General features: G+C 65.5%; 57 protein-coding genes and 1 tRNA gene (2 of these 58 cut by a window edge). 15 read left to right on the top strand and 43 right to left on the bottom strand.

What is annotated here, in order from left to right; translation table 11 throughout:
- Positions 1-2,135 carry the 5' portion of an LLM class flavin-dependent oxidoreductase gene (locus tag EYE40_RS03375; RefSeq protein ID WP_130980624.1) on the bottom strand. Its footprint begins 115 nt before the window's first position, so the window shows 2,135 of its 2,250 coding nt (coding positions 1-2,135); its start codon is at positions 2,133-2,135; the stop codon falls past the left edge of the window.
- Between the two features lie 73 nt (positions 2,136-2,208).
- On the opposite strand from EYE40_RS03375, the gene EYE40_RS03370 reads away from it, so the two are divergent.
- Both EYE40_RS03370 and EYE40_RS03365 read left to right on the top strand, forming a co-directional pair.
- A complete protein-coding gene (locus EYE40_RS03370; RefSeq protein ID WP_130982746.1) occupies positions 2,209-2,556 on the top strand; it encodes a winged helix-turn-helix transcriptional regulator in 348 nt (115 codons plus the stop codon).
- A 34-nt stretch (positions 2,557-2,590) separates the two neighbouring features.
- Positions 2,591-3,583 carry an ATP-dependent DNA ligase gene (locus EYE40_RS03365; protein ID WP_240034691.1) on the top strand — a complete coding sequence of 331 codons (993 nt, stop codon included), beginning with the start codon at positions 2,591-2,593 and terminating at the stop codon, positions 3,581-3,583.
- Here EYE40_RS03365 and ligD read toward each other — a convergent pair.
- Positions 3,580-4,590 carry a non-homologous end-joining DNA ligase gene (gene ligD / locus EYE40_RS03360; protein ID WP_193554477.1) on the bottom strand — a complete coding sequence of 337 codons (1,011 nt, stop codon included), beginning with the start codon at positions 4,588-4,590 and terminating at the stop codon, positions 3,580-3,582. The two genes, EYE40_RS03365 and ligD, sit on opposite strands and share 4 nt — an antisense overlap.
- 101 nt (positions 4,591-4,691) lie before the next feature.
- Between ligD and EYE40_RS03355 the strand changes: the two genes are divergently transcribed.
- Both EYE40_RS03355 and EYE40_RS03350 read left to right on the top strand, forming a co-directional pair.
- Complete coding sequence (locus EYE40_RS03355; protein ID WP_130980623.1) at positions 4,692-5,303, top strand: ClpP family protease; 612 nt, start codon at positions 4,692-4,694, stop codon at positions 5,301-5,303.
- A complete protein-coding gene (locus EYE40_RS03350; protein ID WP_130980622.1) occupies positions 5,303-5,890 on the top strand; it encodes a ClpP family protease in 588 nt (195 codons plus the stop codon). The genes EYE40_RS03355 and EYE40_RS03350 overlap by 1 nt, the downstream gene beginning before the upstream one ends.
- A 4-nt stretch (positions 5,891-5,894) precedes the next feature.
- Here the strand turns inward: EYE40_RS03350 and EYE40_RS03345 are convergent, their stop codons facing one another.
- From EYE40_RS03345 to EYE40_RS03325, 5 genes are all read right to left on the bottom strand, one after another.
- Entirely contained in the window at positions 5,895-6,194 is a 300-nt protein-coding gene (locus EYE40_RS03345; protein WP_130980621.1) for a helix-turn-helix domain-containing protein, read from the bottom strand.
- Between the two features lie 62 nt (positions 6,195-6,256).
- Entirely contained in the window at positions 6,257-7,066 is an 810-nt protein-coding gene (locus tag EYE40_RS03340; RefSeq protein ID WP_130980620.1) for a siderophore-interacting protein, read from the bottom strand.
- 7 nt (positions 7,067-7,073) lie between these two features.
- Positions 7,074-7,601: a hypothetical protein gene (locus tag EYE40_RS03335; RefSeq protein WP_130980619.1), complete on the bottom strand. Its 528-nt coding sequence runs from the start codon at positions 7,599-7,601 to the stop codon at positions 7,074-7,076.
- A gap of 41 nt (positions 7,602-7,642) precedes the next feature.
- Positions 7,643-8,350 (bottom strand): spermidine synthase, encoded by a 708-nt coding sequence (locus EYE40_RS03330; RefSeq protein WP_130980618.1) that lies wholly within the window; start codon positions 8,348-8,350, stop codon positions 7,643-7,645.
- Positions 8,351-8,359: 9 nt separating this feature from the next.
- On the bottom strand, positions 8,360-8,833 hold the full coding sequence (locus EYE40_RS03325) for a nitroreductase/quinone reductase family protein (RefSeq protein ID WP_130980617.1): 474 nt from the start codon (positions 8,831-8,833) through the stop codon (positions 8,360-8,362).
- Positions 8,834-8,870: 37 nt separating this feature from the next.
- Between EYE40_RS03325 and EYE40_RS03320 the strand changes: the two genes are divergently transcribed.
- The 3 genes from EYE40_RS03320 to EYE40_RS03310 all read left to right on the top strand — a co-directional run bounded on the left by EYE40_RS03320 (position 8,871) and on the right by EYE40_RS03310 (position 11,959).
- Positions 8,871-9,431 (top strand): hypothetical protein, encoded by a 561-nt coding sequence (locus tag EYE40_RS03320; RefSeq protein ID WP_130980616.1) that lies wholly within the window; start codon positions 8,871-8,873, stop codon positions 9,429-9,431.
- Positions 9,432-9,505: 74 nt separating this feature from the next.
- On the top strand, positions 9,506-10,147 hold the full coding sequence (locus EYE40_RS03315; protein ID WP_130980615.1) for an NAD(P)H-binding protein: 642 nt from the start codon (positions 9,506-9,508) through the stop codon (positions 10,145-10,147).
- Between the two features lie 36 nt (positions 10,148-10,183).
- Complete coding sequence (locus EYE40_RS03310) at positions 10,184-11,959, top strand: DEAD/DEAH box helicase (protein ID WP_130980614.1); 1,776 nt, start codon at positions 10,184-10,186, stop codon at positions 11,957-11,959.
- Positions 11,960-12,119: 160 nt separating this feature from the next.
- On the opposite strand, the gene EYE40_RS03305 is transcribed toward EYE40_RS03310, so the two are convergent.
- Positions 12,120-13,280, bottom strand: coding sequence for a MalY/PatB family protein (locus EYE40_RS03305; RefSeq protein WP_240034690.1), 1,161 nt, complete (start codon positions 13,278-13,280; stop codon positions 12,120-12,122).
- A gap of 78 nt (positions 13,281-13,358) precedes the next feature.
- On the opposite strand from EYE40_RS03305, the gene EYE40_RS03300 reads away from it, so the two are divergent.
- Both EYE40_RS03300 and helR read left to right on the top strand, forming a co-directional pair.
- Positions 13,359-13,772, top strand: coding sequence for a hypothetical protein (locus EYE40_RS03300; protein WP_130980613.1), 414 nt, complete (start codon positions 13,359-13,361; stop codon positions 13,770-13,772).
- 105 nt (positions 13,773-13,877) lie between these two features.
- On the top strand, positions 13,878-15,998 hold the full coding sequence (gene helR, locus EYE40_RS03295) for an RNA polymerase recycling motor ATPase HelR (protein ID WP_130980612.1): 2,121 nt from the start codon (positions 13,878-13,880) through the stop codon (positions 15,996-15,998).
- Here helR and EYE40_RS03290 read toward each other — a convergent pair.
- Both EYE40_RS03290 and EYE40_RS15380 read right to left on the bottom strand, forming a co-directional pair.
- Positions 15,995-16,582 (bottom strand): hypothetical protein, encoded by a 588-nt coding sequence (locus EYE40_RS03290; RefSeq protein WP_130980611.1) that lies wholly within the window; start codon positions 16,580-16,582, stop codon positions 15,995-15,997. The genes helR and EYE40_RS03290 overlap by 4 nt on opposite strands.
- Positions 16,579-16,731 carry a hypothetical protein gene (locus tag EYE40_RS15380; RefSeq protein WP_154071844.1) on the bottom strand — a complete coding sequence of 51 codons (153 nt, stop codon included), beginning with the start codon at positions 16,729-16,731 and terminating at the stop codon, positions 16,579-16,581. The genes EYE40_RS03290 and EYE40_RS15380 overlap by 4 nt, the downstream gene beginning before the upstream one ends.
- A gap of 392 nt (positions 16,732-17,123) precedes the next feature.
- Here EYE40_RS15380 and EYE40_RS03285 point away from each other — a divergent pair, with 392 nt between their 5' ends.
- On the top strand, positions 17,124-17,633 hold the full coding sequence (locus EYE40_RS03285; RefSeq protein ID WP_130980610.1) for a hypothetical protein: 510 nt from the start codon (positions 17,124-17,126) through the stop codon (positions 17,631-17,633).
- A 61-nt stretch (positions 17,634-17,694) separates the two neighbouring features.
- Here EYE40_RS03285 and EYE40_RS03280 read toward each other — a convergent pair.
- Positions 17,695-17,768, bottom strand: a tRNA-Pro gene (locus EYE40_RS03280).
- 424 nt (positions 17,769-18,192) lie between these two features.
- On the opposite strand from EYE40_RS03280, the gene EYE40_RS03275 reads away from it, so the two are divergent.
- Positions 18,193-18,771, top strand: a complete 579-nt coding sequence (locus tag EYE40_RS03275; RefSeq protein WP_130980609.1) for a TetR/AcrR family transcriptional regulator — start codon at positions 18,193-18,195, stop codon at positions 18,769-18,771.
- Here the strand turns inward: EYE40_RS03275 and EYE40_RS03270 are convergent.
- The gene (locus tag EYE40_RS03270; protein WP_240034689.1) at positions 18,761-19,252 is read right to left on the bottom strand and encodes an NUDIX domain-containing protein; all 492 of its coding nucleotides are present in this window, start codon (positions 19,250-19,252) and stop codon (positions 18,761-18,763) included. The genes EYE40_RS03275 and EYE40_RS03270 overlap by 11 nt on opposite strands.
- Positions 19,253-19,378: 126 nt before the next feature.
- On the opposite strand from EYE40_RS03270, the gene EYE40_RS03265 reads away from it, so the two are divergent.
- Entirely contained in the window at positions 19,379-19,852 is a 474-nt protein-coding gene (locus EYE40_RS03265; RefSeq protein WP_130980607.1) for an SRPBCC family protein, read from the top strand.
- Between the two features lie 6 nt (positions 19,853-19,858).
- On the opposite strand, the gene der is transcribed toward EYE40_RS03265, so the two are convergent.
- The 14 genes from der to EYE40_RS03195 form a co-directional block, all read right to left on the bottom strand.
- Positions 19,859-21,373, bottom strand: coding sequence for a ribosome biogenesis GTPase Der (der, locus tag EYE40_RS03260; RefSeq protein WP_130980606.1), 1,515 nt, complete (start codon positions 21,371-21,373; stop codon positions 19,859-19,861).
- Between the two features lie 35 nt (positions 21,374-21,408).
- The gene (gene cmk / locus EYE40_RS03255; protein WP_130980605.1) at positions 21,409-22,065 is read right to left on the bottom strand and encodes a (d)CMP kinase; all 657 of its coding nucleotides are present in this window, start codon (positions 22,063-22,065) and stop codon (positions 21,409-21,411) included.
- Complete coding sequence (locus EYE40_RS03250; RefSeq protein ID WP_130980604.1) at positions 22,062-23,153, bottom strand: prephenate dehydrogenase; 1,092 nt, start codon at positions 23,151-23,153, stop codon at positions 22,062-22,064. The genes cmk and EYE40_RS03250 overlap by 4 nt, the downstream gene beginning before the upstream one ends.
- Positions 23,146-23,955 carry a pseudouridine synthase gene (locus EYE40_RS03245; protein WP_130980603.1) on the bottom strand — a complete coding sequence of 270 codons (810 nt, stop codon included), beginning with the start codon at positions 23,953-23,955 and terminating at the stop codon, positions 23,146-23,148. Before EYE40_RS03245 ends, EYE40_RS03250 begins: the two co-directional genes overlap by 8 nt.
- The gene (gene scpB / locus EYE40_RS03240) at positions 23,942-24,550 is read right to left on the bottom strand and encodes an SMC-Scp complex subunit ScpB (RefSeq protein WP_240034833.1); all 609 of its coding nucleotides are present in this window, start codon (positions 24,548-24,550) and stop codon (positions 23,942-23,944) included. The genes EYE40_RS03245 and scpB overlap by 14 nt, the downstream gene beginning before the upstream one ends.
- Positions 24,551-24,554: 4 nt before the next feature.
- A complete protein-coding gene (locus EYE40_RS03235; protein WP_130980601.1) occupies positions 24,555-25,379 on the bottom strand; it encodes a segregation and condensation protein A in 825 nt (274 codons plus the stop codon).
- On the bottom strand, positions 25,363-26,250 hold the full coding sequence (locus tag EYE40_RS03230) for a ParA family protein (RefSeq protein ID WP_240034688.1): 888 nt from the start codon (positions 26,248-26,250) through the stop codon (positions 25,363-25,365). Before EYE40_RS03230 ends, EYE40_RS03235 begins: the two co-directional genes overlap by 17 nt.
- A gap of 9 nt (positions 26,251-26,259) precedes the next feature.
- Complete coding sequence (xerD, locus tag EYE40_RS03225; protein ID WP_130980600.1) at positions 26,260-27,195, bottom strand: site-specific tyrosine recombinase XerD; 936 nt, start codon at positions 27,193-27,195, stop codon at positions 26,260-26,262.
- On the bottom strand, positions 27,168-27,782 hold the full coding sequence (locus tag EYE40_RS03220) for an NUDIX domain-containing protein (protein WP_130980599.1): 615 nt from the start codon (positions 27,780-27,782) through the stop codon (positions 27,168-27,170). The genes xerD and EYE40_RS03220 overlap by 28 nt, the downstream gene beginning before the upstream one ends.
- The gene (locus EYE40_RS03215) at positions 27,775-29,469 is read right to left on the bottom strand and encodes a CTP synthase (RefSeq protein ID WP_130980598.1); all 1,695 of its coding nucleotides are present in this window, start codon (positions 29,467-29,469) and stop codon (positions 27,775-27,777) included. Before EYE40_RS03215 ends, EYE40_RS03220 begins: the two co-directional genes overlap by 8 nt.
- A gap of 653 nt (positions 29,470-30,122) precedes the next feature.
- Positions 30,123-31,610: a DUF7738 domain-containing protein gene (locus EYE40_RS03210; protein WP_130980597.1), complete on the bottom strand. Its 1,488-nt coding sequence runs from the start codon at positions 31,608-31,610 to the stop codon at positions 30,123-30,125.
- Between the two features lie 9 nt (positions 31,611-31,619).
- Positions 31,620-32,363, bottom strand: a complete 744-nt coding sequence (locus EYE40_RS03205) for a DUF4184 family protein (RefSeq protein WP_161972342.1) — start codon at positions 32,361-32,363, stop codon at positions 31,620-31,622.
- A gap of 52 nt (positions 32,364-32,415) precedes the next feature.
- Positions 32,416-34,716 (bottom strand): 5-methyltetrahydropteroyltriglutamate--homocysteine S-methyltransferase, encoded by a 2,301-nt coding sequence (gene metE, locus EYE40_RS03200; protein ID WP_130980595.1) that lies wholly within the window; start codon positions 34,714-34,716, stop codon positions 32,416-32,418.
- Positions 34,713-35,657, bottom strand: coding sequence for a methylenetetrahydrofolate reductase (locus EYE40_RS03195; RefSeq protein ID WP_130980594.1), 945 nt, complete (start codon positions 35,655-35,657; stop codon positions 34,713-34,715). Before EYE40_RS03195 ends, metE begins: the two co-directional genes overlap by 4 nt.
- A 176-nt stretch (positions 35,658-35,833) precedes the next feature.
- On the opposite strand from EYE40_RS03195, the gene EYE40_RS03190 reads away from it, so the two are divergent.
- On the top strand, positions 35,834-36,247 hold the full coding sequence (locus EYE40_RS03190; protein WP_130980593.1) for a hypothetical protein: 414 nt from the start codon (positions 35,834-35,836) through the stop codon (positions 36,245-36,247).
- Here the strand turns inward: EYE40_RS03190 and hflX are convergent.
- Positions 36,237-37,754, bottom strand: a complete 1,518-nt coding sequence (hflX, locus tag EYE40_RS03185; RefSeq protein ID WP_130980592.1) for a GTPase HflX — start codon at positions 37,752-37,754, stop codon at positions 36,237-36,239. The genes EYE40_RS03190 and hflX overlap by 11 nt on opposite strands.
- Before the next feature lie 41 nt (positions 37,755-37,795).
- Between hflX and EYE40_RS03180 the strand changes: the two genes are divergently transcribed.
- Positions 37,796-38,404, top strand: a complete 609-nt coding sequence (locus EYE40_RS03180) for a class I SAM-dependent methyltransferase (protein ID WP_130980591.1) — start codon at positions 37,796-37,798, stop codon at positions 38,402-38,404.
- A 69-nt stretch (positions 38,405-38,473) separates the two neighbouring features.
- Here the strand turns inward: EYE40_RS03180 and EYE40_RS03175 are convergent, their stop codons facing one another.
- The 6 genes from EYE40_RS03175 to EYE40_RS03150 all read right to left on the bottom strand — a co-directional run bounded on the left by EYE40_RS03175 (position 38,474) and on the right by EYE40_RS03150 (position 46,017).
- A complete protein-coding gene (locus tag EYE40_RS03175; RefSeq protein WP_204742209.1) occupies positions 38,474-38,998 on the bottom strand; it encodes a RipA family octameric membrane protein in 525 nt (174 codons plus the stop codon).
- Complete coding sequence (locus tag EYE40_RS15795; RefSeq protein WP_130980589.1) at positions 38,995-39,285, bottom strand: DUF7701 domain-containing protein; 291 nt, start codon at positions 39,283-39,285, stop codon at positions 38,995-38,997. The genes EYE40_RS03175 and EYE40_RS15795 overlap by 4 nt, the downstream gene beginning before the upstream one ends.
- Position 39,286: 1 nt before the next feature.
- Positions 39,287-39,667: a TIR domain-containing protein gene (locus EYE40_RS15790; RefSeq protein WP_130980588.1), complete on the bottom strand. Its 381-nt coding sequence runs from the start codon at positions 39,665-39,667 to the stop codon at positions 39,287-39,289.
- A gap of 109 nt (positions 39,668-39,776) precedes the next feature.
- Positions 39,777-42,803, bottom strand: coding sequence for a type I restriction endonuclease subunit R (locus EYE40_RS03160; RefSeq protein WP_130980587.1), 3,027 nt, complete (start codon positions 42,801-42,803; stop codon positions 39,777-39,779).
- Positions 42,803-44,062 (bottom strand): restriction endonuclease subunit S, encoded by a 1,260-nt coding sequence (locus EYE40_RS03155; RefSeq protein WP_130980586.1) that lies wholly within the window; start codon positions 44,060-44,062, stop codon positions 42,803-42,805. Before EYE40_RS03155 ends, EYE40_RS03160 begins: the two co-directional genes overlap by 1 nt.
- Complete coding sequence (locus tag EYE40_RS03150) at positions 44,059-46,017, bottom strand: type I restriction-modification system subunit M (protein WP_130980585.1); 1,959 nt, start codon at positions 46,015-46,017, stop codon at positions 44,059-44,061. The genes EYE40_RS03155 and EYE40_RS03150 overlap by 4 nt, the downstream gene beginning before the upstream one ends.
- 250 nt (positions 46,018-46,267) lie before the next feature.
- On the opposite strand from EYE40_RS03150, the gene EYE40_RS03145 reads away from it, so the two are divergent.
- Positions 46,268-48,388, top strand: a complete 2,121-nt coding sequence (locus EYE40_RS03145; protein ID WP_161972341.1) for a GmrSD restriction endonuclease domain-containing protein — start codon at positions 46,268-46,270, stop codon at positions 48,386-48,388.
- Here the strand turns inward: EYE40_RS03145 and EYE40_RS03140 are convergent.
- From EYE40_RS03140 to recA, 10 genes are all read right to left on the bottom strand, one after another.
- Positions 48,385-48,699, bottom strand: a complete 315-nt coding sequence (locus EYE40_RS03140; RefSeq protein WP_161972340.1) for an ATP-binding protein — start codon at positions 48,697-48,699, stop codon at positions 48,385-48,387. The two genes, EYE40_RS03145 and EYE40_RS03140, sit on opposite strands and share 4 nt — an antisense overlap.
- Before the next feature lie 13 nt (positions 48,700-48,712).
- Positions 48,713-48,859, bottom strand: coding sequence for a hypothetical protein (locus EYE40_RS15425; protein ID WP_161972339.1), 147 nt, complete (start codon positions 48,857-48,859; stop codon positions 48,713-48,715).
- Between the two features lie 352 nt (positions 48,860-49,211).
- The gene (gene dapF / locus EYE40_RS03135; RefSeq protein ID WP_130980582.1) at positions 49,212-50,090 is read right to left on the bottom strand and encodes a diaminopimelate epimerase; all 879 of its coding nucleotides are present in this window, start codon (positions 50,088-50,090) and stop codon (positions 49,212-49,214) included.
- Positions 50,091-50,178: 88 nt separating this feature from the next.
- A complete protein-coding gene (locus tag EYE40_RS15375; protein ID WP_154071843.1) occupies positions 50,179-50,325 on the bottom strand; it encodes a hypothetical protein in 147 nt (48 codons plus the stop codon).
- On the bottom strand, positions 50,318-50,812 hold the full coding sequence (locus tag EYE40_RS03130) for a hypothetical protein (RefSeq protein WP_130980581.1): 495 nt from the start codon (positions 50,810-50,812) through the stop codon (positions 50,318-50,320). The genes EYE40_RS15375 and EYE40_RS03130 overlap by 8 nt, the downstream gene beginning before the upstream one ends.
- A 329-nt stretch (positions 50,813-51,141) precedes the next feature.
- Positions 51,142-51,444, bottom strand: coding sequence for a putative quinol monooxygenase (locus EYE40_RS03125; protein ID WP_130980580.1), 303 nt, complete (start codon positions 51,442-51,444; stop codon positions 51,142-51,144).
- Positions 51,441-52,355: a tRNA (adenosine(37)-N6)-dimethylallyltransferase MiaA gene (gene miaA / locus EYE40_RS03120; RefSeq protein ID WP_130980579.1), complete on the bottom strand. Its 915-nt coding sequence runs from the start codon at positions 52,353-52,355 to the stop codon at positions 51,441-51,443. Before miaA ends, EYE40_RS03125 begins: the two co-directional genes overlap by 4 nt.
- The gene (gene miaB, locus EYE40_RS03115) at positions 52,352-53,920 is read right to left on the bottom strand and encodes a tRNA (N6-isopentenyl adenosine(37)-C2)-methylthiotransferase MiaB (protein WP_130980578.1); all 1,569 of its coding nucleotides are present in this window, start codon (positions 53,918-53,920) and stop codon (positions 52,352-52,354) included. The genes miaA and miaB overlap by 4 nt, the downstream gene beginning before the upstream one ends.
- Before the next feature lie 53 nt (positions 53,921-53,973).
- The gene (locus EYE40_RS03110; RefSeq protein ID WP_130980577.1) at positions 53,974-54,852 is read right to left on the bottom strand and encodes a regulatory protein RecX; all 879 of its coding nucleotides are present in this window, start codon (positions 54,850-54,852) and stop codon (positions 53,974-53,976) included.
- Between the two features lie 3 nt (positions 54,853-54,855).
- Positions 54,856-55,441, bottom strand: the 3' portion of a protein-coding gene (gene recA, locus EYE40_RS03105; RefSeq protein WP_130980576.1) for a recombinase RecA. Its footprint extends 557 nt past the window's final position; 586 of the gene's 1,143 nt are visible here — the last part of the coding sequence; the start codon falls outside the window, past its right edge; its stop codon occupies positions 54,856-54,858.

The following is a 55,441-nucleotide window of genomic DNA, read 5'->3' as shown; positions in this document are numbered from 1 at the left end:
CTCGCGAGATCCTCGGCCGTCTGCCCGGTCTCGAAGCTGAGGTACGAGCCGAGGAAGTGCTCGCGCAGCGGCGCCCAGGCGGCATCGAGCTGGGCGGCGTTGGACCCGAGGGCGACCACGGAGAAGCCGGCGCTGCGGTGGGCGAAGGCCGTGGCATCCGGAGCCACATCGGCGACCGCACCGCCCATGGACCGCACCGAGAAGAAGTGGGATGCGCCACTGGCGATGAGCTCACCCGCCGCCCGCGCGACGCCGCTGTCGAACCGCTCGATGAGCCCCGATCGGGACAGCGGCTCGCCCTGCCCGCGGTGAGGTCCGCCCTGCACGTTTGCCATAACGCTCGCGTATGACTGCATCTGCACGGACTGCTGCACGAGCGGCGCCAGCTCGGCCATCGGCTGCAGGCGTTCGAGCACGGTGTCGGGGTCCGACGAGTCGACCAGGGTCAGCACTTGCGCAATATTCGAGGCTCCGCCCATCATCAGGAAGCTCGTAAGATCGCGCGGCGACCCCTGCACCAGCGCGCCCCAGCTCTCGAGGAACTCTGCGGTGTCGTCGAGCTGGAAAGCGAGCTGCGCGAACGCGACCAGCCCCACCTCGTCGACCTCGAACTCGAAGCTCGTTGCGACGCCGAAGTTGCCGCCGGCGCCGCGCATCGCCCAGAACAGGTCGGGGTTCTCGTCCTCGCTGGCACGGGTGACGGTGCCATCGGCGAGCACCACCTCGACCGCGCGCAGGTGGTCGATCGTGAGCCCGTGTTCGCGCACCAACCAGCCGATGCCGCCCGCCGTCGCAAGCCCTCCCACGCCGACCCCGCCGTAGTCGCCCGACGACAGCGCCCAGCCGTGCGGCTCGAGGGCGTTCGCGACGTCGGTCCAGCGCGCTCCCGCGCCGACCCGCACGAGCCGGTCGCCGATGACCTCGATGCCGTTCAGCTTCTTCAGATCGATGACGATGCCGCCGTCGTTCGTGGACCGACCGCTGATGCCGTGCCCGCCACTGCGAATGCCGAGAGCATGCGAGGGATGACGCCGCGCGTACTCGAGCGCCTCGACAACCTCGGCAGTCGAAGAAGGGCGCAGCACGATACCCGGGTTGCCCCCGCGCATGTAGTTGGACTTGACCCGGGCGAATCCGAAGTCACCGGGCTCGACCGCGCCCGCCCTCAGCGACTCGGGGATTCCCGCGTAGTCGATGCCCTCGCGGCGCAGGGCGATCGACGCGGCAGAGCGCACCTCCTCGCCCGCTCCACGCTCGGCGGCTACGGCCTCGCGCAGGGCAGGCGCCACCTCTTCGGCGAAGCGCTGCATAACCGCAGGGTCGTCGGAGGCGAGGATGAACGTCGCGAAGCCGTGCTCGAGCGCGAGCGGGGTCAGCTGCTCGACCCACTGCTCGGCGGGTCCGTCGAGCATGCCGCCATTGCGGGCAGCGAACTGGCCACCCACGTTGAGGAGCCTGCGCACTTCGCGCGGCTCTCGTCCGGCCGCGCGAGCCGCCTCATCGATGGCGGCGTTGCTCGACTCGAGGTCGCCCGGCTGCAGGTACGCGAGGCTGGGCAACCAGCCGTCCGCCTTGGTACCGGTGAGCCGCAGCATCCGGGGCTTCAGTGCACCCAGCCAGATGGGGATGTCGTGGGCCGGCGCAGGTCCGCGCTTCGCGCCGCGCAGGTGGTAGTACTCGCCCTCGATGCGCAGCGGGCGCCGTTCATCCGCATCCCAGATGCCCCGGATGACGTCGATCGCCTCGTCCAGCGCGCTGACCCCCTGCCCGGGCGTCAGCTTGGTGCCGCCCATGGAATCGATGGCGTCCCAGAAGCCGCCCGCGCCGAGGCCCAGGTCGAAACGACCACCGCTCAAGAGGTCGAGGGATGCCGCCGCCCGCGCGAGCACGGCCGGCGGACGCATGGCGAGGTTGAGCACGTTGCCGCTCACGTGGATGGTCGAGGTGCGAGCCGCGACCCAGCTGAGCAGCGTCCAGGTGTCGAGGAAACCCGGCTGGTAAGGGTGGTCCTGGAAGGTCACGAGGTCGAACCCGAGCTCCTCCGCGATCACCGCGAGCTCGACCGTCTGGTCGGGGGCCGCGTTCGACGGCGTGATGAAGGTTCCGAACTGGAGGGTGTGGCGGTAGTCGGGCATGGGTCAAGTCTGAGCGGATCGGGAGCACTGTGCAAACACCCCGTAAGCCGCTTACACTAAGTAAGTGAGCACAATGACCCGCACCGACTTCCAGACTTCCGTCTTCGAGCACATCGACGAAGACGCCTGCCGCCTCTTCCAAAGCTCGGTCGAGCTGATCGGCCGCCGCTGGAGCTCCGGCATCATGCTCGCCCTCTCCCGCCGCGCGACCCGCTTCAGCGCGATCCTCGCCGTAGTTCCCGGCCTCTCCGACCGCATGCTCTCGCAGCGACTGAAAGAGCTGGAGCATGCCGGCCTGATCGAGCGCGAGGTGCTCGCCACAACGCCCGTGCAGGTGCACTACACACTTACTGAGCGCGGCGCCGACCTTATGGACTCCATGCAGCCGATCGTCGCGTGGGGCGTTCGCTGGGAATCCTGAGATGTTTTCTAGCGCCGAGGACTAACCTGCCCGCATGGAACCGATGCTGGCCAAGGCCGTTTCAGCGATCCCCCTCCCCGATTCGGTCGAGGGCGGGCTGCTCTACGAACCGAAGTGGGACGGATTCCGCGGCATCGTGACGTTCGACGGCGAGACCGTCGAGATCGGCAGCCGAGGGGCGAAGCCGCTCACCCGGTATTTCCCTGAGCTGGTAGCCGAGTTCAGCAGGCAGCTGAAGAAGCCGTGTGTGCTCGACGGCGAGATCATCCTGCCGGTTGCCGGGCGTCTCGACTGGGAGGCCCTCTCGCAGCGCATCCACCCCGCTCAAAGCCGCATCGACAAGCTCTCGGTCGAGACGCCCGCCTCCTTCGTCGCTTTCGACCTGCTGGATGACCCAACCCTGCCGTTCAGCGAGCGACGGGCGGCACTCGAGAAGTTGTCGCTGACAGCTCCCCTGCACCGCAGCCAGGTCACGACCGACGTGGAACTCGCTCAGCACTGGCTCGAGGAGTTCGAAGGCGCGGGTCTCGACGGCGTCGTCGCCAAGCCACTCGCCGCCGCCTACGCGCCCGGCAAGCGTGTGATGCTCAAGATCAAACATCACCGCACGGCCGACGTCGTTGCGCTCGGCTACCGCATCCACAAGTCCCGAGCCGGTGTCGGCTCGCTGCTCGTCGGCCTCTACGACGAAGGGGAATTGAAGAACGTCGGCGGGGTGTCCGCGTTCAGCAACGCGCGCCGGCTGGAGCTGATCGACGAGCTGGAGCCGCTCGTCACTCGCGGCGACGACGGAGCGGCCGAGACCGGCGAACGCGAGCGAAACCGTTTCTCCGGCGCCAAGGACCAGTCCTTCGTCACGTTGCGCCCCGAGCGTGTGCTCGAGGTGCGCTACGACCAGATGGAGGGCGAGCGCTTTCGGCACACCGCCCAGTTCGAGCGCTGGCGGGATGACCGCGATCCGCGCTCCTGCACCTACGACCAGCTTGAGGTGCCGGCGAAGTACGACCTGGCGAAAGTGCTCGCCTAGTCCGTCTTCTTGGCGCGGGAGGGCTGCACACGCGGCGGCTCCCCCGGCATCTTCGGGAAGTCGGGCGGGAAGACGAGTTCGCCGAGTCCGTTCTCGAGATCCCGCTCCCACCAGCTGAGCAGCGTGTCGATCGTGCCGGGTGTGTCGTGCATGTGCTCCCACGGGTCGCCGGTAGATGCGAGCCGGCCGGGCATCGTGAGGATCGTGAAGTCGGTAGGCTTCACCGATTCGAGCTCGTCCCACTCGATCGGAGCGGAGACCGTGGCGGTCGGCAGCGCTCGTGGGCTGTAGGCACCGGCCATAGTGCGGTCGCGGTTGGCCTGGTTGTAGTCGACGAACATCTTCTCGCCGCGCTCTTCCTTCCACCAGTTGGTCGTCACCTTGTCCGGCATGCGCCGCTCGAGTTCGCGGGCGGCCGCGATGACCGCGTGTCGCACGTCGAGGAACTCGTGGGTCGGCTCGATCGGCGCGAAGACGTGCAGGCCACGATTGCCGCTCGTTTTGATGAAGGCGGTCAGTCCGGCCTCGGCGAGAAGGGAGCGCAGCTCGAGGGCCGCGGGGATCGTCTCTGCGAATCCGGTTCCGGGCTGGGGGTCGAGGTCGATGCGCAGCTGGTCGGGATTGTCGGGGTCGCCCGCCTTCGACGCCCAGGGGTGGAAGACCACGGTGTTCATCTGCGCAGCCCAGACAATGCCGGCCGGTTCATCGAGCACGAGCTGCGGGTGGGACCGCCCGCTCGGGTAGGTCACGGGCACCGCGCGAACGTAATCCGGAGTCCCCTTGGGCGGATTCTTCGAGAAGAACTGTTCTCCGTCGATGCCACCCGAGAACCGCTGCAGCGACACCGGGCGATCGCCGTTGGCCCGCAGGAACGGCACCGATACCTCGACGAAATAGGTCGCGAGGTCGAGCTTGGTGATGCCGAGCTCCTGCCAGAGCACACGGCTCGGGCTCGAGATGCGCACCTCGCGGTCGCCCGCCTGGATCGTCGTCGCTTCGCTGGCCATGCCGACACGCTACTCCTCACGGGTTTGCGCGCTGCTGTCGGCTGATCAGCTCACAGCATCATCTGTGGTGCGCGGGATGCCCCGAGCCGCACGCTTCTCGTATGCCCAATGAATCAGCACCTCCCCGCTTCACCGACCGAGTCCGGCAGGAGCTCGCCCACCAGCGCATCCTCGTGCTGGACGGCGCGCTCGACGACGACAACGGCACCCTCCTCACCACCCAGCTGCTGACGCTGGCCGCCGAGGATGCGATCTCGGACATCACTCTCTGGATCCACTCGCCCGGCGGCTCGGTGCCGTCGATGCTCGCCATCCGCGATGTCATGCGCCTCGTGCCGAACGACGTCTCGACCGTGGCTCTCGGCCTCGCCTGCAGCGCCGGTCAGTTCCTGCTCTCGGCGGGAACGAAAGGCAAGCGCTCCGCCCTCCCCCACGCGCGGGTGCTCATGCACCAGGGTTCGGCCGGCATCGGCGGCTCAGCCGTCGAGGTGGAGGTGCAGGCGGGCGACCTGCGGCACACGCGCGACACGGTGCTCGGCCTCATCGCCGAGGACACCGGGCAGAGCGTCGAGACCATCTTCGAGGACTCCCTGCACGACCGCTGGTACACGGCCTCCGAGGCGCGCGCCTACGGGTTCATCGACTCCGTGGTCACCTCGCTCGACCAGGTCGTGCCGACCCGGCGTCGCCACGCGGGACTGGGAGCGAGCTGATGAGCGGCTACACGATCCCGAACGTGATCACGCAGCATCCTCGGGGCGACCGGGTGATGGATGTCTACTCGCACCTGCTCAGCGAGCGGATCATCTACCTCGGCACCGGCATCGACGCGGGCGTCGCGAACGCGCTCATCGCGCAGCTGCTGCACCTCGAGGCCGACAGCTCCAGCCAGGAAATCAACCTCTACATCAACTGCGAGGGCGGCGATCTGACCCCGATGCTCGCCATCTACGACACGATGCAGTACATTCAGGCGCCGGTCGCGACGACCTGCATCGGCCAGGCGATCGGCCCCGGCGCTGTGCTGCTCGCCGCGGGTGCCGCCGGGCGGCGTGCCGTGCTGCCGCACACGCGGGTGGTGCTGCACCAGCCTGCGGCGAGCGGTCGGGGCACCATCCCGGACCTCATTCTGCAGGCGGATGAGGTGGTGCGCGTGCGCGCCGAGATCGAGCAGGTGCTGTCGACCCACACCGGGCAGTCGGTCGAGACGCTGCGCGCCGACACCGACCGGGACCGGCTCTTCGTGGCGCAGGCGGCGGTGGATTACGGTCTCGTCGACCGGGTGCTCGCGCAGCGCTAGGCACTCACGCGGCGAGCAGCATCGTCTCGGAACGGGATGGGGCGAGCTGCTCCGCGACGTCGGTGGTGAGGTCGACCAGGGTCGTGCCGAGCGCGCCGAGCACGGCGGCGATCATCTCGCTCGAGGGCTCCTTGAGTCCGCGCTCGATCTCGGAGAGGTACTGCGGCGAAATGCCTGCCCGGGCGGCCGTCTCCGCAAGTGTCTTGCCCGCGGCGAGACGCCTCGCGCGCAGGCTCTCACCGACCAGTTCGCGCCAGAGCGGTTCGGGGGTGCGGACGGGGCGCAGGGGGATGATCTCAGCCATGGTTCACCCTAGTCACGCCGCGTCGACCTGGCCTCGAAATTCTGCCCAGAGCAGAACGGCGCTCAGTCGTCGATCCGCCCGATCGGCTCGCGCTTCTCGGCCTGGAAGCGATCTTCCGTGCGCCCCTGCGCCCAATAGCCGGAGAGGGATCGCAGCTCGCGGCGGACCCCGCGCTCGGCGAAGATCGCCCGCAGTGCCTTCATCGACTCCCGCTCGCCGTGCGCGAAGACCTGCACGTCGCCCTCGGGCCAGTCCGCGGCAGCGACAGCAGCCACAAGGCTCTCGCCACGACTGCGGAACACCCAGGTCATCTCGATGCCGTCCGGTTCGCCGAGCAACTGCATGTCCTCGAAATCCTCGGCCTCGATGATCGCCAGGCCCGTTGCCCCGTTCGGCAGGGACTCGAGCGCCGCGGCGATCGCGGGGGTGGCCGACTCGTCGCCGGCGAAGACGTAAGCCGCGACATCCTCAGTCGGGATGAACGCCCCGCCCGGCCCCGCCAGCGCGATGCGATCCCCGACTCGCGCGCCTCGCGCCCACGGACCCGCGACTCCTTCGTCCCCGTGCACCACGAAGTCGATGGCGAGGCGGCGGCGTTGCTCGTCGACGAGCCGGATCGTGTACGTGCGCACCACGGGCCAGTCTTCCTGCGGAAGGCTCGCGCGCAGCGCCTCGATGTCGTACGGCGGATCGAGTCCCAGCTCGGGCTTCACGAAGAAGATCTTCACGTACTTGTCGGTCGCGGGGATGTTCTCGAACTCACGGAACCCGGGCCCGCCGAGGAACACCCGCACCATGTGCCGGCTGACGATCATCGTGTCGACGACCTCGAGCACGATCTGCGAGCGGGGCTTGCGCGGTTCGGGTGACATGGGGTCCTCAGTATTCGGGCACGGAGTCGAGCTGGAGCTTGACGAAGTCGACGGTCAGTAGGTCGGCGATTCTCGACTCGCGCTCGGCGGCGTAGTCGGGGTCGCGCGAGTCGACGGCACGCGCGGCGAGGGTGGTGGCGACGGCACCGCTGATCTCCTGCCAGGCCTCTTGGCGGGACTGCTCGACGATTTTCGCGATGGCCGCGTCGTCTTCGGCCAGCTCGCGCTGGGCGTTGGCGAGCCCGCGGTAGATGGAGATATTGCGGCCGGTGAGCTGTTCGCGGGCGAGCAGCACGTTCTGGGCGGCGAGCGACTCGAACTCGGCGCGGGCGAACTCGGCCAGCTCGTCGGGATCGTAGGAACTGTCATCGCGGATCGCGGAGACGATGAGATGGTTGCGCACCTGCATACGAACGGCGGTGTGCGAGATGAGGATGCCCTCCTCGACCACACGCTCGACGGGTGCCGGCTCCACCGGTTCGGGTGCGACGAATTTGCCGAGATTCACGCGCGATCTGCGCTTGAAGAGTGCCACGTCGTTCACCGCCCCCGGGCTGGAAATCGAGGGCCGTCGCCCTACGGCAAGTTTATCGGGTCGGTTCCGACATAGACGCTGTTGGTCGAGATGCCGCCGGTGATCGCGTTCGGGAATGGCACGAGGTGCCCCGCGGTCGTCGCGAACACTTCGGCGAGGGTGGCGCTGAACACGGCCTCGGGCGGGTCGTCCGACCAGAGCGCGAACACTCCGCCGGGCTTGAGATGCCGGGCCATGCGACGCAGGCCGTCGGCCGTATAGAAGTCGCCGTGGCTGGTGTTCAGCCAGTGCTGCGGCGAGTGGTCGATGTCGACGAGGATGGCATCCCACTGACGCGTGGGCTCGCGGCGCATGAGGGCGAAGTAGTCGTCGGTGACGAGGGTGGTGCGCCGGTCTCTCACCAGCTCTGTGGATACCGGCAGCAGTTCGCGCTCGTGCCAGCCGACCACCGCGCCGAGCGCTTCGACGACGGTGAGCGACCCGACGTTGTTGTGCTCGAGAACGGCGGCGGCGGTATACCCGAGCCCGAGCCCGCCGACCATCACGTCGAGCTTCTCGCCGCTGACCGCGGCGAGGCCGAGGTGCGCGAGCTCGATCTCGGCGACGGTGAACAGGCTCGACATGAGGTACTCGTCACCGAGCTTCACCTCGAAGATGTCGACCTCGAGCGACGGGTCGAACCGGCGGCGGAGGTTGATCTCCCCCATCGGCGTCTCCTGGTTGTCGAGCTCTTCGAATCGGGAGATCATGGGCCTGCCTCAGCTGGGGGTGAGCCGGAAGATCCTCAGCACCCGACCGGATGCGCGCTCGTAGCCACGATAGCCGGGCCACTGCTTTTCGATGTACGCCCAGACGGCTTCGCGCTCGTCGTCTGCAACGAGCATGGCGTGCACATCCTGTCGACGGCCGTGGATGCTGACCGCGGCCCCCGGGTTCTTCAGCAGGTTGCCGGTCCAGGCCGGGTGGTTGCCGCGCGCGAAGTTGCTTCCGGTGACGAGGATGCGCCCATCGGGCTCGGGACAGTACATGAGCGTCGTGTCCCGTTCGATGCCCGATCTCGCACCGATCGTGTGCAGCACGAGCGAGGGAACGAGCAGCCCGCTCAGCTGCACCCGCCCGCCCGTGATCGCGGTCATCACCCGCTCCAGCGGCGGCATGATCGTCGGCCCGACGCGACGGAAGAACCGCGTGCGCGAGAACCGCGCGACGACGACACGAACCGGGTTGGGCATGCAACCAGTGTGCCCGTCGACCCGCCACAATGGTCGGATGCGCAGAATCGAGGGCGGAGTCTGGGCGTTCGCCGCGCTCTGCCTCCTCGCGATCGGCGGGGGCGTGAGGGGCACGGTCGGCCTTATCCAGGCGCTGCAGTTCCGGCGCAGTCCGGTCGACCTGCCGGCGGTGCTGGCATTCGGAGTCTCCTTCCTGTTCCTCGCTGTCGTCATTGCCGGCGGCCTGTGGGGATTGTTCAGGGCCTTCGTCCGCCCCCTCCTGCGGCCGCGGATCCGACCGCTCGAGCCGAATCCCGAGTGGGTGGATGACCGCCTGCGCGAACTCGAAGGCATCCGTTCCGCCCGCAGTGTTGCCGGCGCGCACTCGACCTGGCGCATCGAACTGGAGATCGCCCCGGAGTTCAATGCATCAGAGGAATGGACCAGGACCCTGCTCGAGACGACCTGGATCGAGAGCCTGGTCCCTCCGCTCTCCGTCGAGCTGCACGGCCTGAGCCCTGCGGCGGAGGGCCACGTCGCGTCGTTGCTCGGCCGCCCCACCCGCACCGTGTCGCGCGCCGACTACGTGCGGCTGTTCGGCGCGCATCCTGTGGAATAGCGGCGTGCCGCGCCCGCTGACGTAGCACGCGTCACCGGACGTCCCTCCCAGTCTTTGCGTGAATACTGGGGCGCATGACACGCATCCTGATCATCGGCGGCCACGGCAAGATCGCCCTGCTGCTCGCACCCCTGCTCATCGCGCGCGGCGACGAGGTCACCTCGCTCATCCGCAATCCCGCACACGAGGATGACGTCGCCGCCACAGGCGCCACGCCCCTCGTCGCCGACATCGAACAGCTCGCCACCCCCGACCTCTCCGGCCTGTTCGCCGGCCAGGACGCCATCGTCTGGTCGGCGGGGGCGGGCGGCGGCAGCCCCGAACGCACCTACGCCGTCGACCGGGATGCCGCGATCCGCGCGATCGACGCGGCAACGGGTGCCGGCGTCCCCCGGTTCGTTATGGTGTCGTACTTCGGCGCGGGGCTCGAGCACGGCGTGCCGCACGACAACTCCTTTTTCGCCTACGCGGAAGCGAAAGCCGCCGCCGACGCGCACCTCGAAGCCTCCACCCTCGCTTGGACGATTCTCGCGCCGAGCACTCTCACGGACGATCCCGCCACCGGCGCGATAGAGACCGGCGAGGGAGTCACCAGCGATTCGGTGAGCCGCACGGACGTGGCGTACGTCGCGGCAGCGGTGCTCGCGAACGACGCGACCGTGGGCCGGGTCATCCCGTTCAATGGCGGATCCACCCCGATCAAGGACGCCCTGTAGTAACCGGGGGTGGCGCATCGGGACTACCGTTGAAGCATGACGTCCGAAGACACCACCCCCACCATCACTTTCTCCGAGCTCGGCCTGGGCGATGCCGTGCTCAAAGCCCTCAAGGACGTGGGCTACGAGACCCCGTCGGCGATCCAGGCCGCGACCATCCCGCCGCTGCTCGACGGCCGCGACGTGCTCGGTGTCGCGCAGACCGGAACCGGCAAGACCGCAGCGTTCGCGCTGCCGATCCTCGACCAGCTCGATCTGTCGCAGAAGTCGCCGCAGGCGCTTGTACTCGCCCCGACCCGCGAGCTCGCGCTGCAGGTCTGTGAGGCGTTCGAGCGCTACTCCGCCCACCTGCGCGGCGTACATGTGCTGCCCGTCTACGGTGGACAGGGCTACGGCACCCAGCTCTCCGCTCTCCGCCGCGGCGTGCAGGTGGTCGTCGGTACCCCCGGACGCATCATGGACCACCTCGAGAAAGGCACGCTCGACCTCTCGCAGCTGAAGTTCCTTGTGCTCGACGAGGCCGACGAGATGCTCAAGATGGGCTTCGCAGAAGACGTTGAGACGATCCTCAAGGACACCCCCGACGAGAAGCAGATCGCCCTGTTCTCGGCGACGATGCCGGCACAGATCCGCCGTATCTCGGGCAAGTACCTCAAGGACCCCGAAGAGATCACCGTCAAGAGCAAAACGACGACTTCGACGAACACCACCCAGCGCTACCTGATCGTGTCGTATCCGCAGAAGATCGATGCGCTGACCCGCATCCTCGAGGTGGAGAACTTCGAGGGCATGATCGTCTTCGTGCGCACCAAGAACGAGACCGAGACGCTCGCCGAGAAGCTGCGCGCCCGCGGCTACTCCGCGAACGCGATCTCGGGCGACGTGCCCCAGGCGCAGCGCGAGCGCACCGTCGAGCAGCTCAAGAACGGCAAGCTCGACATCCTTGTCGCTACGGATGTCGCTGCTCGCGGCCTCGACGTCGACCGCATCTCGCACGTCGTGAACTACGACATCCCGATCGATACCGAGAGCTACGTTCACCGCATCGGACGCACCGGACGCGCGGGCCGCAGCGGCGCCGCGATCAGTTTCGTCACCCCGCGTGAGCGCCGCCTCCTCGACCAGATCGAGCGCGCCACCCGCCAGCCCATGGTCGAGATGCGTATGCCGAGCGTCGAAGACGTCAACGTCACCCGGCTCACCCGCTTCGACGACGCCATCACGACGGCCCTGGCCGACGACGCGCAGCTCAGCGACTTCCGCGACATCGTGCGCCACTACGTCGAGCACCACGACGTCGTCGAGTCGGACGTCGCAGCAGCCCTCGCGATCGTTGCCCAGGGCGGCACTCCCCTGCTGCTCTCCCCCGACGACCCCCGCTTCGCGCGCAGCCAGCGCGAGGAGCGTCCGCGCGCCGAGCGCACCTTCCGCGAGGACCGCGACTCACGTCCGGAGCGCTCGTTCCGCGACGACCGCCCGGGTCGCCCCGAGCGCCGCCCGCGCGACCCGAACCGCCAGCTCACCGCGTACCGCATCGAGGTCGGCAAGCGTCACAAGGTCGAGCCCCGCCAGATCGTCGGTGCACTCGCCAACGAGGGCGGACTCAGCCGCGAAGACTTCGGGCACATCGACATCCGCCCCGACTTCTCCATCGTGGAGCTGCCCGCGAATCTGCCGAGCGACACGTTCGACCGCCTCTCGGCGACCCGCATCAGCGGCAAGCTCATCGAGATCAAGCCGGACCGCGTGCGCCCGCCGCGCGCCGACCGCCCCACCTACGGCGACCGCCCGGAGCGCAAGCCGCGCGACTAGCCTCCGGCTCCGCTCCCACCTTGCCGAACGGCCAGAGACCAACCTTCGTTTCGCGCTGAACGTTGATCTCTGGCGGTTCGACGCTGCGAGTTGCGGATTTTCGACCTTTAGCGCGTGCCGAGGGTCGATTCTCCGCAACTGGAGCGTTTCAACCGCGCGACTAGAGCGTTGCGACCGCCGCCGCGATGGCGCGCACAGCCTGGTCGAGGATGGGGCGGGGCATCGCGAAGACGAAGCGTACGTATCCCGCGTAACCGGCCCCGCAGAGCTCGCCGTCGGTGACCGTCACGCCCGCGTGCTCCCGGAAGAACTCAGCCGGCGAGCCCTCGATTGCGAGGGCTCGACAGTCAAGCCAGGCGATGTACGTGGCATCCGGAATCGAATAGCCGATGGCGGGCGCCAGCTCGGCCAGTAGCGAACCGAGCAGCCGCCGGTTGCCGTCGAGGTACTCGACGACCTCGCCGAGCCACGCGTCGCCGTCACGGTAGGCGGCCGTCGTCGCGACCACGCCGAGGGTCGAGGCGCCGTGCTGCACCGCGAAACCGAAGCCGCGGTAGATCTCGGCATCCGCCTCGTTGGACGTGATGAGCTGCGCGGCCTTGAGGCCGGGAATGTTCCACGCTTTCGACGCGCTCGTGCCGGTGATGGTGTGCGCGGCGGCCGCCGTCGAAATCGAGGCGTACGGGATGTGCTCGCGTCCGTCGAAGCGCAGCGGCGCGTGGATCTCGTCCGCGAAGACGCGTCCACCGTTGCGCTCGACGACCTCCGCGATCGCCCCCAGCTCGACCCGCGTGAAGACGGTACCGGTGGGGTTGTGCGGGTTGCAGAGCACAAAGGTGCGCGCGCCGGCCTTGAACGCGGCGTCGATTGCTGCGAGGTCGTGGGTGTAGCGACCGTCATCCACAATGCCGGGCACTTCGATCACGCTGCGGTTGCGTGTCGGCGGGAAGCTCAGGAAGGGCATGTAGGCGGGGGTCGGCACGATGACTGCCGAACCGCGCGGTGTGTACTGCGAGATGGCGACGCCGAGAGCTGCCATCACGTCGGACACGGGATGCACGTGCTCGGGCGCCACATCCCAGCCGCACTGCTCGCGCATGTACCGGGACGTCTCGACCGCCATGTCCCCGGCGATCGCGGGCGAGAGGTAGCCGAGCACACCCTGGTCAATGGCGGTGTGCAGCGCCGCGCTCACCTCGGGGGCGGTGCCGTAGTCCATCTCGGCCACCCACGCGCCGATCGTGCCCGGGTTGAGGCTCCACTTGCGGCTGCTCGGAACGTTGAGCGCACTCGAGGGGATCGAGTCGAAGGGATGGGTCACTCCTTCAGGCTAGCGAACGGTTTCGACGGTTACCGCGCGTGACGAGGTGTCGAGGATCCGTCACGGTAGGGTGATCGGGTGAAGAAGCTCCTCGTGATCACCCTGTCCCTCACCCTCCTGACCGGATGCAGCGTCGGCGCTCCGGAGCCCGTGCCGACCGCCGAGTTCGTGCTGCCCGACCTCGACAACAACGGCTGGGGCGAAGCCACCGTCGACGAGTTCGTCGACGCGTTCCCCGATATCGACACCTCGTTTGTGAGCGATGTGCCCGAGGCCGTGTACCAGGTGCAGGACGACTCCTGGATCGTGGGATCCGGCACCACGTCCAACGGTTTCGGCCCGTTCGATGAGTGGGCTCGCGCCAACTTCGAGGTCAGCGATGACGATGACATGCGAGAGGCCATCATCACGACCGAGGATGACCGCGTCATCAGCCTGAGCTACCGCACCATGGCCGACGGCTTCATCGCGTACTTCTTCGTCGGCGAGTAATCGCGCGGGGCGCAGAAAAGGAGAGGTTTCCCTCTCCCTACTTAAATTTATACGCCACCCGGGGACTTGCCACAAGACCCGGGGTGGGGCGCAGAATCGACGACTGTGACCGCGCCTTTTGATCTGCCCGACCGACTGTCCGCCAAGAACGACCCTGCTCTGATTGCGCGGGATGTGGCATTCTTCGCCACCCTCGCGTCCAGCCTCGACCGCTCGATCACCGAGCTCGAAGCCCGGCTCGACGCAACTCGCCTGCAGCCCGGCGGGTCCGGCCAGGAAACGTTGGAGCGGGATCTCGAGATCCATCGGCTCACCGCTCGACTGCGCACGCTGCGGCGATTCGGCCTCGACCTGTGTCTCGGTTGCGTCGTCTCCTCCACAGGCGAGGCCGTGTACATCGGTCGCCTCGGCATGCGCGATCCCGACGGCAACCAACTCCTCGTGGACTGGCGCTCCCCCGCCGCCGAGCCGTTCTTCGGTGCGACCCACGCCAACCCGATGAGTCTCACGAGTCGACGCCGGTTCCGATGGATGCGCGGCCGGATCACCGACTACTGGGACGAGGTGTTCGAGGGCACACTCCAGAACCGCGCGGCGCTCGACGACCAGTCGGCGTTCATCGCATCGCTCGGCAGCGACCGCTCCGAGCGGATGCGGGACGTGCTCGGCACGATCCAGGCCGACCAGGATGCGATCATCCGCGCCGGATCCCGCGGCGCCCTCGTGGTCGACGGCGGGCCGGGCACGGGCAAGACGGTGGTCGCGCTGCATCGCGCCGCCTACCTGCTCTACTCCGACCCGCGCCTGGGTCGCTCCCGCGGCGGCGCGCTCTTCGTCGGCCCGCACCAGCCGTACCTCAACTATGTCGCCGACGTGCTGCCGGGCCTCGGGGAGGAGGGCGTGGAGACCTGCACACTACGCGACCTGCTGCCGGAGGGTGCCTCGGCAATCGAGGAGCGGGACGCGCGGGTTGCAGGGCTGAAGGCATCCTCTCGCCTGATCGAGGCGATCGAGCCGGCAGTCGCGCTGTACGAGGAGCCGCCGACAGTCGGTATGTCCATCGAGACGCCGTGGGGCGACGTCTGGCTGAGTGCCGCCGAGTGGGCGGAGGCGTTCGACGCCCGTGAGGAGGGCACGCCGCACAACGAGGCGCGTGAGCAGGTGCTCGAGGAGCTGGTCACGATCCTCAGCGACAACTTCGACGAGCCCCCGGCGCAGCTGCGCCGCTACCTGCTGGCTCAGGAGGAGCTGATCGGCGCGTTGAACAAGGCGTGGCCGCTGATCGAGGCGCCGTACGTGCTTGGCACGCTGTGGTCGGTGCCCGCATACCTGCGACGGTGTGCGCCGTGGCTGGATGAGGATGACGTTGCCGCCCTCCAGCGCCCGGAGGGCTCGCCTTGGACCGTCGCCGATATGCCGCTGCTCGATGCCGCGCGGCAGCGGATCGGCGACTCGCACTCTTCTGCCCGCCGGCTCCGCCAAGAGAGGGCACGGGTCGCGGAGCGCTCGCGCCGCGCCGCAGTCATCGACGACCTCATCGCAGCGGACGACGGCGACCTCAAGCTGATGTCGATGCTGCGAGGTGAGGATGCGCAGAACTCCCTCGATGACGCGTCGGTGGTCTCCTCTCCTCCCCCGGACGCGCTGGCCGGCCCGTTCGCACATATCGTCGTGGATGAGGCGCAGGAGCTCACCGACGCTGAGTGGCAGATGCTGCTGTCGCGCTGCCCGTCGAGGAGTTTCACGATCGTCGGCGATCGCGCGCAGGCCCGTCACGGCTTTACGTCGACGTGGGAGGCCGGGCTGGCGCTGGTCGGCTTCGACGCAATTTCGGTGAAGTCCCTGACGATCAACTACCGCACGCCGTCCGAGATCATGGATGCCGCGGCGCCCGTCATCCGCGCCGCCATCCCCGACGCGAACGTGCCGACGTCGATCCGCTCCTCGGGCATTCCCGTGTCTCACTTTCCGCTGTCGGCTCGGGATGACGTTCTCGCCGCCTGGCTCTCCGCGCACGCCGAGGGCTCCGCGGTAGTGATCGGCGACCCAGCGTTCACCGCCACCTCCCGCGTGCGCTCGCTCAGCCCCACGCTCGCGAAGGGCCTCGAGTTCGACCTCGTGGTGCTGGTCTCGCCCTCGCGTTGGGGCGGCGGGATCGAGGGTGCCGTGGATCGTTACGTGGCCATGACCCGGGCGACGCAGCGGCTGGTTGTGCTGGAGGGCTAGCCCAGCCAGGTCCACTCGGACCGCAGAGATTGCTCGAAGCGGCCCCGCGCCGACGAGCGGGGAAGTGTGATCGCCGCGAGAAGGAGCTTGGCGGCGACCCGGAAGGCCTCGTTCGAAGAGTCAACGGGGTCCGACGCTCCCACGTCGATCGTGAGCGTTCCCGCGGGCAGCGGAAAGGTGTTCAGCCCGCTGACTAGACCGTTCAACGCGCCCCGCGCATACTCGTCTGACAGCCCTGACTTCAGTCGCGCCGAGGTCGACCGATGTGTCGCAGCTGTCGCTGCGTTGTCCGGATGCGCCGTCCCCACCCTGATCACCAGGTCAGTGCCGCCCGGGTGAAAGGTTCCGCCCATAATCGCGTAGGCCCGCGGACCCAGGCTCTTCATCTCCGCCACGACCGACGAGGCGCCGACGTGCTGCGAGTTCTCGTCCACCGAGAGCGTTCGGGTGAGCCACGACGATGCGGTGAAGGGACGACCGCGGCCTGCACTGACGGAAAACCGCGCTGACCCGACTTCGAACCTCTGGGCGCTCACCCAGGACCAGAGTTCGTCGGCGCGGGCGCCCCACAAGACAGATCTCACGAGACAACTCGTCGTCGCGTGGTGGCCAGAACGATCAGCGCAGCAGCGATGAGACCCAGTCCGCCGTAGACCACAACGGACTCCGTCCAACCGACGATCGCCAACCCGACCACGACCACGACTACTCGCACCATACGCCGGATTGCCATCGGACCAGACTAGCGATGGGGGGAGATCCCCGTTTGATGGTCCCGCCGCGCCTCGAGGACCGGCAGAACGCGCGGGTCGCGAATACGTTTGAACGGTCGGACAGAGAAGATCCGACACTGCCCGAGAGAATCGTCGTCAAGCAGCTCCATTACTTCCTGCACTCGCGCGATGTCGAGGTACCGGAGCAGGATCGGGATGCAGGCCGGGTAAGCCGAGGGCGTCGCCGCCCGCAGGAACCACACGCCCTTGCCCGTGACGTGCCCGAATTCGGAGCAGAGGCGGCTAAACCCTGACACAAACGAGGTCGTCGCAGGGATCGAATATTACTCATTGCGCCCAGTGGTACGGTCGGTCTACCCTGTGGCACATCCCATCTCGAAAGGAACGTGTCATGTTGCGTAGAACCCGCGTTATCGGAGCCGCTTCGCTCTCTCTCGCTCTCGTCAGCACCCTCGTTGGAGCAGGTGCTTCGCAGGCCGCGCCCGGCGGCCAGAGCGTCAGATTTGCCGTCGTGTCCGTCACGAACATCTCCAACGACTGGACGGACCGAACGCAGCCCATCGGCAGTTGTAAGGTCATCACGGCAAGTGTGGGTTGTTCCGTATCCGCGTCTGAATCGATTGACCAGACGGTAGGGGTCTCACTGGGCGTCACCAAGAGCTTTGTCTCAGGACAACTCTCGTTCTCGACGTCGACGTCGAGAACCATCTCGGTGACTTGCTCAACGACGGATGGGGCCCGCGCCGGTCAGACCCTTGTCGCCTACCCGCGGGGCAAATACCGCACGTACAAAGTGCAGAAGACGACGTACACGGCCACTCGTCCGACCGTCGTTCAGACGAGCGTTCTGCTCAAGGCCTTCGATCCGAAGCTGAACGCCTACAGCTGCGAACTCCGCTAGCCGCTTCTCGAGTCCAGGCAACAAAAAGGGCCACCCGAGAGGGTGGCCCTTTTCTTGCCAGTCGGGCTGACAGGATTTGAACCTGCGACCCCTTGACCCCCAGTCAAGTGCGCTACCAAGCTGCGCCACAGCCCGTGACTTGCCCGAATCCGAAGAACGGGCCTCGAATAGCTTAGCGCTTTACGGGCCTCGTTCAATTCACCGGGGCCGCCGAGCGTCGCCGCCCGGAGTAGAGACGGCCGCCCGGGTTGTGACCCGGGCGAGCGTCAGTAGACCGGGCGGGCGCGCGCAAGCCGAGTTCCCGAGCGGCATCCCGACCCGTATCAAGGCTCAGCGCGTGCGCAAGCGACCGGCGCGCACGTCCGAACCCCCGCACCGGTCACCAGCCCACGCGCCGAGCGGAGCGCTGCGTACCCATGCCCCGCACCGGTCACCAGCCCACGCGCCGATCGCCCGTTACCACTCCCGACGGCAAACGCGTCACTCGAATGAGCGATACTCGCGCACCAGCCCCGGAACCCTACAATCGTGGGGGGACTTTTCAGAAAGAGCAGATCACATGGATGCACGGCAACTCCGCACGAGGGCGCGTCTCGCGACCGCTGTGCTGCAGCTGGGCGCGCAGAAGCCGATCACGCAGGTGTCGGTGAGCGAACTCGCTGCTGCCGCCGAGATCAACCGTTCCACTTTCTATGAGCACTCCGACTCCCCCGCCGCGCTACTGCGAGCGACTCTGCGCGCCGAGCTCGACCAGATCCGCGATCGCAACCTGGCCGCCATCGAGAACGTGCCGAAGGCGCTGCAGAACACCACATCCGAGGTGCTCGAGCACGTGGCATCCCATGACGAGATCTACCAGCGCGGCCTCGGACTCGATGACGACAGCGGCGAACTGCACTCGATGCTGAGTGCGCACTTCCAGGGTTCGGTGCACCAGCTGCTCGATTCCGGCCACCTGAAGCTGCCAGCGTCAACGTACCCCGACCTGCTCAGCGACACGGTCGCGCGCTTCGTCGCGGACGGCACGGTCGGCGCCATCGAGGCCTGGCTGCGCACCCCGAGCCCACGCGACAACGCCGCGTTCATCGAGACCTACTACCTGGTCATGCCAGCCTGGTGGCCGAAGCCTAAGAAGTAGGCAGTCGGTCCCGTAGCGCGGGCCACGCCGCACTGAATCCGGGATGCAACGGCAACCCGTCAACCTCAGCCACCGGCACCCAGCGCAACTCGACGCTCTCGGCGTCGCCGATCACCGGTTCGAACGGTACGGCGGCGGCAGCCACGACCGTCGTGTACCGCCAGAAGCCGAGATCGAGCACGCTCGTGAACAACACCTCGAGCGCGGATGCGGGAACACCGGCCTCTTCGTAGGCCTCGCGCAGGGCGCCGACATCCGCCGCCTCGCCCTCCTTCAGCGCACCGCCGGGAAGGCCCCAGGTGCCGCCGAAGTGACTCCAGCCGACGCGGAGCTGCAGCAGCACGCCACGCTCAGGGTTATGCACAAGGAGTCCCGCGGCCCCGAAGCGCCCCCAGAATTTCTCCCCGGCCGGCCCGTACACCCAGGCGTCTCCGGGGTCGCGCACGAATCCCGGCGGAAGCGGAGGGGGCACGTCACTCATCCGCATTCCTTACCTTCGGCTGGGGGCCGACTGGCCGTCGGCTGGGAGTCGCCGTAGCGCCTCGCTCCCCCCACTCTCGCAGCGTAGCGTCGAAAACCCAAACCGTTCCCAGTTAGGAAATCCCCCATGGCCAGTGTCACCAAGTCCATCGACGTCGACGTTCCGATCACCGTCGCCTACAACCAGTGGACCCAGTTCGAGGAGTTTCCGCGGTTCATGAGCGGCATCGAGTCGATCAGCCAGCAGGGCGACACGCACCTGTTCTGGAAGGTGAAGATCGGCGGCGTCGAGCGCGAGTTCGAGGCCGAGATCGTCGAGCAGCACCCCGACGAGCGCGTCGCCTGGAAGAGCACCGACGGCACGACCCACGCGGGCGCCGTCAGCTTCTATCGCATCGATGACGCCAAGACGCGCGTGACCGTGCAGATCGACTGGGCTCCCGAGGGCTTCGTTGAGGCCGCAGGCGCACTGCTCGGTGTCGACGGCATCCAGGTCTCGCACGACCTCGGCAAGTTCAAGGAACTCATCGAGGCGAGCGGAACCGAGGATGGCGGCTGGCGCGGCAACGTCGAGCGTGAAGCCGACGCCACCGGTCGCTAACCACAGCTAGCTGCGGCGCTGCCGCTTCTCACGAACGCGCATGTTGACGTTGATCGGGCTTCCCTCGAAGCCGAAGATCTCGCGCAGGCGCCTCGTGATGAAGCGGCGGTACTGCGGGTCGAGGAAGCCCGTGGTGAACAGCACGAACGTCGGCGGGCGTGAAGCCGCCTGCGTGCCGAACAAGATGCGCGGCTGCTTTCCACCGCGAACCGGGTGAGGATGCTCGGCCACGAGCTCGGCAAGGAGCGCGTTGAATTTGCCCGTAGGAATACGCGTGTCCCACGACTCGAGCGCGAGCTCGAGGGCGGGGACGAGCTTCTCCATGTGGCGGCCGGTCTTGGCGGAGATGTTGACGCGAGGAGCCCAGGCGACGTGGCCGAGGTCCTGCTCGATCTCGCGCTCGAGCGTGTAGCGGCGCTCGTCGTCGAGAAGATCCCACTTGTTGAAGGCCAGCACGAGCGCGCGACCGGATTCGAGCACGAGGTCCACGATCTTGAGGTCCTGCACGGAGATGGGCTCCGAGACATCCAGAATGACGATCGCGACTTCGGCCTTCTCGAGCGCGGCCGAGGTGCGCAGGGTCGCGTAGAAGTCGGCGCCCTGTGAGAGGTTGACGCGGCGGCGGATACCGGCAGTGTCGACGAAGCGCCAGAACTTTCCGCCGAGCTCGATCTGCTCGTCGACCGGGTCGCGGGTGGTGCCGGCCATCTCATTGACGACGACCCGCTCCTCGCCTGCGGTCTTGTTGAGCAGCGAGCTCTTGCCGACATTCGGGCGACCGAGGATGGCGACGCGGCGCGGGCCACCCACTTCTTCCTTGGCGACGGCCGAGACCTCGGGCAGCACGGTGAGCACCTTGTCGAGCAGGTCCGCGACACCGCGACCGTGCACGGCGGAGACGGGCCACGGCTCGCCGAGTCCGAGGCTCCACAGCTCTGCGGCCTGCGGCTCCTGGCGGGCGTCGTCGACCTTGTTGGCGACGAGGATGACGGGCTTCTTGGTGCCGCGCAGCAGGCGCACGACGTGCTCGTCGGTCGAGGTCGCGCCGACGGTGGCGTCGACCACGAACAGAACGGCGTCGGCCAGGTCGATGGCGATCTCGGCCTGGGCCGCTACCGAGGCGTTGATGCCCTTGGCGTCGGGCTCCCAGCCGCCGGTGTCGACGATCGTGAAGTGGCGGTTGTTCCACTCGCTCTTGTAGTTGACGCGGTCGCGGGTGACGCCGGGGGTGTCCTCGACGACGGCCTCGCGACGGCCGATGATGCGGTTGACGAGCGCGGACTTGCCGACGTTCGGGCGACCGACGATCGCGAGCACGGGCAGGGCAGGCAGGTAGACGATCGCGTCGGGGTCGTCGGAGATGGTGTCGAGAAGACCGAGGTCCTCATCGTCGAGGTCGTAGTCCTCGAGTCCGGCGCGCAGCGAGGCGGCGCGCTGACCGGCCTCCGCGTCGTCCATCGTCTTGATGCGCTCGACGAGCCCCGCATCGATGTCGGGAAAGTCGTTGTCGTTCTCGGCCATGGTTAGCGTTCCTTTACGTGTTTCGGAACGCTGTGCTAGGCAGCGTCCCGCACGAGTTCGACGACAGCTGACACTGTCTGCTCGAAGTCAAGTTCGGTTGAATCGACGGTCACGACACCGTCGGCGGCATTCATAAAATCGACGACCCGGGAATCCTGGGCATCGCGCGAGCTGAGCTGCTGCGCGGTGATCGCGGCCGACTCCGTGGACAGTTCGGCTGAACGCCTAGCCATTCTAGCTTCTTCCGAGGCCGTGAGCAGAATTCGCACTTCTGCGTCGGGCACGACGACCGTGGTGATGTCGCGACCCTCGACGATGATCCCGGGCTTTTCTGTGGTCCGGATGATCGTGCGGAAGAGCTCGGTGAGGAAGCTGCGCACCTCGGGCACGCGGGCGACCGAGCTCACGACGGCCGTCACGCGCGGCTCGCGGATCGCCTCGACGACGTCCTCTCCCCCGACCCGCACGAAGTACTGCTCGGGGTCGGTGCCGATCTCGTAGTCGAAGTCGTCGAGGGCTTCGATGATCTCACTGGGGCCGAGCGTGTCGACACCGTTCTCAAGGCAGAACCAGGCGAGCGCGCGGTAGGCGGCGCCGGTGTCGAGATACGCATAGTCCAGCTCGACCGCCGCGCCCTTGCTCACGCTCGACTTGCCGCTTCCGGCCGGTCCGTCAATGGCTACAACTGTCATTCGCTCACTCCCGCTATCTTCCAGCCCCGCGCTCCGAGTTCGCGCGCGAGGGTCTCCTCCTTCTCGGGCAGCACCGCGATCTCGGCGAGGCCGATCTGCGCATTCGGTGAGTGCTCGAGGCGGAGGTCTTCCATGTTGACACCGAGTTCGCCGATCTCGGTGAGCAGCCTCGCGAGCTCGCCGGGCCGGTCGTCGATGAGAATCGTGAGCTGGGCGAACCGCTTGGCCGTTCCGTGCTTGCCCGGGATGCGCGCCACCCCGTCGTTGCCGGCGGAGAGTGCCGTCGCGATCGCGCGGCGGGATCCCGGTGCGTCCACGGCGTCGAGGGCGGCGATCACGCCGTCGAGGTCGTCCCGCAGGGCGTGCAGGATGGGAGCCACGGCCCCGGCGTTGGCGCCGAGGATCTGCACCCAGAGCTCGGGGGCGCTCGACGCGATGCGAGTGGTGTCGCGCAGCCCGGCTCCGGCCAGGCTCACGGCAGCGTCGGTCGCGCCGCTCAGGCGGGCGGCGAGCAGCGAGGCGACGACCTGCGGAACGTGGGACACGAGGGCGACGCTCCTGTCGTGCTCCGCGGCATCCATTTCGATCGGAACGGCGCCGAGATCGAGGGCGAGGTTCTCAACCGGGTTCGCGCGTCGGTAGGTGATGCCGTCGTGGCCCGCGATTACCCAGGGGCGGCCGACGAAGATGTCGGCACGACCTGATGCGGCGCCGCCCCGTTCCCGCCCGGCCATCGGGTGGGAACCGATGTAGCGGGACACGTCGGCGCCCATTTCCACGAGTTCGGTCAACGGCCCGAGCTTGACGCTCGCGACATCGGTGACCAGGGCGTTCGGAAAGGCCAGCAGTTCGGCGGCCACAACGGGCGCCGTGACATCCGGGGGCACACAGACGACGATGAGGTCAGGCTCGTCGCCCGGCTGGGCGCGGCGGCCGGCACCATAGTCGACCGCGAGGGTCAGGGTCGAGGGCGAACTGTCGTGCAGGATGACGTCGACGTCTTTCTGGCGGAGCGCCAGGCCGATGCTCACGCCGAGCAGACCGGCGCCGACGATGCGCACCGGCCCCTGCACACGACGGTCAGTCATCGCTGGGATTCTCGTCCGGCACCTCGTCGCCGGTAGCGGGTGCGACGTTGCCGCCGCGCGAGATGGTGAGCAGCTCCCCCACCTCGGCCTTGGTCAGGTCGCGCATGGCGTCGGGTGCGAGGCTGCCGAGGTGCAGCGGGCCGAACTGGCGGCGCACGAGGTCGATGACGGGGTGGCCGACGGCGTCGAGCATCCGACGCACCACGCGGTTGCGACCCGAGTGCAGGGTGACCTCGACGACCGTCTCGTTCGCGGACGGGGTGCCAATGATGCGCGCCTTGTCCGCCTCGATGAGGCCGTCCTCCAGTTCGATGCCGCCGACGAGCTTGTTGACGGTGTGCTGGTTCATCACGCCCTCGACCTTGGCGATGTAGGTCTTCAACACGCCGAACGACGGGTGCGCGAGCACGTGCGCGAGCTCGCCGTCATTCGTGAGCAGCAGCAGGCCGCTCGTGTCGACGTCGAGGCGGCCGACGTTGAACAGGCGCTCCTCGAACTCGTTGGTGTAGCGGCTGAGGTCGGGCCGCCCGCGGTTGTCGCGCAGCGACGAGACGATACCGGTCGGCTTGTTGAGCATGATGTAGACCTTGGTCGTGTCCAGCTGGATGGCCTTGCCATCAACCGACACGAGATCCGTGGGCAACACCCGTCGCCCCGCGCCCTCGACGCGCACGCCGTTCACCTGCACGCGACCCGCGGCGATGAGGTCTTCACACACTCGACGGGAGGCGACGCCTGCGGCCGCCATGACCTTCTGCAGGCGCTCGCCTTCAGGGTTGTTCTGGGGTTCAGCGTTGTTCATCGAATCCGTCCGAGCCGTCTGCGAGTAGTGGGGAGATGAGCGGGAGCTCCTCGATCGAGTTAATCCCGAGCTGCACGAGCAGCATGTCTGTGGTGGCGTAGTGGATGGCGCCGGTCTCGGTGTCGGTGTACGCCTCGGTGATGAGGCCTCGGCCGAGCAGCGTGCGCACGACCGAGTCGACGTTGACCGCACGGATCGAGGCGATCGCTCCGCGGCTGATGGGCTGCTTGTAGGCGATCACGGCGAGGGTCTCGAGCGCGGCCTGGCTGAGGCGGGTCGGGTTCTGGGTGAGCACGAAGTCGCGGGCGACGGCGTCATACTCGGCACGCACGTAGAGGCGCCAGCCGCCGCCGACCTCGCGCAGCTCGAAACCGCGCACGGTGCCGCCGTCCTCACCGTCGTAGTCGCGGATCAGGCCGTCGAGGGCGAGCTTGATCTCGACGATCGGCAGGTCGAGGGCGGTCGCTAGGGCGACGAGGGTCTGCGGCTCATCCGCGATCATAAAGATCGCCTCGAGGCTGCGGGCCACGTCGCCGGGCTCGGCCTGGTGGCGGCCCTCGCCGCGGATGTGCGCCGTGTCGCCGTCGATGGTCATGTCGTCAAGAGTCATAGTCAGCTCCGAGGTTAGCGAGGGAGTCTTCAGACCAGTGCTCGGCGGTCCAGCGGATGCTGAGGTCACCGAGCGGTTCGAGCTGCTCGAACGAGATGGCCGCGTGCCGGTAGAGCTCCAGCACGGCGAGGAAGCGGGCGATGACGACGCCCTTGAGGTCGGCACCCGCGATGAGCTCGCGGAAGGACATGGTCTCGCCGCGGCGCAGCAGCGCCACGACGTGGGCGGCCTGCTCGCGGATGCTCACGAGCGGGGCGTGCAGGTGATCCAGCCCCACGACAGGGATCTCGCGCGGCGCCATCGCGAGGGCGGCCATCGCGGCGAAGTCCTCCTTGGAGAGTGTCCACACGAGCTCGGGTGTCTGCTGGCGGAACTTCTCCTCGAGGCGCACCGAGCGGAAGTGGCGGGTCGCCTCCGCATCCAGATGAGTGGTGAACCACAGGCCGGCCTCCTTGAAGGCACGGTACTGGAGGAGACGGGCGAAGAGCAGGTCGCGGGCCTCGAGCAGCGCGACATCCTCAGCATCGACGAGTTCACCCTGGGGAAGCAGGCCCGCGACCTTCAGGTCGAGCAGGGTCGCCGCCACGACGAGGAATTCGCTGGCCTGGTCGAGCTCCTCTGTGGTGTCGAGGTTCTTGAGGTAGGCGATGAACTCGCCGGTCACCACGCTCAGCGAGATGTCGGTGATGTCGAGTTCGTGCTTGGTGATGAGCGACAGCAGCAGGTCGAAGGGACCGCTGAAGTTGCTCAGGCTGACGGAGAATCCGCCGGCTTCCGCCTCCAGCTCTGCTGCGCCGTTAGGCGACTGCGCCACGGGAGATCAACTCTCTGGCGAGCTGGCGGTACGCGTCGGCCGCCTGGTGGGTCGGCGCGAAGGAGGTGATCGGGGATCCCGCGACGCTCGCGTCGGGGAACTTCACCGTGCGCCCGATGACCGTCTGGAACACGCTGTCACCGAAGGTCTCGACGACGCGCTCGAGCACCTCGCGCGAGTGCAGGGTGCGGGCGTCGTACATGGTCGGCAGGATGCCGTCGAGCTCGATCGCCGGATTCAGGCGGTCTTTGACCTTCTCGATGGTCTCCACGAGAAGCGCAACACCGCGCAGCGCGAAGAATTCGCATTCGAGCGGGATGAGCACCCCGTGCGCAGCGGTCAGCGCATTGACAGTCAGCAGGCCGAGGGACGGCTGGCAGTCGATGAGCACCACGTCGTAGTCGCCCGCGACCTTCGCGATGATGCGCGCCAGGATCGTCTCGCGGGCCACCTCGTTGATGAGATGCACCTCCGCGGCAGACAGGTCGATGTTGGCCGGAATGACGTGCAGGTTCGGAAACGCCGTCTCGATGATGGCTTCGCGGGGATCCTTGATGGTGCCCAGCATGAGCTCGTAGATGGTCGGCACGTCGTGCGCTGGCACACCGAGTCCCGCGGACAGCGCGCCCTGCGGGTCGAAGTCGATGGCGAGCACCTTGCGGCCGTACTCGGCGAGGCTCGCGGCCAGATTGATGGCGGTGGTCGTCTTGCCGACTCCGCCCTTCTGGTTGGAGAGGGAGATGATGCGCGCGGGGCCGTGGCCCTTGAGCGGCTTCGGTTCGGGGAAGACGGTGACGGGGCGACCGGTCGGCCCTAGAACCACGTTGTCGAAGCCTTCCAGCATGGCGTCGTCGGGATTCTGAGCGTTCATACAGCGATTCTATCCGCGTGCCCGGGGATGAGCGGTCGTGTACATGTCCCGCAGCGTGTCGGCCGTCACGAGCGTGTAGATCTGGGTGGTCGCGACGCTCGAATGGCCGAGCAGTTCCTGCACAACACGCACGTCGGCGCCGCCCGCGAGCAGGTGCGTGGCGAAGGAATGCCGGAAGGTGTGCGGCGAGATGTCGAAGCCGAGTTTCGCGCGACCGGCCGCCGCGCGGATGATCAGCCAGGCGTTCTGCCGCGACACCCGCTGTCCGCGGATGCCGAGGAACAGCGCGGGCGTCGACGGCCCGCGCACCGAGAGAATGGGTCGCGCCCGCACGAGGTAGGCGTCGAGGGCCGCCCGCGCGTAGCTGCCGACCGGCACGATGCGCTGCTTGTTGCCCTTGCCGAACAGCCGCACCACCTCGGCCGCGCCGTGCTCGTCGCCGAGGATGTCGTCGACGTTGAGCGCGACGGCCTCGGACACGCGGGCACCCGTCGCGTAGAGCAGCTCGAGCAGGGCCTTGTCGCGCAGGGACTGCAGGTCGTCACCGTCCACCGCGGCGAGGATCGACGCCATCTGCTCGACCGTGATCGCCTTCGGGAGCCGGCTGGCGAGCTTCGGCGGGGACTGGTCGGCCGCGACATCCGCTTCGACCAGGTTCTCGCCGAGCAGGAACCGGTGGAAGCCGCGCACAGACGACAGCATGCGGGCGAGAGAGGATGCCACGAGCGCACCCTCCTCGCGGGTGCGGAGGTGAACGGCGAACGCCGACACGTGCGACTGGTCGATGCCGTCGGGGGTATCGACGCCTTGGGAATCGAGGAAGCGCGAGTACGCCGCCAGGTCGCGCCGATACGCGGCGAGCGTGTTGACGGAAAGCCCGCGCTCGATGGCGACGTGGCGCAGGTAGCGGTCGACCGCTACCTGAAGAGCGGATGCCTCGGCCACGGCGCGTCTCCCGGCGCCAGAGTCGACCAGCCGCGGGCTTTGGATGCCTGGGCGGCCAGCGCGCCGATCACGAGGATCGAGTTCTGCACGTCGCGTGCGAGCACCGCGTCGACGATCTCGTCGAGGCTGGCCCAGTGCTTCTCGAGCTCGGCCTCCTCGTCGGTGCGCGCGAAGGCCTCGGGCGCGTCGCTGAGTCCGCGGGCGAGGTAGATGCGCAGGGCCTCATTGCTGCCGCCCGGCGAGGTCTGGAAGTCGGCGAGCACCGACCAGTCGGCCGCGACCAGGTCGACCTCTTCGGCCAGCTCGCGCTGGGCGCCGATGAGCGGCGACTCCCCCTCGAGATCGAGCAGGCCGGCGGGCAGCTCCCACTCGCGGGCGCGCACGGGATGACGGTACTGCCGGATCAGGCAGACCCGATCGTTCTCATCGAGCGCGAGCACCGCGACGGCTCCCGTGTGGTCGACGAAGTCGCGCACGATCTCGCCGTCACCGAACTTTACGGTTTCCCGGCGCACGTCCCAGACGCGGCCCTGGAAGACCCGCTCGCTCTCGACGATCTCGAGGTTAGTCAGCTCATCTTTAAGCATCGGCCGGTACCGCGACCTCGAACAGCCGGCTCGCCGCCTGGCGGTCGAGGGCGGCGCCGATGAGTCCCTTGAACAGCGGGTGCGCGTGGTTGGGGCGCGAGCGCAGCTCGGGGTGGGCCTGGGTTCCGACGTAGAACGGGTGCACCTCGCGCGGCAGTTCGACGAATTCGACGAGGTCGAGTTCGGCGTTGAGTCCGGAGAAGTTCAGGCCGGCCTCGGCGATGCGTCCGCGGTAGTGATTGTTGACCTCGTAGCGGTGGCGGTGGCGCTCGGAGATGGTCTCGCTGCCGTACACCTCCGCGACGATGGATCCGGGCTGGAGCGCCGCTTCGTAGAGGCCGAGGCGCATGGTGCCGCCGAGGTCGCCGCCGGCGATGATCTCGACCTGCTCGGCCATGGTGGCGATGACGGGGAACTCGGTGTCGGGGTCGAATTCGCTCGAGCTGGCGCCGGTGAGCCCGACGACATCCCGGGCATATTCGATGACCATGCACTGCAGGCCGAGGCACAGGCCGAGAACCGGGATGCCGTTCTCGCGCGCGAACTTGAGGGCACCGAGCTTGCCCTCGATGCCGCGCACTCCGAACCCGCCGGGCACGCAGATGCCGTCGACCTCGGCGAGCACCTTGGCGGCGCCTTCGGGGGTCTCGCACGTGTCGGACGCGATCCAGCGGATGTGCACCTTGGTCTTGTGGGCGAATCCGCCGGCTTTGAGGGCTTCGGTGACGCTGAGGTAGGCGTCGGGCAGGTCGATGTACTTGCCGACGAGTCCGATGGTGACCTCGAACTTGGGGTCGTGCACGGTCTCGAGCAGCTCGCGCCAGCCGTCCCAGTTGACGTCCTGTGCGTCGAGGCCGAGCTGGTCGATGATGTACGCGTCGAGGCCCTGGTCGTGCAGCATGGTCGGGATGTCGTAGATGCTCGGAACATCGACCGCGTTGACGACGGCCTGCTCGTCGACGTCGCACATGAGCGCGATCTTGCGCTTGTTGCTTTCGGAAACGGGCCGGTCGGACCGCAGCACGAGCGCGTCGGGCTGGATTCCGATGCTTCGCAGGGCCGCGACGGAGTGCTGCGTGGGCTTGGTCTTCTGCTCGCCGGACGCGTTCATGTAGGGCACGAGGCTGACGTGCACGAAGAACACGTTCTTGCGGCCGAGCTCGTGGCGCACCTGGCGTGCGGATTCGATGAACGGCTGGCTCTCGATGTCTCCGACCGTGCCGCCGATCTCGGTGATGATGACGTCGGGGGCGGGCTCGCCGTTCTCGCCGGGCTGCGCCTGCAGGCGCATGCGTCGCTTGATCTCATCGGTGATGTGCGGGATGACCTGCACCGTGTCGCCGAGGTATTCGCCGCGGCGTTCCTTGGCGATCACGTTGGAGTAGATCTGGCCGGTGGTGACGTTGGCCGCCTGGCTCAGGTTGATGTCGAGGAAGCGCTCGTAGTGACCGATGTCGAGGTCGGTCTCGGCGCCGTCGTCGGTGACGAAGACTTCGCCGTGCTGGAACGGGTTCATCGTTCCGGGATCGACGTTGAGGTACGGATCAAGCTTCTGCATAACGACGCGCAGTCCGCGCGCGGTGAGAAGGTTGCCGAGGGAGGCCGCTGTGAGGCCTTTACCGAGAGAGGATACGACCCCTCCGGTGACGAAGATGTGCTTTGTTACGCCCGCTTGAGAATTGTCCACCACGGGGTTCTATCGTATCTCACGGAACGGGAGTTGCGCTCGCTCTTTCTCCCGCGGGTCTCCCCCGTGGCCTCGAATTGCGCGCGTACTGCGTCCCCGGGGCGCTCTGGTCGCCCATATTGCGGCAATTGGGGAGTTCGCGGCTCCATATCCCCCGATTGCCGCAATTCGAGGCACCGGCTGGTTGAGTAGGCCGGCCGCGGCCGTATCGAAACCCGCCCGCGCCTCGGCGAGGTTCGCCCCCCTCCCGTGGCCCCGCCCGGTGGTCGAGCGAAGCCGAGACAAGGCCGAGCGGAGCCGAGGCCGGCCGGCTGGTCACTCCCCCAAAACGTTCTCGTTCAACAGGACACCAACGCGACTCATCAACAGGACCGATCCTTTTCGGCGTCCTGTTCTCCGAGCCTGTCGCGTCCTGTTCTCCGAGCCCGTCGCGTCCTGTTCTTCGTGCGCGTGGTTGTCCTGTTGAACACGAACGTTTCCAAGGCGGCAGCCCTCCGCCAGCCTTTAGTTATTCATTCACCGCGCCGCGATGAGCGCGGGAAGTGACTGATCAACTCAAGGTTGCGAGCTGGTTGAGTAGCGCGACGAAGGAGCACGCGTATCGAAACCGAGTCGAGCGCAACCAGATTTCGATACCGCCGCGGGCGGCCTACTCAATCAGGGAGTGACGGCTTCTCCACCGTGACCCCGCGCGCCTCGAGCGCCTGGACGCCCGACGCATCCTGCGAGAACGCCAGCACGACCTTCTTGAGGTAGGGCAGCTGGGCGAGGTCGTCGAGCGACGACAGCGGCACGGGCGAGGTGGCGCGCAGCTCGTGGAGTACAGCGGCATCCGGAGCAGCAGTCAGCGACTTCACGTCGTAGGCGAATCGCGACGGGATCGGCAGGGCCTCGAAGTAGGCGCGGACCTCGGGGATATCCGTCTCGGTTGCGGCGTCGATCAGCCGATCCGGGAACCAGTTCGCGAAGTCCTCCAGCTCGAAACGCGGCTTCAGCTTCGACTGGCGGAACATCAGCTCCTCGATCACCTGCAGCTTCACCCCGAAGTCGGCGAACGAGAGCACCGGCTCCACCAACGGCTTCAGCGTGTAATTGTTCTTCGCGCGCCCGCGGACCGGGGCAGGCGCGACGGCCGCGGTGACCGGTACTGTCGACTTGACCTCACCGGAGGGCGCCTCGACGCGTTCAACGACCGCAGGCTCGGCGATTGATGAGGCGGCAGCGACCGCGACAACCTCGCGGGTCGTCGCGAGCTCCCAGTACACGTCCCCGGGGTACGCCCCGCGCGTCAGAACATTCGACCCCAGGGTCTTCTCGCGGGCAAAGGTGGTCGTGGCATCCCAGATGACGGACGTCGGGTCGGCATCCCCCACCGTCAGGCGGATACCCGTGGCTGCGGTGCGGGGCGCAGCGGAATCCCCCACGCCATCGACCACGGCGAACGCGGCCACCGTGCCGCGAAGACCGGAGGCACGCAGTCCGAGAGAATCCCACAACCAGTCGACCGCGTCATCCGAAACCGACGGCACCTCGCGCGGCTCACCGAGCAGCGAAGTCAGCACAGCGGGCGTCGTGGGCAGCGTCACAAGCGTCTCGTCGATCGTGACACCCGCGGCCGACAGGTCGACTACGTGGGTCGGAGCCAGCGCCTGGCGCCAGCTGATCACCAGATTCTGCACGGCCTCGGCGACGCCGTCGGCACGGGAGAAGTAGTCGACATCCGTGCGCTGGATGAAGAAATCGTAGAAGCCGCCGCCCGGCCGATCCAGCGCGCGGCTCAGCATGTACGGGCCGATCGGCAGGTACAGCTTGTCCGCCGCGAAGCCGGGCTGGAAGGCGACCGCGTCGATGTGCACGCCGTTCACCGACAGCTGCCCCGGGAACCCAGAGGTCGGGTTGTAGGCGTAATTGTCGTTGTCGCGACCGGCGGGGAACACGTCGAGAATCGACACGAGCGTGCCATCGAGCGGGCCGAAGGTCTTGATACCGAGGGCATCCCAGGTCTGAACGGCGTGATCCTTGCCCGCCGTGAGCCGCGGCTCCCCGAACACCTCGCGCGTCTTCGCGGTCGTCAGCGGAAACCCGATGAACGTCCCGTCGACCGTGAGCCCGTTGTCGCCAAAGTCGAGAGTCGTCACCATGACCCCAGCCTAGGGCGACGAACGAAGGCGAGCCGAACTCCGGATGCGCCACACGACACACAGCGCAACGACCACCGCGCCGACGATACCCACGGGGATCGTGAACGCGACGAACAGGCCGTGCAGGTCGAAGACGTCCACGCCGGAGGCCAACTCTGCGATCCAGATGATCGCGAACAGCACAAGGAAGGCAGCCGCGAGCACCCACGTCCACCGACGGCGTTCCCCGTCCGACACCAGCCCCGAGGACGCAACCCGGGGTGTCCGAAGCACCCACCGCCTGACCCACATTGCAATAAGAACGGCGCCCACAACCGAGAACACCCCGTGCACGAGGTTCGCCCCACTGAACGGCCCGAACTCCTGGCCCATGAACGGGATGACGGCATCCAGCGAACCCTCGTGCGTGAACACGTCCAGCCCGATGTGGGTGAGTGCCCCGATCACGATGGCGAGCGGCACAAGGAGCGGGTGCGAGAAGGCGAGCCGGGGCATCCGCTCGCGCAGCCAGCCCGGTGAGTAATCGAACAGCGGCGCCCGCAGCACAAACGCCCAGAGGAGGAAGGCCAGCAGCCCGACCAGCAGGTCGATCGTGAAGACGCCCGCAATCGAGTGCGAGAACTCGCGGGGCAGGAACAGCGGCAGGAAATACGGCAGGTCCGGGGCCATCGTGCCGACGACGAGCGCGGCCGTCGGCAGGGCGGTGCGGGCGAACGGCAGAGCCGCCGCGGCGTGACTCAGGGTGAAGGGCACCAGACAACGATAAAGGGCGGCCCCCGCAGGAGCCGCCCTCAATCAGTCAGACCTAGTGACGCGCGCGCACCGCGAGCGTCGCCTCGACGACGTTCGTGAGCGACTCGACGGTCTCGGTGTAGCCGCGGGTCTTGAGGCCGCAGTCGGGGTTGACCCAGATCTGGCGCTCGGGGATGGACCCCAGCGCGATCTCGATGAGGCCGGTGACCTCTTCGACCGACGGAACACGCGGCGAGTGGATGTCGTAGACGCCCGGCCCGATGCCGCGACCGAAGCCACTCGACTGGATGTCCGGCACGACCTCCATCTTGGAACGGGCTGCCTCGATCGAGGTGACGTCCGCGTCGAGGCGGTCGATCGCGTCGATGACCACACCGAACTCGGAGTAGCAGAGGTGCGTGTGGATCTGCGTCTTCTTCTCCACCCCAGCCGTGGCCAGGCGGAAGGATCCCACAGACCAGTCGAGGTAGGACGGCTGGTCCTTCTTCTTCAGTGGCAGCAGCTCACGCAGGGCGGGCTCGTCCACCTGGATGATGCCGATGCCGGCAGCCTCGAGGTCGGCGATCTCGTCGCGGAGCGCGAGTGCCACCTGGTTGGCGGTGTCGGCGAGCGGCTGGTCATCCCGAACAAAGGACCACGCAAGGATCGTGACCGGACCGGTGAGCATGCCCTTGACCGGCTTCTCAGTGAGTGACTGGGTGTAGGTGGACCACTCGACGGTGATGGGCGCCTCGCGGGCGACGTCACCCCAGAGCAGCGACGGGCGCGTACAGCGCGACCCGTAGGACTGCACCCAGCCGTTCTGGGTGACGGCGAAACCGTCGAGGTGCTCGGCGAAGTACTGCACCATGTCGTTGCGCTCGGGCTCGCCGTGCACGATGACGTCGATGCCGATCTCCTCCTGCAGGTCGACGACCCGCTTGATCTCGGCCTTGAGGTAGTCGTTGTACTCGCGCTCGCTCAGCTCGCCCTTGGCGTGCAGGGCGCGTGCCTTGCGAATGTCGCCGGTCTGCGGGAACGACCCGATCGTGGTCGTCGGCAGGAACGGCAGGTTCAGTGCCTCATCCTGCGCGGCCAGGCGCTCGGCGTAGTCGCCGCGGCTGAAGTCCGCTTCGGTGAGGGATGCCGCTCGGCGGCGCACGGCACCGTCGCGCACACCGGGAGCGTTGTGGCGGTCGGTCAGCGCATCGGTCGCGGCGTCGAGTTCGTCCTGGATGGCCGCGCGGCCATTGCGGAGGCCGACGGCGAGGGTCGCGATCTGATCGACCTTCTGGTCGGCGAACGCGAGCCAGCTCTTGAGGCGCGGGTCGAGCAACGGCTCGTCGTCCACGTCGTGCGGGGTGTGGAACAGGCTCGTGCTGCTGCTGACGGATGTCGCGCCTGCGGCCTCGAGCTTGTCGAACGCTGCCGCGAGGTCGCCGCGCCAGATGTTGTGGCCGTCGATGACGCCGCCGACGATGACCGTATCGCCGATTGAGCTTGTCGAAATCCCGTCGAGGGATCCCTTTACCAGGTCGACGCCAATCGCCTCAACCGGCGACGCGAGCAGCACGGGCAGCGCGTCATCCAGCGAACCGTAGGGGGCTGCGACGAAGATCTGCGGGCGGGCGGGAACCGCACCGAGCAGCGCGTACGCCTTCTCGGTGGCGGCGAGCACCGTCGCGCGGTCGACCTCGATGGATTCGGAGACGAGAGCCGGTTCATCCAGCTGCACCCATTCGGCGCCGACCGCGGTCAGCGCGGCAAGCAGCTCGGCGTACACGGGCAGCAGGTCGTCGAGGCGGTCGAGCGGCTGGTAGCCCTCGGGAGCGGACTCGGATGCCTTCGACAGCAGAAGGAAGGTGACCGGTCCGACGATGACGGGGCGGGTGCGGAAGCCCGACGTGGTGGCCTCGGCGACCTCGCGGATCAGGCGGTCGGACGCAAGGCTGAAGTTCGTCTCCGGCCCGATCTCGGGCACGAGGTAGTGGTAGTTGGAGTCGAACCACTTGGTCATCTCGGCGGGGACGTCCTGTCCCTCTCCGCGCGCGATGGTGAAGTAGCCGGCGAGGTCGAGCGAGCCGTCTTCCTTGACGAGGCGCGAGAAACGGGTCGGCACGGCGCCCACGGTGACTGCGGCATCGAGCACCTGGTCGTAGTAGCTGAACGCCTCGGGAATCGACGAGTCGGCGCGACCGAGACCCAGGGTCGCAAGGCGCTCGCGGGTAACGGCGCGCAGCTCTGCGGCGGCAGCCTCGAGCTCCTCGGCCGAGATCTTGCCCGCCCAGAAGGCTTCGACGGCCTTCTTCAGCTCGCGGCGGCGACCGATGCGCGGGTAGCCGAGGATCGTTCCGGTGGGGAATGGGGTGCTCATACTGATTCCTTTTCTGGGGCGGATTGAGAGGGCAAGAGTCCGACGCCGCGGAGGACCGCAAGCACCGCCTCGTGCTGGTTGAAGGTATAGAGGTGCAGGCCGGGGCGGTCGGTGCCGATCACCTGGCGCGACAGGTCAATGGCGTGCTGGATGCCCACCTCGGCCTGGCCCTCGGGCGTCGACTGTGCCTCAAGGTTACGCAGCAGGTCGGTGGGCAGGCGCTCGTCCGTCAGCTCGACGATGCGGTGCAGCCGCTGCGGGCTCAGCACCGGCATGATGCCGGGCAGGATGCGCATGGTTACGCCGGCCGCGCGGGCCTGGTCGACGAAGCGCAGGTAGTCCTCGGCGTGGAAGAACAGCTGGGTCAGGGCGAGGTTTGCCCCGGCCGCCTCCTTGGCGAGCAGCGTGTCGAGGTCCTGTTCGACGCTGCGCGAGCGCGGGTGTCCGTTCGGGAACGCCGCCACGGCGATGGTGACCTTCTCCCCGGAGCCGAGGCGCTTGGCTCCGGGGAACCCGGGCACGTCGAGCTGGCGGAAGGGAACTCTCTCGGCCTGGACCCGGTGGATGAGCTGAACGAGTTCCCCCGCGCTGCCCAGGTCTCCGAGAAAGCTATCGCCCTCGACCGCACCCGTGGGCGGGTCGCCCCGCAGTGCGAGAAAACTCGTGACGCCGGCATCCAGAAACTCACGAATGAGGCGGGTCGCCTCGGCGTAGGACGACCCCACACAGGTGAGGTGGGCCATCGGCTTGACGTCGGTGTCGCCGAGGAGTCTCAGGAGAACGGCGAGGCTCGCGCCCCGCGTTGTGCCGGCGGCGCCGTACGTGACCGAGATGAACTCGGGCCCGGCGGCGACGAGGTGCTCGAGCGAGTCGAGCAGCAGTTCCTCGGCGCGGGCGGAGCGCGGCGGGTACAGCTCGAATGAGAACGTAGCGTCGGTCACTGCAACCCTCCTCGCTCAATAGTTCACGGGATGGGCGGGTGCAGGGCTCTGCTGTCGCTCCGGTCGGCTTTCTGTGGCGGATGCCACGGCGCGACGTTGCGACAACTCTAGTTGCGCCTGCTCGCGCTCCCTCTCGGTATGAACAAGTGTTACGCCTACTCGCCTAGGTTGGGTCTATGAGCGCAAATTCGAAGGGCATCAGCTACTGGATCACGCAGATCGCGGTCTCCGCTGTCTTCGCCATCGGCGCACCGATCACGGGAGTGCTGATGTTCAGCCTCAAGCCGGACGAACCCGGCATGGGGGTCATCCTGATCCTCATCGGCATCGCATTCTTCTTCTGCCTGCTCTGGCTGATTCGCGCCTACCGCAGCATGTCGAAGCAGCAGCGAGCAATCTACGCCTGGGCGATCGCGCAGCAGATGGCGGCGACCGATGTACGCAACCCGAAGTCTGATGGTGAGGCGATGACCGTTGCTTCACAAGCGAAGGACGGCGCGCTTAGCCCTGGCGAGTTGGCCGCGCTCCAGGCGCTGCGACCCGAGGTGCCGTACCCCGGGGCCGCAGCCGCCCCTACTGTTAGACGCTGACGACAGCGAACTCGCGCAGCGCAGCCTCATCCGGAATCGTCACCATGGCCTTGATGCGGGTGCCGCCCTCTTCATAGTCCGTCGACTGGATGACGCTGCGGCCGTGCAGGCCGGCCACCACGTCACCGCGGTCGTAAGGAACGAGAATGTCGACCGCAACGCTCGGCGCGGGCAGCAGCTCGGCGATGCGGGCCTGCAGCTCCTCGACGCCTTCACCCGTGCGGGCGGAGACGAAGATGGCCTTCGGCTCGAGTCCGCGCAGCACCAGGCGGTCGTCGTCGGGCACGAGGTCCGACTTGTTGAAGACGACGATCTCGGGCACGTCGCGGGCATCGACCTCGCCGATGACGTCGCGCACGGTCGCCAGCTGGCTGCCGGGATCCGGGTGCGACGCGTCCACGACGTGCACGATGACGTCGGAATCCCCGACCTCCTCGAGCGTGCTGCGGAACGCCTCCACCAACTGGTGTGGAAGATTGCGCACGAACCCGACGGTGTCTGTCAGCGTGTACACGCGGCCGTCGTCGGTCGCCGAACGGCGGACCGTGGCATCCAGCGTTGCAAACAACGCGTTCTCGACGAGCACGCCGGCCTTGGTGATGCTGTTGAGCAGCGACGACTTGCCGGCGTTGGTGTAGCCGGTGATGGCGACGCTCGGCACCTCGAAGCGGTTGCGGTTGGCGCGCTTCGCCTCGCGGGCGGGCGCGAAGCCCTTGATCTGCTTGCGCAGCTTGGACATACGAATGTGGATGCGGCGCCGGTCGAGCTCAATCTTCGTTTCACCCGGTCCACGAGATCCCATTCCGGCACCCGAACCACCGGCTCCACCACCCTGTCGGGACAGCGCCTCACCCCAACCACGCAGGCGCGGCAGCATGTACTCGAGCTGCGCGAGCTCGACCTGGGCCTTGCCCTCGCGGCTCTTGGCGTGCTGGCTGAAGATATCGAGGATGACGGCCGTGCGGTCGATGACCTTGACCTTGACGATGTCCTCGAGCGCACGCCTCTGGGAGGGAGCGAGCTCGGTGTCGGCGATCACGGTGTCCGCGCCGGACGCCATGACGACGCCGTGCAGCTCGGCCGCCTTGCCCTTGCCGAAGTAGGTGCTGGGGTCGGGGTGCGGACGTCGCTGCAGGAGTCCGTCGAGCACGACTGCACCGGCGGTCTCTGCGAGGGCTGAGAGCTCGCGCATGGAGTTCTCGGCGTCGGCCGTGGTGCCCTGCGAGTAGATGCCGATCAGGATGACGCGTTCGATGCGGAGTTTGCGGTACTCGACTTCGGTGACGTCATCCAGTTCGGTGGAAAGGCCGGCCACTCGCCGAAGCGCGGCGCGGTCTTCGCGTTCGGACTGGTCGCCGTCGCGCTGCTCACTGAGCGCGTCGATGTGATCGTCACCGAGTGCCTGGGCCTTCGCGTCACCGAATCGGGTGACGCCGGCGGCCTCTTCTGAGCGCGAAAGAATACGCTCTACGACGTCTGCGTCGCTACTGTTCTGGTGTTCAGTCATTGGTTCAACCTTAGTTGTCTGGATTCGTATAAGTTTTGGGGATGACTAACGAGCATTACTTCTCTGGAACGCCGGAGAGCGAGCTCAAATTGCGGTCAATCCAGGCGACCATCGCGGGTCAAGCCGTGGATCTGACGACAGCAAATGGGGTCTTTAGCCCTGAGCGAGTCGACGCCGGTACACGAGTGCTGCTTTCATCGGTCCCAGCACCTCCTCCGGGCGGAAATTTGCTTGATCTTGGCTGCGGTTGGGGCCCAATTGCTCTCTCGCTCGCAGCGGATGCACCTCACGCTACCGTCTGGGCGGTGGATGTCAACGAGCGAGCCCTCGATCTGGTGCGTCGTAACGCAGATGTTATGGGCCTCAGTAATGTCAACGCCGTTCTGCCCCAGGATGTTCCCGCCGACATCTCCTTTATGACGATCTGGTCGAATCCCCCGATTCGAGTCGGCAAGAACGAGCTGCATTCGATGCTTCAGATGTGGATGCCCCGGCTCGAGGTGGGGGCGGATGCCTGGCTCGTCGTGCAGAAGAACCTCGGATCCGACTCGCTTCATCGGTGGATGGATGACGAATTCGCGTCTACGTTAACGGTCACCCGGGCAGCGACTAATAAGGGGTATCGGGTTTTGCGGGTGCGGAAGCGCTGACGATTCTGGTCTCTATTGATCGGCAGGAGGTGCGAGGGACGCCAACCGCCTTTCTAACGGCAGCGAACCCTAAAGCACCAACAGCCCCACCCAAACCAACGCCTCGACTATCGAAGCAATCACGTAAATCCAGAAGAACGCCAGTGGGGTCCACATCTCCCTCGAAGTGAATGTTCGATACTTTTCGGGCTGTTTTCCTTGGCCGAGTGCTTGCCATTCCGCAAAAAAGATTGCCGCCGGAAATAACTGCTCCAGACGGTTAATGACGACGAACTTTCCTGTGTTGAGTTGGCCGAATGAAACTAGGAGACTTCGCCATGCGTGAGCGAGGATCGCCCCGGTGACCGTGAGTGCTAATAAAGCGAGCGCCTTATGCGGTCCGGTCTGTGCCGTGCTCAAGATCAAGCCGCATGCCGTTAGAGCAGCACCATTGAGCGTGAGAAAGAATGTATTCACGCCCTGCCTGCGAGCGACGAGACCTTCGGAACTGGCGACCATAATCTTGTACAGCTCAAAAGTCAGGCGAATGTCGCCTTCAGACTCTGGAATACCGGCGGGGAACAAGACCTTGTCGATGGAATCGTCGTTGGTCACTCTGATCGACCCTCTGCCACGCTCCGAATCGCGTCAACATACGGCTGATCATCAGCAGCCACGGCGTCTGACAACTCTCCATAAGGGGTGATGGACACGTGGGACTCATCGTGACCCAGCATCCATGCCGCCCAAGCATTGTGAACGTCTTCCCTTGACACCTCGGCACCCTTAGCCAACAGCAAGACTGCGTACATGCGGAAAAGTGGCCGTGTGTTGGATTCAGGAAGATCGCGGTTGGGAACGGAGCTCCGGATCCGGTCCGCAATCTCGTCGATATAGTTCACGCTAGGTCCAGGTCCCAAGCCATTGAACGATCTGATCGAAGTCCCACCTGATCACGCTCGTGGACGGTAGACCCGCTGGCACTCTGTAAGTTGCAGTGGACGACACTTGAATGCCGAAAATGAAATGGCCCTGCCGATTCGATTCGGCAATTTCCCACAACACGGCGTCAGACTGCCATGTCGTTTCGCCAATCAGCACGATCGTCCCGCGAGTGCGCGAGATCCGTATTTTGCACTCAGTCTTCCACGAAGTGTCCCACGGATTTTTGACTGAATAGTCCACGAACTCAATTAGATTGTTCTTGTCTTTCGCCTGCTGGCTAAGAAAGTTTCGCGCCCACTGATCTTCCATCTCGAAACTAATAAATGCTCGTGGTGCCATTTAGATTCTCCTATTGCTGCACTGGTGGCCATATTAGCGGTGACGTTGTGGTTACCGACCGCAGCTTGAGTCGGTTCGGGGCACTACGCCGTCATACGAACCCTCTCGGTCATGCAACATGGCTCCCGTCCCAGTAGAGCGCGCGCCCAATCAGCTCGACCAACTTAGCCAACTTCGCATCGTCATCCAGCGCCTCAGAAGTCATTCCCGCGAAGTTGTCCGAGGCGGACACCATTGCCGTTATGACTGAGCCCTTCAGATCCGGACTTGCGAGGAATTGCTTCTCACTATTCGCCTGAACCTGGGTCGCGATCTTCTCATTCTCGGCGGCCTTTCCCTTCACGTGAGTGAAGAATCCGACGAAGTCCGCATCGGTAAAAATGTCATCATCGAAAAGCGTGTTCAGCTGCTCGACCGCTTCCTGTAGCCGCGCAAGCCTCGGGTCGACCGGCTGCTTCGTGCCGCCCTCGGTGAGGGGGTCGAGCTCGCCTTCTCCGTTCAAAGGCAGCTCAATCGCACTGTTCTTGTGGATCGTGTAACCCATCAGCTCGACTCCGCTGAGGTCTATCGGCGTGTACAGGTTCTGGTCACGAATCACCCGCGCCAGCGCACGCGCATACAGCGCGAACTTTTCGATTGCGACATCCTCAAAATTGAGAATCTGCGCCAGAAAGTCGTAGGCGTTCACGAATGAGGTGAGGTCGGAGCGGAAGATGTCGAGGCGATCCTTCGCCTCGCCGTCGTTCTCGTCGACGGCCGCCTTGTAGCGCACGGCGAATCGACTCTTACCCGGTGCAACTGCAGCACTCAGCGCGTTGTTGCCCTTCTTGTGAACTTCGACTGCGGCCGCCGCCTCGATTTCGCTTTCGAGATAGATTCCTGACAGATCGAGCTTGTCTTTCAGGTCAGTCACGACGTTGGGATCCGAGACTGCGCTGAGACGTGCATCGCGGTAGTAGGGCTGGAATGCCTCGAGCACGAGCTGCGGTTCGTTCACGAAGTCAAGAACGAACGTGGCGTCCTTACCCGTCGCTGTGCGGTTGAGGCGAGAAAGAGTCTGCACCGCCGTAACACCGGAGAGTTTTTTATCTACGTACATCGCGACGAGCAGCGGCTGGTCAAACCCGGTCTGAAATTTATTGGCGACCAGCATGATTTGAAAGCTGTCCGAGGCGAAAGCCTTGGGCAGTGATCGCCCCTTGAGCCCAGGGTTCATCGTCGTCTCAGTGAACGGCTCGGGTCCCGACTCGGGGTCGTTCACGGCACCCGAGAATGCGACCAACGCTTGAACGTCCATGCGCCCCGTGCGCTTGATGTACTCATCGAATGCGAGCTTGTAGCGCACCGCCTCCTTGCGGGAGCCGGTCACCACCATCGCCTTCGCCTTGCCACCGAGGCGCCACGCGACGTTTTCGCGGTAGTGCTCGATGATCAGCGCGACTTTCTGGGAGATGTTGAACTCGTGCAACCGCACCCACTGCATGAGCTCTTTGACAGCTTGTGTCTTGTCGACAAGCGGACCGTCCGAGTCGTACTCCTGGCCGTTGTGAGCGAGTTTGAACGCCACCTTGTACGGCGTGTAGTTCTTGAGCACGTCGAGAATGAACTCCTCCTCGATCGCCTGCTGCATCGTGTACAGATGAAATGCCACCGGCAGCCCATCGGCGTTCTTGCGACCGAACAGTTCCAGCGTCTTCGACTTGGGCGTGGCCGTAAATGCAAAATAGGAGATGTTGGATGCCGCGGCTCGCGACTCCATCTCTGCAGCCAGCACCGCCTCCATATCGACTTCGCCACCATCCTGGAAGTCGGCGAGCTCGTCGCCCCCGAGCACCTTCTTCACCTTGTTGGCGGTGGTTCCGGTCTGGGATGAGTGCGCCTCGTCGGCAATGACAGCGAAGGACTTGCCTTTCATAGAGCCAAGTTGATCGAGCACGAAGCCGAACGTCTGAATGGTGACGACGATGATCTGCGTGCCGGCCTTTAGTGCCGCGGCGAGGGCAGCCGACTTGGAACCACCGCTGCTCTCGATGCCCGCAACCACGCCGGTCTTGGCGTCGATCTGCTTGATCGCATCTTGGAGCTGGCTGTCCAAAACCGTTCGGTCCGTCACGACGATCACCGAGTCGAAGACCTTAGACCCGTCATCGTTGTGAAGGGTAGACAACTGGTGAGCCGTCCACGCGATTGAGTTAGTCTTACCCGAACCCGCGGAGTGCTGCACCAGGTACCGGTGACCGGGGCCTTCAGCCCGCGCCGTCGCGACGAGCTGCGTCACCGACTCCCACTGGTGGTACCGCGGAAACAGCAGCGATTCACGTTTGACAACGTGACTAGTAACCGGGTCGACGCTCTTGTCGACCTGCAAGTGCATGAAGCGGCCGATGATGTCGAGCCAGGCGTCCTTTGCCAGCACCCGCTCCCACAGGTACGAGGTGGATGACCCGTTCGGGTTCACCGGGTTGCCCGCGCGCCCGTGGTCGCCCTGATTGAAAGGCAGAAAGCGAGTGGCAGCACCATCGAGCTTCGTGGTCATATGCACCTCGGAGTTCGACACGGCAAAGTGCACCAGCGCGCGACGCCCGAACGACAGCAGCGGCTCCCCCGCCGGTAGACGATCCGTTCGGTACTGGGCGAGGGCATCCTGCACACTCTGCGTGAAGTCGGTCTTCAGCTCGATCGTCGCGACCGGCAGCCCATTGACGAACAGCACCAGGTCGATGCTCTTCTTGTTGCTCGCGGAGTAGAAAACCTGCCGCATCACCCGCAACCGCATACGCCCATAATCGGTGGACGTCGCGGGGTTCAGCCCCGTGGCTGGCTTGAACTGTGCCATCCGAAACTTGTTAGGTGCGTCGGTAAATCCCCGACGCAAGACTGACAGTGTGCCACCGCCCGCGTCGAGCGGCTTGTCCAGCGACTTGACAAGCCGGTCGAGCAGCACGCTGGTCGAGCCTGTCGAGACCGCCTTCGCGAACTCAATCGGTTGGGACTCCTCGAGCCACCCCAGCACGTCTTCCGAAAACAAAGCCCGCGCCTTGTCGTAGCCCGAGCTGTTCTTCGAGTACAACCACCCGTGGGCATGCAGGTACTCGGCCAGCTCCGCCTCAAAGGGCTTCTCGTTGTATTGCGCCATCACAATCCCTTCACGTCGACTATTCCGGTGACTGCTGCGTCCACTAGTGCCGAACGCCGTTCTCGAAGCAGCGCCACCGTGGATCGCGATTTCTCAATCAAGGCAGCAATCGGAGCGACGGAACTAGTCAAGGAATCAACGATCCGCTGCTGCTCGCTGAGCGGAGGAACCGCCAAACGAATCGAAAGGAATCGATCCTGCGCCAGAGTCTGCATGCTGGAACTCGCTCCTACTGCTGCGATCTGGACTTGGTTTCGGTACTGCGCCGTCTGCATCCAAAAGTGCAGGAACATCGGGTCACACTTCAGGTCGATCTGCCACAGACGGTCTGGCAAATACGTATTGGGAGCTGCTGATTGCACGATTCCTGCGGCCCCGATCAAATTCGGGGTATTCATTCGACTGACGATGATCCGACCAACTGTAACTGGGCACGTCACGGCATCGACTTCATCGGGATTCACGACTTTCGACTGGCTCGCGTCGAATTCTCCTGTGTAGACACACGATGTCTTGAGGACTAGGACGTCTCCGGGAACGGCATCGATATCGGCACCATTCACGCTTGTCCCCGTGGAGAGCGATCGAACAACGTGCTTTAGCCGAGACTCCGACCACCGGAAGGGGAAATCTCCTATTTCCGGATACTTGGATCGCTGAAGTGCAGGGTTCGGAACGATTCCTCTAGTCACTGCGAGGACAATCGAAGCCATTCTGCGTTCTCGGAGTGTTTCTGCCAATCGTTCGTGGGTAAGGATGAGCTTGTCGATCTTGCCGGTCTCCCTGTCCAGGTACTCAGCGATCTGGCGCTGCTCGCCGGGCGGAGGGAGCGGAACTCGAATGGAAGCCAGCGCGCTCGTTGATAGCTCAGTGAATGTTGACCCTTGCCCCATACTCTCGAGCTCGTGTGAAACAGAGTTCAAGGCATACACCAGGAATGTCGAATCGGTGCCATCGGCAGGCACGAGAGCCTTGCACCCTTGATTGAATGCAACTGGCATAGTGGCCTTCGCCACATAGCCGATTGGTGCGCGCGTCGAAAGCAAAACGCTGCCAGCCGGCACGACACTTGACCCTGACCGTGCGCCGGATACTGAAAGGCTTCTCAGCGTGGTCGACAGAGTTCGACCGTTGCTGGCTCCGATATCCACTGGTGTGGCCCAAGGAACGGGGCCGTCCCAATTGGTCTCATCCGGCGTAGGTGTCCCGCCGTTGACAATCGTCGCGACACGTCGGAGCGCTAATCGTGGATATGTCATGCGCTCTCTACCTCAGCCAAGAGCACCGTGATCTCGCGGACGAGCTTGTTGAGGTCGGCGTCGATGTCTTCGAGGGCGCGCGGTGCTACGTACTTGTAGAAGTGGCGGGTGAACGGGATCTCGTACCCAATCCTGTCCTTGCTGCGGTCCACCCAAAATTGACTGACGTGTGGAGCGATTTCGCGAGCGACGTAGGCGTCGATGTCCTCAATGAGGGGCACATTCTCGGTGTCGCGTAGGTCGGTGTCAGGAATCGCGTTGCCTTTCGAGTCCATAATGACCGGAGCCGTGGCATCGCGCTGCGAGAAAACGTCGAGCAGGGACTTGAGTTGCGGGGCGGCGAGGGCGACGTTAGCTCGCGCCGCGGCATCCTTGATGCGCTTGGTAAATGCTTTCATGTCTGTCGTTGGTGAGGTCTCGACAAGCTCGACCCGCAAAGATGTGAGCTCGGCATTGGTCAGCTTGGCCAAGGGCTTGGCTGACAGCGCCAGCTCAACGGCGTCAGGCGTGATCGCCCAAGCGAGCTGGAGCGGCCGCTCGACTGTGATGGTGGAATAGCCGAAGTCAATATTGTTAAAGATCTTGGATGCGTCGGACTGCTCGTGGGATCCGTAAAGATTCACGATGTGCGCGATTTGCTCGGCGCTCATTTGGCGACGTTTGGAGCCAAGACTCTTTCGCATCTTCACCCATTGGTCCGTGGCATCCACGAGTTGGATTGTGCCCTTGCGGCTTGCAGGCTTGTCGTTGTCGAGTATCCAGACATAGGTGGCGATACCGGTGTTGTAGAAAATGTCTGTCGGCAGCGCGATGATCGCGTCGACCAGATCGTTCTCGATCACGTACTGGCGGATTGCGGACTCACCCGAGCCCGCGCCACCCGTGAACAGCGGGCTGCCGTTGAGCACGATGCCCACGCGTCCACCGCCGTCGCGCTTGGGGCGCATCTTCTTCACTAGGTGCATCAAAAACAGCAGTGAACCGTCGGACACTCGCGGAAGCCCGGGGCCGAATCGTCCGTCGAAGCCGTGCTCCTTGAACTCCTTGGTGACGAAGCTTTGCTGCTTTTTCCACTCCACGCCGAACGGCGGGTTCGACAGCCCGAAGTCAAAGGTCTTGCCGATGTGGCCGTCACCGGTGAGGGTGTCTCCCCAAACCATGTTCTCCACCGTCTGGCCCTTGATGACCATGTCGGCTTTCGCGATTGCGAAGGACTCGGCATTGAGCTCCTGGCCCATCAAAGTCAGGGATGCCTGCGGAAAGTGCTCGCGCGCGTAGTCGTCAGCCACGCTGAGCATGCCCCCAGTGCCGGCGGCGGGATCGTAGACGGTTCGCACAGCACCTGGCACGGTGAGACTGCGCTTCGGGTCGTCGTCCGGATGCTCGGTGAAAAGCAAGCTCACGATCAAACGAACGACTTCGCGGGGGGTGAAGTGTTCTCCCGCGGTCTCGTTGCTCGCCTCCGCGAACTTTCGGATAAGTTCCTCGAAAATAAGACCCATCTCCGTGTTGCTAACACGGTCGGGATGCAGGTCGATAGCCGCGAACTTTTGCAGTACCAAGTAGAGCAGGTCGTTTTCCTCGAGCGTGCTGAGCTGGGCTGGGAACGCATAGCGCTCGAAGATGTCCCGCACATTGGGCGAAAACCCCTCTACGTAGTTGAGGAGATTGGCCTTGAGGTTGGCAGGGTCTCCTGCGAGCATCGCGAGGGTGAACTTGCTCGTGTTGTAGAAGGCTTGCTTGCTCACGGGCGGCAGGATGTGATCGAGACCGGGTTGATTCTTGCGCCTCTCGAAGGTGTCGAGCACATCATTCTTGGTTGGCTCGAGGAGCGCGTCTAATCGCCGCAATACAGTGAACGGCAGGATTACCTTCCCGTAGTCAGCCTGCTTGTATACCCCTCGCAGCAAGTTCGCGATCGACCAGATGAAGGCACCGTTGTTGTTCTCGGCCATGACTACTTTCAGTTGCGGCCGGCATCAGTGGAGCTTATAGATCTTCGGAGCAGACCGGCCTATGCACCAACGATAGTGAGTAAAGCGTGAGGGTCCGACAAGACTCTCGGCAATACAGTGCGGCAAACAACCTGTCCCCCTGCGCTCGGTACCTGGTCACTCACAGATCGCGAGAGACGGGACGCGGAGATCCCGGTAGATTGCGATAACCATGCTTACCCAAGTGCGCACTCCTCGAGACATTTTCTTCATGCCGCAACGCCTGCTTGTGCCGCTTTTCCAGCGACCGTACGTGTGGTCGGAGGAAGCACAGTGGCAGCCGTTGTGGGACGACATCCGACGGCTCGTGGAGCGCCGAATCGATGGTGACCAGAACGCTACCCACTTCTTGGGCGCTGTTGTTCTCCAGCAGCAGGCGAACCATGTCGGTGCTCTCGCAGTCCGCACTGTCATCGACGGACAGCAACGCCTCACTACGCTCCAGCTGTTACTCGACGCTGTGCACGGCCAGTTTGAGAATCGTGGGTTCGATGGACTTGCACGACAAATTGCTGACCTCGTGGAGAACGCCGAGCACTTTCGCGAGCAGCCCGAAGATCGATACAAGGTTTGGCCGACGAATCGGGATCGCGGGGCGTTCAATGAAGTGATGTCGGCCGCGAATCCAGTCGATTACTCTGCGCTTGGCGTTACCGATTCACGAATGATCAAAGCCCATCGCTACTTCTCCAGCGTCGTGGGCGAATGGCTAGACACCGACGACGCGGCACACCGCGCTTCTCATCTCGCAGTCGTCATAACTGGTCAGCTCCAGCTGGTGGCAATAGAGCTGCAGTATGACGAAGACGCACAAGAGATCTTTGAGACCTTGAACGCTCGAGGGACTCCCCTGACTCCTGCCGACCTCATCAAGAACTTCGTGTTTCAGAGACTCGACGCGTCGCCGGATGCCACAGAGCTCGCCTACCGGAACAACTGGGCAGAATTCGAGACACCGTTCTGGGAGCAGGACGTGCAGACGGGTCGTGTGACGTATAGCCGAAGCTCTCTTTTCCTGAACCAGTGGCTCATCGCAACGACATTCGAGAACGTCGCTGCTCGCGAAGTGTTCTCGCAGTTCAAGAGGTTTGTCATTGAGGGCGACGTTCAGATGACGGAGTTGCTCCCTCGCATTCGCGAAGCTGCGGATAAGTATGGAGACATGGTCCGGAAGGCTGCAGACCGCACCAGCCCACTGTCCCGCCTTGAACTCTTCGTCTACCGAACGGGCAACCTTGAGTCGGAAATCGTGAAGCCACTACTCATCTGGCTCGATGCACCGGCCCAAGTCGACGTTCCCGTCGGGCAGGTCCATAAGACTCTTGACGTGGTTGAGAGTTGGCTTGTTCGTCGGGCCCTTGTTCGGGCTAAGAGCCAGGGAACCAATAACCTCCTCGTTGACTTCCTCGGGCATCTCAACGAGCAGCCTCATGCGACGATTGGTGACGCCGCCGAAGAATACTTCGCAAGGCAAACCGGCCCGGTCTCCTTCTGGCCCGATGATGCCGAAGTCCGTCGAGAACTCTCGTCACTTCAGATCTACCGACGCCTACGTCGCGGTCGGCTGCGAATGATTCTCGAAGCCGCCGAAGACCACGCCCGCGGATGGACGGGGACGAACCCCAAGCATGAGCAGCCGGTGATCCGCGAGGTCTGCACTGTCGAGCACGTGATGCCGCAGGACTGGCGCAAGCATTGGTCTAATGGCGTCAGTCCTGAGCAGGAGACCGAGCGTGACCGCCTCGTTCAGACACTGGGCAACCTCACCCTCATCACCCAATCGCTCAACAGCCAGGTCTCGAACGGGCCGTGGTTGGGAGATAAGGGAAAGCGCGCGGGCTTGAACGCGAATACCTCTCTCTTGATAACTCGGGCGATCGTGGATGGCTCACCCGAGTCGTGGACGGAGGTCGACATCCAGAGGCGCACCGAAGCCCTCATCTCAAGCATTCTCGAGATCTGGCCGGTTCCAAACGGGCACGTGACCGCCAGCGCACAGCATGTCGAGCGCGCTCGTTCACGCGTCGAAGTCGCTGATCTGGTTCGTGCCGGGCTGGTTCCCGTCGGAACGACGCTCCATGCTCGACCCGCATCCCATGCAGGAAAGACGTGCATGGTTAGCGACGACGGTCGGCTCTTTATCGATGATGTGCCGTACATGACCCTCAGTGGAGCGGCACGAGCCGTAACAGGTTCGCAGTCCGAAGCCGGGTGGTGGTTTTGGCTCACACAAGCCAATGGTGACCGCTCGATGGTTGATGTCCGCCGCGAGTATTTGGAGGGTTTCGAGGACGTAACTGACTCGGTCGTCGAGGAAGAAGAAGAAGACTAAGCGAGCTGCTTAGCCAACACCTCCGCCGAATCCAGCACCACACAGTGATATTTGGCGCGGGTCATCCCGACGTACATCATGTCTGGCAGGTTCAGCGCGTGCGTGTCGGCGAACGCGACCGCGGCCGGGTTCACGTCGGTGATGATGATCGCGTCCGATTCGAGGCCCTTGAACTTGAAGATCGAGTACCAGCGCACTTTGCCGCCCGAGCCGTCCGGTGCGGCGAGCTGCTTGCGCAGCCAGCGCGCATGTCTCCGCCGCCAGCTGTTGCCAGCATTTGGATGGCGACGAGGACGCCCGGCCGCGTCCACGCCGCCATCTTTTTTAGTAGACCTTCGTCCACTTTGTGCTCTGGCCGGCGCCGCAGGCGCCGCACGGCGGGAGCGCGTCATCATTGTCGTCGAGCGTCACAGTGTGACCGAACGCATCGCGATACTTACCCTTGCCGGGCTTTTCTCCAATGTCGTACATGTGATCACCTCATTTCCGGCCCTTGAACGCTAAATGCTTCCCCGCATGCGCGGACGATGTGAGGCCAAGCTCAAGATGACACCACTCTCGTCGATATGGCCGCGACGCACCGTCGCGTTACGGAATTGAAACATCTTCGCGCGAGTGCGCCAATACATTGACGCACGGTCTCAACTGAGCGCCGTAGTCAGCTATTTAGGGCGAAGACGGCAGAATCTGTTCAGACGATGACCGCATCTATCAATTGGCGTGCCGGTCGTAGATTTCGATACGGCCGCGGGCGGCCTACTCAATCAGCGGAGTCGAGTGCCTCGGCTTCGCTCGGCCTGGTCTCGGCTTCGCTCGACCACCGCTAAAGGGTCAGCGAACCGCTGTATACGAGCTCGGCCGGGCCGGAAAGCGAGACGTGCTCGCCGTCCTCCGTGGGGAACATTCGCACGCCGACCGTTCCTCCCGGAACCTGCACCTTCCACTGGTTGGGGGCGCCGGCGCCTGCCCAGTGACGGACCGCCAGGGCCGCAGCCGCAGCACCCGTTCCGCAGCTCAGAGTTTCGCCAGAGCCGCGCTCGTGCACCCTCATGCGAATGTGCCCGACGCCGTCCACCACGAGGGGGTCGGCGGGGACGACGAACTCGACGTTGGCACCGTCATCCGGAACCGGCTCAAGAATCGGGATGTAGCCGAGGTCGACACCGTCGAGCTCCTCGTCGCTGGCCAGCGCCACCACAACGTGCGGGTTGCCGACGTTGATGCCGAGGCCAGGGCGCTGCACGTCCAGGTTGCGGGCGCGCACCAGCGGCTCGCCGCCGTCGAGGCGCCATCGGCCTAGGTCGACCTGGTAGCCGGAGAGATTGCGCTGCACATCCCGAACACCACTGCGGGTGCCGATCGGCAGGGTCTCCCCCGGCTCGAGCGTCGCGAGGCCCTTGTCGATCAGGTAGCGGGTGAAGACGCGGATGCCGTTGCCGCACATCTCCGAGACCGTGCCGTCGGAGTTGTGGTAATCCATGAACCACTCGGCGTCGGCGTCCTCGGCGAGAGCCGCCGCACCGTCGGCCAGGTTCTTGGAGCGCACCGCGCGCAGCACGCCATCCGCACCGACACCGAAGTGGCGGTCGGCGATCGCGGCCAGCTGCGCGGCGCTCAGGTCGATCTCGCCGTCCGGGTCGCTGAACAGCACGAAGTCGTTGCCGGTGCCGTGGCCTTTGGTGAAGTGGATGGTGGTGCTCACGAGACCAGCCTAACCATCGGAGGCGCTGGTCCGGTTCAGGTTTTCGACGCGAAAAGCCATAGGTACAGCGAGCACTCCTGGCGTCCGACTAGTCGTCTTCGTCGCTCTGCCGCACCAGCTTGATTACATTCGCCGACTCGTGGAGAGGCGTGAAGTAAGCGACGTTGCCTCCCCTGATCGGCCTGACCGGCGGGGCCTTCTCCGGATCGGGCTTTTCCGTTTCACTATCAGCCATTACATCCTCCTATTGTTATTTGGACCTGAAGCGCGTTGCTCACGCCACTCACGAGCGATAGCCCGAGCAGAACAAATCCGGAAGCAACGACGTAGGCGCGAATCTTCAACCGTCGAGCAGCATCCGGCACCATAACAAACCATGTGTCGCCCAGTTCAGTTAGTGATGCGGCATTGGCGTTCGGCAAGACTGTGTCGCGCACAAGTTCGATACTTACAACATCCGTTTTGGTCGGCCAAAGAGCGACGATTCCGAGGATCGCCGCGATCGTCGTGAGCACGAGGGCGGTCACCTCCCAGCCGGACGGGGAATCGACGGTCGCGAATCCAGCGGACACGGAGGCTGATGCGACTAGAAGTCCGGCGCGATTGTTCATTGATTCTCGGCGAGCCGAAATGAGGGCAAGATGCTTTGAAACTTCGTCGATGTAGAGACGCGCGGACTCATAGCGGCGATCCGTTGGCGTCACAACCTTCTTCCCGAACATTCCAGAAAGGTACCGAGTACCAGTGCGCTTGTCTGCCCCTCGTAATGGTCAGAGTCTGGCCAGACTATCTTCTAGCCGTCCGACACCTTCAGTGAGCTCGCGATTTGGCTAGGCAGCGACGAGATCACCTGAACGAACAGCAAACTGCTTTCGTGGATGGCAATGTCACCGATTGAACTGCTTCTCTGGGCTCGCTGCTCGCGATTCAGAAGTCCCTGGTCTAGATTTTCGCGGTTGTTCGCATCGTTAAAGTCGCCCGTGGGTGCGCGTTCGATGTATCTGCCCGTTGGGTGGAACTCTGTGCGATCTCGAAAACCTAATCCCGAAGGTCAGTCGCGGAGCGGCGACCCGACCACGTCGAAGCGGAACCCGCCGAACTCCCCCGACAGCAGCGGACGCGCCGCGTGGATCAACGCCTGCACCTCCGGCAGCTGCAGCGACGCCCGGTGTGCCTCCGCGCTCTCCCACAGCTCGACGACGAACACCGTGTTCGGCTCCTCGTCGTTCACGCCCACCTCGTAGGCGAGGCAGCCGATGCTTGCCAGCGCGTCGCTGCGCTGGGTCAGATGAGTCACCAGCTCGTCGCGCCCGCCCGGGACGGCGCCAAGCGTGCCCACGTTCGCAAAAGTCATGCGGCCACGATAGCGGCCACCGCCGACTCGACGTTTCGCGGGTCGCCGGCGTCGAGCCAGGTCGTGCCCGGGTAGCGGCGGAACCAGCCGACCTGCCGCCGCGCGTAGCGCCTCGTGAGGGCGGCGGTCTGCTCGATGGCGTCTTCTTGGGGTAACTCGCCTCTGAGTTGGGCGAATGCCTGCGCATAGCCGATCGCGCGGGCTGCGGTAACGCCGATGATCTGCTGCTGTAATCGCTCGGCCTCTCCGAGCAGCCCATCGCGCCACATCTGCACGACCCGCTCGTTCAGCCGCGGCACGAGCTCCTCGCGCGGCGCGGCCAGCCCGAACACAACGGTGTCGCGCCAGTACGCGTTCTCGTCGGGCAGCCCCGACCCGAACGGCTCCCCCGTCATCTCGATCACCTCGAGCGCGCGCACCAGCCGCCGCCCGTTACTCGGGCCGATCGCCTCCGCCGCCGCCGGGTCCTTCTGCAGCAGCTGCTGGTAGAGCATCCCCGGCCCGGTCGCGATGAGCTCGTCCTCGAGCCGCGCGCGAATCGCGGCATCCGTTCCCGGAAACTGGAAGTCGTAGATCACACTCGACACATACAGGCCCGAACCGCCCACCAGAATCGGGATGGCGCCACGCTCCTCCACACCCGCGATGGCCGCAAGCGCGTCCACCTGGAACGCGGCGACGCTCGCCTCCTCGCTGGGATCCAGCACATCCAGCATGTGGTGCGGGATGCCACGGCGCTCCCCCTCGGATAACTTCGCTGTGCCGATGTCCATCCCGCGGTAGAGCTGCATCGCGTCGGCGTTGATGATCTCGGCGGATTTGCCGCTTTTCGCTAACGCCTCGGCTAAGTCGAGCGACAGCCCCGACTTGCCGGTGCCGGTTGCGCCGACGATGGTGACGAGCACGGTCAGCGCTGGCCGTCGGTGACGTCGTAGATCGGGATCGTGCTCACGGTCGCGGGCGGTCCGACGCGCAGGCTCGGCAAGCCAAGGCTTACCGTTTTCTTGCCGTCGGCGCTCGGGGCGGGCACGGCGCAGGACTCGGCCTCCGCGCGATCCCAGGCGTCACCGGAGCGCGTGCGGCGGATGGTGAGCTGCTGGCCAGGTGCGGCATCCGCCACCAGATGGAAGCTCGCCGCCTCGGTAATGGTGACGCTCACGATGTCGCCCGGGCGCGGGGTCTCGCTGCCTGCAGGCACGTCGAAGTGGACGAGGCGGGAGTCTTCGGCGCGGCCGGACATGCGGTTGCGCTCGGCGGCCTTGCGGCCCTCGGTCGCGGACACCAGGACCTCGACGGTGCGGCCGACCTGCTTCTGGTTTTCCTCGCGGGAGATGTGGTCCTGCAGGGCGGTGAGGCGCTCGTACCTCTCCTGCACAACCGCCTTGGGGATCTGGTTGTCCATGGTCGCGGCGGGCGTGCCCGGGCGGATGGAGTACTGGAAGGTGAATGCGGAGGCAAACCTCGACTCCTCCACAACGCGCAGGGTCTCCTGGAAGTCCTCCTCGGTCTCGCCCGGGAAGCCGACGATGATGTCGGTGGAGATGGCGGCGTGCGGGATCTGCGCGCGCACCCGGTCAAGGATGCCGAGGAACTTGGTCGAGCGGTAGCTGCGCTTCATCGCCTTGAGGATGGCGTCGGATCCGGACTGCAGCGGCATGTGCAGCTGCGGCATCACGTTCGGCGTCTGTGCCATGGCGTCGATGACGTCGTCGGTGAAGGCGGCGGGGTGCGGGCTGGTGAAGCGAATTCGCTCGAGTCCCTCGATCTGGCCGGCGGCGCGGAGGAGCTTGCTGAACGCCTGACGGTCGCCGAACTCGACGCCGTAGGAGTTGACGTTCTGTCCGAGGAGCGTGACTTCGATGGCACCGTCATCCACCAGCGCTTGGATCTCGGCGAGCACCTCGCCGGGGCGGCGGTCCTTCTCCTTGCCGCGGAGGGCGGGCACGATGCAGAAGGTGCAGGTGTTGTTGCAGCCGACGGAGATGGAGACCCAGCCGCTGTAGGTGGACTCGCGACGCGTGGGCAGGGTGGAGGGGAAGATGTCGAGCGACTCGAGGATCTCGAGCTGAGCCTCACCGTTGTGGCGCGCTCGCTCGAGCAGGGTGGGCAGGGCGCCCATGTTGTGAGTGCCGAAGACGACGTCGACCCAGGGTGCCTTCTCGAGGATGACGTTCTTGTCCTTCTGGGCGAGGCATCCGCCGACCGCGATCTGCATGCCCTCGTGGTGGCGCTTGATGTCGGCGAGCATGCCGAGGGTTCCGTAGAGCTTGTTGTCGGCGTTCTCGCGCACGGCGCAGGTGTTGATGACGACGATGTCAGCCTCTTGCCCGTCTGCCCGGGTATAGCCGGCCGCCTCAAGGGAGCCGCTGAGACGCTCGGAGTCGTGGACGTTCATCTGGCAGCCGAAGGTGCGCACCTCGTAGGTGCGGGGCTTCTCCGTTGCGCCGGGCAGGGCGGGTGCTTCGAGCAGGGTCATGGTGGGTCAAGTTTACGGTGCAGTTGCCCGAGTGGCCTCGCGGCGGGGCGGGTCTAGCTGAAGCGGGGGCCGCGGCCGGAGCCCGGCTCGAAGGCGGCCTTCATCGCTGCGGAGAGGACGGAGCCGCCGTAGCCGCGACGCTGGAGGTAGGCGCTGAGGCGACGCTTGGCGGTTTCGTCGTCGTAGGAGCGGAGCTGGCCGGCGCGCTTCGTGGCGACCTCGATGGCACGCTCCAGCTCATCGTCGACGTCGAAGTCTTCGAGGGACGCGGTTATGGCCTCGTCACCGACCTGGCGGCGGCGGAGCTCGGCCATGATCGCCGACTTGCCGAGGCCCTTGCGGTCCTGCAGCGTGCGGACCAGGTTCTCGGCGAGGGCTGCGTCGTCGAGCAGACCGACTCCTTCGAGGCGAGCGATCTCGGACTCGATGACCTCGGGCTCCATCTCGCGGCGCTCGAGCAGCTTCTGCATCTCCTTCATCGACATGCCCTTGCGGGCGAGTGCGTTGAGGCTGACGTTGCTGGCGCGACGCTCGGTCTTGAGTTCGGCCTTGGTCGGCTGCTCCGGCTCGGCGAAGTCGTCTTCAGGGACATCGCGCGCGACCCTCGTGGGCGCTGCCGGGTTCTGGATGAAGTTGGGCAGCTTGCTCAGGTCGGTGCGGGCCGGGGCTGCAGGTACCGGCTCTTCGGTGAAGACGGGGCCGGACGAGCGGGGCGCAGTGCGCTCGGGCGTAGCCTCGGTGCGGATCCAGGCGCGCTCGCGAGCGCTGGTTGCGACCGGAGGCAGGGGTTCCGGCTCTTCGGCGGTCTCTTCAAACCAACCATCGTTGCCGGAGGAGGATGCCTCCGCCGGGCTGGCCTCGGCCTGCTCTTCTTCGGCACCGGGGGGTGGGCCGAAGAGGTAGCTGACTTTGGCCAGCCCGTCGGAGGTCACGGACTACTCGCCTACTGCGGTCTGGAGAACCGGCAGGTCAGCGGGAGCCTTGGACGCGGGCGCCTTTGCTGCCTTCTTGGCCGCGGCCTCCGCAGCGATCTCTGCTTTGGCGGCGTCGGCGGCGATCTTGGCGTTCTGTTCCTTCGCCTCTGCACCGACACCGAGCTTGCGCATGATCTTCTGCTCGATCTCGAGGGCGATCTCGGGGTTCGCGAGCAGGAAGTTGCGCGAGTTCTCCTTGCCCTGTCCGAGCTGGTCACCGTCGTAGGTGTACCAGGCGCCGGACTTACGCACGATCTCGTGCTCGACACCGAAGTCGATCAGGCTGCCTTCGCGGGAGATTCCGACACCGTAGAGGATGTCGAACTCGGCCTGCTTGAAGGGCGGCGCCATCTTGTTCTTGACGACCTTGACGCGGGTGCGGTTACCGACTGCCTCGGTGCCGTCCTTCAGCGTCTCGATGCGACGGATGTCGAGGCGGACCGACGCATAGAACTTGAGCGCCTTTCCACCCGCGGTGGTCTCGGGGCTTCCGAAGAAGACACCGATCTTCTCGCGCAGCTGGTTGATGAAGATCATCGTGGTGTTG

Source organism: Glaciihabitans arcticus, assembly GCF_004310685.1.
Classification (GTDB): domain Bacteria; phylum Actinomycetota; class Actinomycetes; order Actinomycetales; family Microbacteriaceae; genus Conyzicola; species Conyzicola arctica.
The sequence above is the reverse complement of the archived record's forward strand: the minus strand, read 5'-3'. Positions and strand labels throughout refer to the sequence as shown.

What these genes read in the sequence shown, in the direction of transcription:
- der (WP_130980606.1), bottom strand. Translation starts at nt 21,373, where the DNA reads ATGGCCGAGAACGACAACGACTTTCCCGACATCGATGCGGGGCTCGTC.
- EYE40_RS03220 (WP_130980599.1), bottom strand. Translation starts at nt 27,782, where the DNA reads ATGCTTAAAGATGAGCTGACTAACCTCGAGATCGTCGAGAGCGAGCGG.
- EYE40_RS03355 (WP_130980623.1), top strand. Translation starts at nt 4,692, where the DNA reads ATGCCCAATGAATCAGCACCTCCCCGCTTCACCGACCGAGTCCGGCAG.
- EYE40_RS03350 (WP_130980622.1), top strand. Translation starts at nt 5,303, where the DNA reads ATGAGCGGCTACACGATCCCGAACGTGATCACGCAGCATCCTCGGGGC.
- metE (WP_130980595.1), bottom strand. Translation starts at nt 34,716, where the DNA reads ATGAGCACCCCATTCCCCACCGGAACGATCCTCGGCTACCCGCGCATC.
- EYE40_RS15375 (WP_154071843.1), bottom strand. Translation starts at nt 50,325, where the DNA reads ATGGCTGATAGTGAAACGGAAAAGCCCGATCCGGAGAAGGCCCCGCCG.
- EYE40_RS03270 (WP_240034689.1), bottom strand. Translation starts at nt 19,252, where the DNA reads ATGAGTGACGTGCCCCCTCCGCTTCCGCCGGGATTCGTGCGCGACCCC.
- EYE40_RS03190 (WP_130980593.1), top strand. Translation starts at nt 35,834, where the DNA reads ATGAGCGCAAATTCGAAGGGCATCAGCTACTGGATCACGCAGATCGCG.
- hflX (WP_130980592.1), bottom strand. Translation starts at nt 37,754, where the DNA reads ATGACTGAACACCAGAACAGTAGCGACGCAGACGTCGTAGAGCGTATT.
- EYE40_RS03315 (WP_130980615.1), top strand. Translation starts at nt 9,506, where the DNA reads ATGACACGCATCCTGATCATCGGCGGCCACGGCAAGATCGCCCTGCTG.
- EYE40_RS03130 (WP_130980581.1), bottom strand. Translation starts at nt 50,812, where the DNA reads ATGTTCGGGAAGAAGGTTGTGACGCCAACGGATCGCCGCTATGAGTCC.
- EYE40_RS03230 (WP_240034688.1), bottom strand. Translation starts at nt 26,250, where the DNA reads ATGAACGCTCAGAATCCCGACGACGCCATGCTGGAAGGCTTCGACAAC.
- cmk (WP_130980605.1), bottom strand. Translation starts at nt 22,065, where the DNA reads ATGACAGTTGTAGCCATTGACGGACCGGCCGGAAGCGGCAAGTCGAGC.
- EYE40_RS03345 (WP_130980621.1), bottom strand. Translation starts at nt 6,194, where the DNA reads ATGGCTGAGATCATCCCCCTGCGCCCCGTCCGCACCCCCGAACCGCTC.
- EYE40_RS03365 (WP_240034691.1), top strand. Translation starts at nt 2,591, where the DNA reads ATGGAACCGATGCTGGCCAAGGCCGTTTCAGCGATCCCCCTCCCCGAT.
- EYE40_RS15425 (WP_161972339.1), bottom strand. Translation starts at nt 48,859, where the DNA reads ATGTACGACATTGGAGAAAAGCCCGGCAAGGGTAAGTATCGCGATGCG.
- EYE40_RS03310 (WP_130980614.1), top strand. Translation starts at nt 10,184, where the DNA reads ATGACGTCCGAAGACACCACCCCCACCATCACTTTCTCCGAGCTCGGC.
- ligD (WP_193554477.1), bottom strand. Translation starts at nt 4,590, where the DNA reads ATGGCCAGCGAAGCGACGACGATCCAGGCGGGCGACCGCGAGGTGCGC.
- EYE40_RS03155 (WP_130980586.1), bottom strand. Translation starts at nt 44,062, where the DNA reads ATGACATATCCACGATTAGCGCTCCGACGTGTCGCGACGATTGTCAAC.
- EYE40_RS15380 (WP_154071844.1), bottom strand. Translation starts at nt 16,731, where the DNA reads ATGGCAATCCGGCGTATGGTGCGAGTAGTCGTGGTCGTGGTCGGGTTG.
- scpB (WP_240034833.1), bottom strand. Translation starts at nt 24,550, where the DNA reads ATGACCATCGACGGCGACACGGCGCACATCCGCGGCGAGGGCCGCCAC.
- EYE40_RS03145 (WP_161972341.1), top strand. Translation starts at nt 46,268, where the DNA reads ATGCCGCAACGCCTGCTTGTGCCGCTTTTCCAGCGACCGTACGTGTGG.
- EYE40_RS03325 (WP_130980617.1), bottom strand. Translation starts at nt 8,833, where the DNA reads ATGCCCAACCCGGTTCGTGTCGTCGTCGCGCGGTTCTCGCGCACGCGG.
- EYE40_RS03320 (WP_130980616.1), top strand. Translation starts at nt 8,871, where the DNA reads ATGCGCAGAATCGAGGGCGGAGTCTGGGCGTTCGCCGCGCTCTGCCTC.
- EYE40_RS03180 (WP_130980591.1), top strand. Translation starts at nt 37,796, where the DNA reads ATGACTAACGAGCATTACTTCTCTGGAACGCCGGAGAGCGAGCTCAAA.
- miaB (WP_130980578.1), bottom strand. Translation starts at nt 53,920, where the DNA reads ATGACCCTGCTCGAAGCACCCGCCCTGCCCGGCGCAACGGAGAAGCCC.
- EYE40_RS15790 (WP_130980588.1), bottom strand. Translation starts at nt 39,667, where the DNA reads ATGGCACCACGAGCATTTATTAGTTTCGAGATGGAAGATCAGTGGGCG.
- EYE40_RS03330 (WP_130980618.1), bottom strand. Translation starts at nt 8,350, where the DNA reads ATGATCTCCCGATTCGAAGAGCTCGACAACCAGGAGACGCCGATGGGG.
- EYE40_RS03250 (WP_130980604.1), bottom strand. Translation starts at nt 23,153, where the DNA reads ATGACTGACCGTCGTGTGCAGGGGCCGGTGCGCATCGTCGGCGCCGGT.
- EYE40_RS03265 (WP_130980607.1), top strand. Translation starts at nt 19,379, where the DNA reads ATGGCCAGTGTCACCAAGTCCATCGACGTCGACGTTCCGATCACCGTC.
- EYE40_RS03370 (WP_130982746.1), top strand. Translation starts at nt 2,209, where the DNA reads ATGACCCGCACCGACTTCCAGACTTCCGTCTTCGAGCACATCGACGAA.
- EYE40_RS03245 (WP_130980603.1), bottom strand. Translation starts at nt 23,955, where the DNA reads ATGAACAACGCTGAACCCCAGAACAACCCTGAAGGCGAGCGCCTGCAG.
- EYE40_RS03210 (WP_130980597.1), bottom strand. Translation starts at nt 31,610, where the DNA reads ATGGTGACGACTCTCGACTTTGGCGACAACGGGCTCACGGTCGACGGG.
- EYE40_RS03275 (WP_130980609.1), top strand. Translation starts at nt 18,193, where the DNA reads ATGGATGCACGGCAACTCCGCACGAGGGCGCGTCTCGCGACCGCTGTG.
- EYE40_RS03160 (WP_130980587.1), bottom strand. Translation starts at nt 42,803, where the DNA reads ATGGCGCAATACAACGAGAAGCCCTTTGAGGCGGAGCTGGCCGAGTAC.
- EYE40_RS03125 (WP_130980580.1), bottom strand. Translation starts at nt 51,444, where the DNA reads ATGACTTTTGCGAACGTGGGCACGCTTGGCGCCGTCCCGGGCGGGCGC.
- EYE40_RS03150 (WP_130980585.1), bottom strand. Translation starts at nt 46,017, where the DNA reads ATGGCCGAGAACAACAACGGTGCCTTCATCTGGTCGATCGCGAACTTG.
- EYE40_RS03285 (WP_130980610.1), top strand. Translation starts at nt 17,124, where the DNA reads ATGTTGCGTAGAACCCGCGTTATCGGAGCCGCTTCGCTCTCTCTCGCT.
- EYE40_RS03340 (WP_130980620.1), bottom strand. Translation starts at nt 7,066, where the DNA reads ATGTCACCCGAACCGCGCAAGCCCCGCTCGCAGATCGTGCTCGAGGTC.